The organism is Pseudomonas imperatae, from assembly GCF_057128625.1.
Map to the genome: position 1 here is coordinate 55,946 of NZ_JBSKHP010000026.1, position 42,955 is coordinate 98,900.

The 42,955-nt window shown below is 65.4% G+C and carries 46 protein-coding genes (1 of these 46 only partly in view); 27 read left to right on the forward strand and 19 right to left on the reverse strand.

The window, feature by feature from the left end; all coding sequences use genetic code 11:
• Positions 1-519 carry the 5' end (the start) of an MATE family efflux transporter gene (locus tag ACWKWX_RS26120; RefSeq protein ID WP_483829303.1) on the reverse strand. Its footprint begins 855 nt before the window's first position, so 519 of the gene's 1,374 nt are visible here — the first part of the coding sequence; it begins with the start codon at positions 517-519; its stop codon lies beyond the left edge, outside the window.
• Positions 520-676: 157 nt separating this feature from the next.
• Here ACWKWX_RS26120 and pdxB point away from each other — a divergent pair, with 157 nt between their 5' ends.
• A complete protein-coding gene (gene pdxB, locus ACWKWX_RS26125; RefSeq protein WP_483829284.1) occupies positions 677-1,822 on the forward strand; it encodes a 4-phosphoerythronate dehydrogenase PdxB in 1,146 nt (381 codons plus the stop codon).
• A 154-nt stretch (positions 1,823-1,976) separates the two neighbouring features.
• Here pdxB and ACWKWX_RS26130 read toward each other — a convergent pair whose 3' ends face one another.
• A complete protein-coding gene (locus ACWKWX_RS26130) occupies positions 1,977-2,162 on the reverse strand; it encodes a PA1571 family protein (RefSeq protein ID WP_416423226.1) in 186 nt (61 codons plus the stop codon).
• A gap of 260 nt (positions 2,163-2,422) precedes the next feature.
• Between ACWKWX_RS26130 and ACWKWX_RS26135 the strand changes: the two genes are divergently transcribed.
• Complete coding sequence (locus tag ACWKWX_RS26135) at positions 2,423-4,201, forward strand: ABC transporter transmembrane domain-containing protein (RefSeq protein WP_416423227.1); 1,779 nt, start codon at positions 2,423-2,425, stop codon at positions 4,199-4,201.
• A 45-nt stretch (positions 4,202-4,246) separates the two neighbouring features.
• On the opposite strand, the gene ppnP is transcribed toward ACWKWX_RS26135, so the two are convergent.
• Both ppnP and ACWKWX_RS26145 read right to left on the reverse strand, forming a co-directional pair.
• Positions 4,247-4,528 (reverse strand): pyrimidine/purine nucleoside phosphorylase, encoded by a 282-nt coding sequence (ppnP, locus tag ACWKWX_RS26140; RefSeq protein ID WP_416423228.1) that lies wholly within the window; start codon positions 4,526-4,528, stop codon positions 4,247-4,249.
• A gap of 78 nt (positions 4,529-4,606) precedes the next feature.
• Entirely contained in the window at positions 4,607-5,149 is a 543-nt protein-coding gene (locus ACWKWX_RS26145) for a 3'-5' exonuclease (RefSeq protein ID WP_483829285.1), read from the reverse strand.
• A gap of 135 nt (positions 5,150-5,284) precedes the next feature.
• On the opposite strand from ACWKWX_RS26145, the gene ACWKWX_RS26150 reads away from it, so the two are divergent.
• The 3 genes from ACWKWX_RS26150 (at position 5,285) to ACWKWX_RS26160 (ending at position 7,869) form a co-directional block, all read left to right on the forward strand.
• Positions 5,285-5,908, forward strand: coding sequence for a TetR/AcrR family transcriptional regulator (locus ACWKWX_RS26150; RefSeq protein ID WP_483829286.1), 624 nt, complete (start codon positions 5,285-5,287; stop codon positions 5,906-5,908).
• Positions 5,909-6,013: 105 nt separating this feature from the next.
• Positions 6,014-6,811 carry a substrate-binding periplasmic protein gene (locus ACWKWX_RS26155; protein ID WP_483829287.1) on the forward strand — a complete coding sequence of 266 codons (798 nt, stop codon included), beginning with the start codon at positions 6,014-6,016 and terminating at the stop codon, positions 6,809-6,811.
• Positions 6,812-6,885: 74 nt separating this feature from the next.
• The gene (locus ACWKWX_RS26160; protein ID WP_483829288.1) at positions 6,886-7,869 is read left to right on the forward strand and encodes a GNAT family N-acetyltransferase; all 984 of its coding nucleotides are present in this window, start codon (positions 6,886-6,888) and stop codon (positions 7,867-7,869) included.
• Positions 7,870-8,086: 217 nt separating this feature from the next.
• Here ACWKWX_RS26160 and ACWKWX_RS26165 read toward each other — a convergent pair whose 3' ends face one another.
• Together ACWKWX_RS26165 and ACWKWX_RS26170 are read right to left on the reverse strand one after the other, a co-directional pair.
• Positions 8,087-8,623: an RNA polymerase factor sigma-70 gene (locus tag ACWKWX_RS26165; RefSeq protein ID WP_416423233.1), complete on the reverse strand. Its 537-nt coding sequence runs from the start codon at positions 8,621-8,623 to the stop codon at positions 8,087-8,089.
• 101 nt (positions 8,624-8,724) lie between these two features.
• Entirely contained in the window at positions 8,725-9,558 is an 834-nt protein-coding gene (locus ACWKWX_RS26170) for a TlpA family protein disulfide reductase (protein WP_483829289.1), read from the reverse strand.
• Positions 9,559-9,709: 151 nt separating this feature from the next.
• Between ACWKWX_RS26170 and ACWKWX_RS26175 the strand changes: the two genes are divergently transcribed.
• The 5 genes from ACWKWX_RS26175 (at position 9,710) to ACWKWX_RS26195 (ending at position 13,507) form a co-directional block, all read left to right on the forward strand.
• Positions 9,710-10,372: a response regulator gene (locus ACWKWX_RS26175; RefSeq protein WP_416423235.1), complete on the forward strand. Its 663-nt coding sequence runs from the start codon at positions 9,710-9,712 to the stop codon at positions 10,370-10,372.
• The gene (locus tag ACWKWX_RS26180; protein ID WP_473005907.1) at positions 10,369-11,688 is read left to right on the forward strand and encodes an ATP-binding protein; all 1,320 of its coding nucleotides are present in this window, start codon (positions 10,369-10,371) and stop codon (positions 11,686-11,688) included. The genes ACWKWX_RS26175 and ACWKWX_RS26180 overlap by 4 nt, the downstream gene beginning before the upstream one ends.
• Positions 11,689-11,758: 70 nt before the next feature.
• On the forward strand, positions 11,759-12,289 hold the full coding sequence (locus tag ACWKWX_RS26185; RefSeq protein WP_416423237.1) for a GNAT family N-acetyltransferase: 531 nt from the start codon (positions 11,759-11,761) through the stop codon (positions 12,287-12,289).
• A 73-nt stretch (positions 12,290-12,362) separates the two neighbouring features.
• A complete protein-coding gene (locus tag ACWKWX_RS26190; protein ID WP_476299242.1) occupies positions 12,363-12,863 on the forward strand; it encodes a sigma-70 family RNA polymerase sigma factor in 501 nt (166 codons plus the stop codon).
• 170 nt (positions 12,864-13,033) lie between these two features.
• Positions 13,034-13,507 carry a histidine kinase gene (locus ACWKWX_RS26195; protein WP_416423238.1) on the forward strand — a complete coding sequence of 158 codons (474 nt, stop codon included), beginning with the start codon at positions 13,034-13,036 and terminating at the stop codon, positions 13,505-13,507.
• Here the strand turns inward: ACWKWX_RS26195 and ACWKWX_RS26200 are convergent.
• Positions 13,504-14,049 (reverse strand): PaaI family thioesterase, encoded by a 546-nt coding sequence (locus ACWKWX_RS26200; RefSeq protein WP_416423239.1) that lies wholly within the window; start codon positions 14,047-14,049, stop codon positions 13,504-13,506. The genes ACWKWX_RS26195 and ACWKWX_RS26200 overlap by 4 nt on opposite strands.
• A 223-nt stretch (positions 14,050-14,272) precedes the next feature.
• Between ACWKWX_RS26200 and ACWKWX_RS26205 the strand changes: the two genes are divergently transcribed.
• A complete protein-coding gene (locus tag ACWKWX_RS26205) occupies positions 14,273-15,586 on the forward strand; it encodes an MFS transporter (protein WP_483829290.1) in 1,314 nt (437 codons plus the stop codon).
• Between the two features lie 15 nt (positions 15,587-15,601).
• On the opposite strand, the gene ACWKWX_RS26210 is transcribed toward ACWKWX_RS26205, so the two are convergent.
• Complete coding sequence (locus ACWKWX_RS26210) at positions 15,602-15,886, reverse strand: HigA family addiction module antitoxin (RefSeq protein ID WP_416423241.1); 285 nt, start codon at positions 15,884-15,886, stop codon at positions 15,602-15,604.
• Between the two features lie 17 nt (positions 15,887-15,903).
• Complete coding sequence (locus tag ACWKWX_RS26215) at positions 15,904-16,182, reverse strand: type II toxin-antitoxin system RelE/ParE family toxin (RefSeq protein WP_476299246.1); 279 nt, start codon at positions 16,180-16,182, stop codon at positions 15,904-15,906.
• A 189-nt stretch (positions 16,183-16,371) separates the two neighbouring features.
• Here ACWKWX_RS26215 and ACWKWX_RS26220 point away from each other — a divergent pair, with 189 nt between their 5' ends.
• The 5 genes from ACWKWX_RS26220 (at position 16,372) to ACWKWX_RS26240 (ending at position 21,477) form a co-directional block, all read left to right on the forward strand.
• A complete protein-coding gene (locus ACWKWX_RS26220) occupies positions 16,372-17,370 on the forward strand; it encodes a 2-dehydro-3-deoxygalactonokinase (RefSeq protein WP_483829291.1) in 999 nt (332 codons plus the stop codon).
• Between the two features lies 1 nt (position 17,371).
• Positions 17,372-17,992 (forward strand): 2-dehydro-3-deoxy-6-phosphogalactonate aldolase, encoded by a 621-nt coding sequence (locus ACWKWX_RS26225; RefSeq protein WP_476299250.1) that lies wholly within the window; start codon positions 17,372-17,374, stop codon positions 17,990-17,992.
• A gap of 39 nt (positions 17,993-18,031) precedes the next feature.
• Positions 18,032-19,180, forward strand: a complete 1,149-nt coding sequence (dgoD, locus tag ACWKWX_RS26230; protein ID WP_416423245.1) for a galactonate dehydratase — start codon at positions 18,032-18,034, stop codon at positions 19,178-19,180.
• 121 nt (positions 19,181-19,301) lie between these two features.
• Positions 19,302-20,612 carry an MFS transporter gene (locus ACWKWX_RS26235; protein ID WP_483829292.1) on the forward strand — a complete coding sequence of 437 codons (1,311 nt, stop codon included), beginning with the start codon at positions 19,302-19,304 and terminating at the stop codon, positions 20,610-20,612.
• A 64-nt stretch (positions 20,613-20,676) separates the two neighbouring features.
• Positions 20,677-21,477 (forward strand): IclR family transcriptional regulator, encoded by an 801-nt coding sequence (locus ACWKWX_RS26240; RefSeq protein WP_416423247.1) that lies wholly within the window; start codon positions 20,677-20,679, stop codon positions 21,475-21,477.
• A gap of 21 nt (positions 21,478-21,498) precedes the next feature.
• Here ACWKWX_RS26240 and ACWKWX_RS26245 read toward each other — a convergent pair whose 3' ends face one another.
• The 3 genes from ACWKWX_RS26245 to ACWKWX_RS26255 form a co-directional block, all read right to left on the reverse strand.
• On the reverse strand, positions 21,499-22,227 hold the full coding sequence (locus ACWKWX_RS26245) for a hypothetical protein (protein WP_483829293.1): 729 nt from the start codon (positions 22,225-22,227) through the stop codon (positions 21,499-21,501).
• A gap of 52 nt (positions 22,228-22,279) precedes the next feature.
• Positions 22,280-22,477 carry a hypothetical protein gene (locus ACWKWX_RS26250; protein WP_483829294.1) on the reverse strand — a complete coding sequence of 66 codons (198 nt, stop codon included), beginning with the start codon at positions 22,475-22,477 and terminating at the stop codon, positions 22,280-22,282.
• 301 nt (positions 22,478-22,778) lie between these two features.
• Positions 22,779-23,216 (reverse strand): Lrp/AsnC family transcriptional regulator, encoded by a 438-nt coding sequence (locus tag ACWKWX_RS26255; RefSeq protein WP_416423250.1) that lies wholly within the window; start codon positions 23,214-23,216, stop codon positions 22,779-22,781.
• 132 nt (positions 23,217-23,348) lie between these two features.
• On the opposite strand from ACWKWX_RS26255, the gene ACWKWX_RS26260 reads away from it, so the two are divergent.
• Positions 23,349-24,239, forward strand: a complete 891-nt coding sequence (locus ACWKWX_RS26260) for a DMT family transporter (protein WP_483829295.1) — start codon at positions 23,349-23,351, stop codon at positions 24,237-24,239.
• 7 nt (positions 24,240-24,246) lie between these two features.
• Here ACWKWX_RS26260 and ACWKWX_RS26265 read toward each other — a convergent pair whose 3' ends face one another.
• The 5 genes from ACWKWX_RS26265 to argC form a co-directional block, all read right to left on the reverse strand.
• Entirely contained in the window at positions 24,247-25,437 is a 1,191-nt protein-coding gene (locus ACWKWX_RS26265) for a Wadjet anti-phage system protein JetD domain-containing protein (protein WP_483829296.1), read from the reverse strand.
• Positions 25,434-28,814 carry an ATP-binding protein gene (locus tag ACWKWX_RS26270; RefSeq protein WP_483829297.1) on the reverse strand — a complete coding sequence of 1,127 codons (3,381 nt, stop codon included), beginning with the start codon at positions 28,812-28,814 and terminating at the stop codon, positions 25,434-25,436. Before ACWKWX_RS26270 ends, ACWKWX_RS26265 begins: the two co-directional genes overlap by 4 nt.
• Positions 28,807-29,550: a DUF4194 domain-containing protein gene (locus tag ACWKWX_RS26275; RefSeq protein ID WP_483829298.1), complete on the reverse strand. Its 744-nt coding sequence runs from the start codon at positions 29,548-29,550 to the stop codon at positions 28,807-28,809. Before ACWKWX_RS26275 ends, ACWKWX_RS26270 begins: the two co-directional genes overlap by 8 nt.
• Positions 29,547-31,001, reverse strand: coding sequence for a DUF3375 domain-containing protein (locus ACWKWX_RS26280; protein ID WP_483829299.1), 1,455 nt, complete (start codon positions 30,999-31,001; stop codon positions 29,547-29,549). Before ACWKWX_RS26280 ends, ACWKWX_RS26275 begins: the two co-directional genes overlap by 4 nt.
• Positions 31,002-31,229: 228 nt before the next feature.
• A complete protein-coding gene (argC, locus tag ACWKWX_RS26285) occupies positions 31,230-32,150 on the reverse strand; it encodes an N-acetyl-gamma-glutamyl-phosphate reductase (RefSeq protein WP_483829300.1) in 921 nt (306 codons plus the stop codon).
• 109 nt (positions 32,151-32,259) lie between these two features.
• Here argC and ACWKWX_RS26290 point away from each other — a divergent pair, with 109 nt between their 5' ends.
• Positions 32,260-33,144, forward strand: coding sequence for a LysR family transcriptional regulator (locus tag ACWKWX_RS26290; protein WP_483829301.1), 885 nt, complete (start codon positions 32,260-32,262; stop codon positions 33,142-33,144).
• 12 nt (positions 33,145-33,156) lie between these two features.
• On the opposite strand, the gene ACWKWX_RS26295 is transcribed toward ACWKWX_RS26290, so the two are convergent.
• Together ACWKWX_RS26295 and ACWKWX_RS26300 are read right to left on the reverse strand one after the other, a co-directional pair.
• Complete coding sequence (locus ACWKWX_RS26295; protein WP_416423258.1) at positions 33,157-33,381, reverse strand: hypothetical protein; 225 nt, start codon at positions 33,379-33,381, stop codon at positions 33,157-33,159.
• Between the two features lie 161 nt (positions 33,382-33,542).
• Entirely contained in the window at positions 33,543-35,207 is a 1,665-nt protein-coding gene (locus ACWKWX_RS26300; protein ID WP_416423259.1) for an electron transfer flavoprotein-ubiquinone oxidoreductase, read from the reverse strand.
• Between the two features lie 526 nt (positions 35,208-35,733).
• On the opposite strand from ACWKWX_RS26300, the gene ACWKWX_RS26305 reads away from it, so the two are divergent.
• From ACWKWX_RS26305 to ACWKWX_RS26345, 9 genes are all read left to right on the forward strand, one after another.
• Positions 35,734-36,483, forward strand: coding sequence for an electron transfer flavoprotein subunit beta/FixA family protein (locus ACWKWX_RS26305; RefSeq protein WP_416423260.1), 750 nt, complete (start codon positions 35,734-35,736; stop codon positions 36,481-36,483).
• A complete protein-coding gene (locus ACWKWX_RS26310) occupies positions 36,484-37,413 on the forward strand; it encodes an electron transfer flavoprotein subunit alpha/FixB family protein (RefSeq protein WP_416423261.1) in 930 nt (309 codons plus the stop codon).
• A 94-nt stretch (positions 37,414-37,507) separates the two neighbouring features.
• A complete protein-coding gene (locus ACWKWX_RS26315; RefSeq protein WP_416423262.1) occupies positions 37,508-38,323 on the forward strand; it encodes a substrate-binding periplasmic protein in 816 nt (271 codons plus the stop codon).
• A gap of 9 nt (positions 38,324-38,332) precedes the next feature.
• Positions 38,333-38,686 carry a DUF4398 domain-containing protein gene (locus ACWKWX_RS26320; RefSeq protein ID WP_416423263.1) on the forward strand — a complete coding sequence of 118 codons (354 nt, stop codon included), beginning with the start codon at positions 38,333-38,335 and terminating at the stop codon, positions 38,684-38,686.
• The gene (locus ACWKWX_RS26325; RefSeq protein WP_416423264.1) at positions 38,683-39,501 is read left to right on the forward strand and encodes an OmpA family protein; all 819 of its coding nucleotides are present in this window, start codon (positions 38,683-38,685) and stop codon (positions 39,499-39,501) included. Before ACWKWX_RS26320 ends, ACWKWX_RS26325 begins: the two co-directional genes overlap by 4 nt.
• Positions 39,502-39,697: 196 nt before the next feature.
• Positions 39,698-41,143, forward strand: a complete 1,446-nt coding sequence (locus tag ACWKWX_RS26330; RefSeq protein WP_473005928.1) for an aminotransferase-like domain-containing protein — start codon at positions 39,698-39,700, stop codon at positions 41,141-41,143.
• Positions 41,144-41,284: 141 nt separating this feature from the next.
• Complete coding sequence (locus tag ACWKWX_RS26335; protein ID WP_416423266.1) at positions 41,285-41,737, forward strand: translation initiation factor 2; 453 nt, start codon at positions 41,285-41,287, stop codon at positions 41,735-41,737.
• Between the two features lie 123 nt (positions 41,738-41,860).
• Entirely contained in the window at positions 41,861-42,118 is a 258-nt protein-coding gene (locus ACWKWX_RS26340) for a YkgJ family cysteine cluster protein (protein WP_416423267.1), read from the forward strand.
• Positions 42,119-42,165: 47 nt separating this feature from the next.
• Positions 42,166-42,771 (forward strand): START domain-containing protein, encoded by a 606-nt coding sequence (locus ACWKWX_RS26345; RefSeq protein WP_416423268.1) that lies wholly within the window; start codon positions 42,166-42,168, stop codon positions 42,769-42,771.
• Positions 42,772-42,955 lie beyond the last annotated feature (184 nt).

Below are 42,955 nucleotides of genomic sequence, written 5' to 3' on the forward strand. Positions count from 1 at the left end.
GCCGCACAGGCCCAGGACCATGCTCGGCCGGGTACGGCCCATGCCGTCGCTGCAGCAGCGCAGCACGTGGTACAGCGCCACCGACGGCAGGCCGGTGCCGATGCCGCGCAAATAGCCCATGCACGGCGCGATCAGCTCCGGGTCCACCTTCATCAGGTGCAGCACCGGCTCGGCGTTGAACAGCAGCAGGCTGGCACCCAGGCCGGCGGCCAGGGCCAGCCACAGCGCCTGGCGCACCAGCGGGCCGATCTCGGCCGGGGTGCCGGCGCCGTGACGCTGGGCCACCTTGGGCGTGGTGGCCAGCAGGATGCCGGTCATCAGCAGGAACACCGGCACCCAGATCGAGTTGCCCAGGGCCACGGCCGCCAGGTCGCGGGGGCCGACGCGGCCGGCCATCACCGCATCGACGAAGCCCATGGCGGTGTGCGCCAGCTGCGCGATCATGATCGGCCCCGCCAGGGCCAGCAGCGTGCGCAGTTCCAGGCGCACCCGGGCAGGGCGGGTGAGGGGGGTGGGCATGTCGGTTGCAGCTGCAGTCACGGGGCGTAGTCCACTGGTGGGCGCGGAAAACCGCCCATTCTACGCCCTGACGCGGCGGTCAGGAAACACTTGCCACGTGCTTCGTGACGGCGCGCCCCGCTGCGCCTAAACTGCCGCCCATACTGGGGAGCTTGCCATGCTGATTGTCGCTGACGAAAACATTCCACTGCTTGAAGACTTCTTTGCCGGTTTCGGCGAAATCCGCCGGGTGCACGGCCGCAGCGTCGACGCCGAAGCGGTGCGTGACGCCGACGTGCTGCTGGTGCGGTCCATCACCAAGGTCAACCGCGCCCTGCTGGAAGGCAGCAACGTGCGCTTTGTCGGCACCTGCACCATTGGCACCGACCACCTGGACCTGGACTACTTCGCCGAGGCCGGCATCCGCTGGTCCAGCGCGCCGGGCTGCAACGCCCGCGGCGTGGTGGACTACGTGCTGGGCGCGCTGGTGACCCTGGCCGAGCTGGAAGGCGTGGAACTGCCCACGCGCACCTACGGCGTGGTCGGCGCCGGCCAGGTCGGCTCGCGGCTGATCCGCGTGCTGCGCGGGCTGGGCTGGGAGGTCAAGGTCTGCGACCCGGTGCGCCAGGCGGCCGAGGGCGGGGACTACGTGAGCCTGGACGAGATCATCGAACAGTGCGACGTGATCAGCCTGCACACGCCGCTGAACAAGGGCGGCAGCCACCCCACCTTGCACCTGCTGGACGCCGGGCGCCTGGCGCGGCTGAAGCCGGGCGCCTGGCTGATCAACGCTGCCCGCGGGCCCATCGTCGACAACCTGGCGCTCAAGGACCTGCTGATCGAGCGGGACGACGTGCAGGCGGTGCTGGACGTGTGGGAGCACGAACCCAGCGTGGACGGTGAACTGGCCGACCTGTGCGTGCTGGCCACGCCGCACATCGCCGGCTACAGCCTGGACGGCCGCCAGCGCGGTACCGCGCAGATCTACCAGGCCTACTGCGCGTTCCGGGGCGAACCGGCCAGCGTGCAACTGGCCGACCTGCTGCCGCCCCCCTGGCTGGCGGAAGTGGCCCTCAACGGCCTGGCCGACCCGGCGCAGGCCATGGCCATGCTGTGCCGCGCGGTGTATGACCCGCGCCGGGACGACGCCGATTTCCGCCGCAGCCTGACCGACAACGATGCCCAGCAACGCAGCGCCTTCGACGCCCTGCGCAAGGGCTACCCCACCTCGCGCCGGGAAATCGAAGGGCTGCGGGTGCGCCTGGACGGCTATTCGCCGGACCTGCGCAAGATTGTCGAAGCCCTGGGCGGCGAACTGGTCTGACTGACTACCGTAGGAGCCGACCTTGGTCGCGATGGGCTCGGCGCGTAGTGGCAGGCACGGCGCTATCGCGGCCAAGGCCGGCTCCTACCGGGTGGGTGTGGGCTAAACAAGAAAAACCCGGCGCAGGGCCGGGTTCACGGGGTGGCGCGGGTCGTCAGTCTTGTTTGGCAGGGGCAGGTTTGACCAGACGTTTTTCCAGTTCCTGGCACGCGTCCTGGATCATGTCTTCGGTGATAGGGATCTCGCGTCCCTTGGCATCGATAATGGAGCCGCCGGCCGGCTGGTGCGGCTGGATTCGGCGTACTTCCACGGTTTGGTTACTGCTGCTGTGCAAGCCCATGGCCCGTCTCCTCATCAGGTTTAGTGCTCAGAGTAGGGTCGCCAGATGACTGCCTGATTACATCCCTGTGCAGCCTGGCGACGCTTTCAGTCCACCAGAAAGCGCTGCAAACCGCCAGCCTGTGCTTAGACCAAAAGCGTCTAGGTAAAGGCCCGGCAGGTCCTGTTTAAGCTGACCTGGCCTGAAAAGCGGAGTTCCCCCCGGGTGCAAACGGTCCGCCAGGGTGTAGGCTTGGCGAACCTTCCTTGCCAGGCCTGCCCATGATTTCGCTGCTCTCCGCCCGCCAGCGTCGCGCCCTGCGCCTGGCCCTGCATTTTCTCTCCCCTTACCGCTGGCGCGCGCTGGCTGCCCTGGTGGCCCTGGTGGTCACCGCTGGCATCACCTTGTCCATGGGCCAGGGCATACGCCTGCTGGTGGACCAGGGCTTCCTGACCCAGTCGCCGGTGCTGCTTAACCGCTCCATCGCCGTGTTCATGCTGCTGGTGGTGGCGCTGGCGGTGGGCACGTTCGTGCGCTTCTATTTGGTGTCGTGGATTGGCGAGCGCTGCGTGGCCGATATCCGCCAGCAGGTGTTCGACCACCTGGTGTACCTGCACCCCGGCTTCTATGAAAACAACCGCAGCTCCGAGATCCAGTCGCGGCTGACCGCCGACACCACCTTGCTGCAGTCGGTGATCGGTTCGTCGCTGTCGCTGTTCCTGCGCAACGGCCTGATGGTGATTGGCGGCATCGTGCTGCTGTTCGTCACCAACCCCAAGCTCACCAGCATCGTGGTCATCGCCCTGCCGCTGGTGCTGGCGCCGATCCTGGTGTTCGGCCGGCGCGTGCGCGGGCTGTCGCGGCAGAGCCAGGACCGCATCGCCGACGTCGGCAGCTACGTGGCCGAAACCCTCAACCAGATCAAGACCGTGCAGGCCTACAACCACCAGGCTGAAGACCAGAGGCGGTTCGGCGTGACCGTGGAGCAGGCCTTCGAGACCGCGCGCAAGCGCATCGTGCAGCGGGCCTGGCTGATTACCCTGGTGATCATCCTGGTGCTGGGCGCGGTGGGGGTGATGCTGTGGGTGGGCGGCATGGACGTGATCGCCGGGCGCATTTCCGGCGGCGAGCTGGCCGCGTTCGTGTTCTACAGCTTGATCGTCGGCAGTGCCTTTGGCACCCTGAGCGAGGTGATGGGCGAGCTGCAACGGGCCGCTGGCGCCGCCGAGCGCATCGGTGAGCTGCTGCAGGCCAGCAGCGAGATCCGCGCACCGGCCAGCGGCCTGCAGCGCCTGCCCGAGCGCGTCAGTGGCCGCCTGGCCCTGGAGCAGTTGCTGTTCGCCTACCCGTCGCGGCCGCTGCAGCCGGCCATCAACGGCCTGGACCTGGTGATCCACGCGGGTGAGACCCTGGCCCTGGTGGGGCCTTCCGGGGCGGGCAAATCCACGCTGTTCGACCTGCTGCTGCGCTTCTACGACCCGCAGCAGGGGCGCATCCTCATTGACGGCGTGGATCTGCGCCAGCTCGACCCCCAGGACCTGCGCCGGCATTTCGCCCTGGTGTCGCAGACCCCGGCGCTGTTCTTCGGCACCGTGGAAGACAACCTGCGCTACGGCCAGGCCGACGCCCCGTTCGAGCAGGTGCAACAGGCCGCCCGCATCGCCCACGCCCACGACTTCATCGAAGCCTTGCCCCAGGGCTACCAGACCCACTTGGGCGAGGCCGGGCTAGGGCTGTCCGGCGGCCAGCGCCAGCGCCTGGCCATTGCCCGCGCGTTGCTGGTGGATGCACCGATCCTGCTGCTGGACGAAGCCACCAGTGCCCTGGATGCCCAGAGTGAACACTTGATTCAGGAAGCCTTGCCAACCCTGATGCAGGGCCGTACCACGCTGGTCATCGCCCACCGCCTGGCGACGGTGCAGCACGCCGACCGCATCGCGGTGATCGACCAGGGCAGGGTGGTGGCGGTGGGGACGCACCGGCAGTTGATTGCCGGCAATGCGCTGTACGCGCGGCTGGCGGCGTTGCAGTTCAATACCGCAGATGCGGCGCCTACATGACCCCGTGGCCGCTGCCTGGCGGCAGCGGCCACGGGGTTGTGGGGCTTAGCGGTATTCGCAGAGGTAAGCGGTTTCCACTTCCACTTTCAGCTGGAACTTGCTGTTGGCCGGCACGTTGAAGCGGCTGCCGCCTTCGAAGGTTTCCCATTCCAGGCTGTCAGGCAGCTTGACGATCAGCTTGCCGGTGACCACGTGCATGATCTCTTTCTGTGCGGTGCCGAATTCGTATTCGCCCGGGGCCATGACGCCGATGGTGGCAGGGCCTTCCTTCATTTCGAAAGCAATCGACTTCACGGTGCCGTCGAAGTATTCGTTGACTTTAAACATGGGCGAATCCTCAGGATAGGGTCAAAAGGGTCGCCAGTATGCCCAACGCCGTAAGGCGGTGCACGCGCTTTTAACCGTCTAGTTAGGCAGTGACAGCGGCAGTAGCCGCGCCGTGTTGCGCGCATCTTCCAGGGCTCGGTGCTGCTGGCCGCTGAAGCTCAGGCCAGCCAGTTGCAGGGCACCGTTGAGCCCCAGCGGGCGCTGCAGTTTGCGCGCCTTGGCAAAGCGCTGCTTGAGGTTGGTGTGCGGCAGCTCGGCCAGCAGGCTCTGCAACTGGTGCTGCTGCCAGCTGAGCAACAGCTGCTGGCGGTCATAGTCGCCCCAGCTGACCCAGCCCTGCAGGTTGGCCCGGTGGTGGCCCAGCCAGCGCTCGAACTGCGGCCACACTTCGGTCAGCGGCGCGGCAGCGTCGATATTGGCCTGGGTGATGCGCGTAAGCTCGCGGCAGAAGGGCGTGAGGCACGGCCGCCGTTGCGGGCGCACGAAGCGCTGGAAGTGGTCCACCTCGCGGCCGTCGCGGGTCACCAGGCTGGCACCGATCTCGATGATTTCCATTTCCGCGACCGGCCACCCCCCCTCATCCGTGGTGGCTTCCAGGTCAATCACCAGCCAATGCGGCATACCAGGCTCCAGTGCGCTGTGCTCATTCTGGCTAGAGCGTAGCCAAGTACAAAGAGTTCCGATATCCCCCCAAGCGCTTGCTAGGGAGGGGGCCACGGCATACATTGCTCGACGGACGGTAGTGGAGGCAGGGTCGTGGATGAACTGAAGGCACGTGAAGTCATGCAGCAGCTGGTGGCCAGCGGTCAACTGACCGACCCCGACAGCCCCCGCGGCGTGCTGCTGCAGACGGCCGCCCACCTGTTTCGCAGCCAGGGCTTCGACCGCACCACGGTGCGTGACCTGGCCAGCGCCGTGGGTATCCAGTCGGGCAGCATCTTCCATCACTTCAAGAGCAAGGACGAGATCCTGCGTGCGGTGATGGAGCAGACCATCCTCTACAACACCGCGCTGATGCAGGCCGAGCTTGCCGACGTGACCGGCGTGCGCGAGCGCCTGCTGGCGCTGATCCGCTGCGAGCTGCAGTCAATCATGGGCGGCACCGGCGAGGCCATGGCGGTGGCCGTATATGAGTGGCGTTCGTTGTCGGCGCAAGGCCAGGCCCAGGTGCTGGCGGTGCGCGAGCGCTACGAGCAATTGTGGCTGCAGGTGTTGGGCGAGTCCCGGGACGCGGGCCTGCTGGGCGGCGACCTGGCCATTACCCGGCGGTTCCTGACCGGCGCGCTGTCGTGGACCAGCACCTGGTTCAAGCCCCAGGGCAGCCTGAGCCTGGAGCAATTGGCGGACCAGGCACTGAAGTTGCTGTTGAAAGAAGATTGACGCCATGTTTGCAGTTGTCGAACGGCCTGCAAACGCCTAATTTATGGGGATCCAATGCCCTTTGCCCCGAGGTACGACACGTTGACTGGGATTCGCCGGCGCTGCATGGCGCGGTTACTCATGGGGGCGGGCATGAGCCTGGTGGCGCTGTCGAGCCTGGCGGCCCAGGAAGTACGGGTGGGCGCGGCGCATTTCCCGCCCTACACGGTGCGCCCCGAAAGCGGCGCCGACACCGGCCTGCTGCCGCAGTTGGTGGAGGACCTCAATGCCTCACAGAGCCAGTTCCACTTTGTGCTGGTGCCCACCTCGATCCCGCGTCGCTACCGCGACTTCCAGGACGGGCGCATCGACATGGCGATCTTCGAAAACCCCGAGTGGGGCTGGCAGCAGATCGAGCACACCAGCGTCGACATGGGCCTGGAAGACGCCGAGATTTTCGTGGCCAAGCGCGGTGAGCACCGCGACCAGACCTATTTCGCCGAGCTGTCCGGCAAGCGCCTGGCGCTGTTCAGCGGCTACCACTACGCCTTCGCCGACTTCAACGCCGACCCCGCGTTCCTGGCCAAGACCTACAACGCCACGCTGACCTATTCCCATGACAGCAACCTGATGATGATCCTGCGCGACCGCGCCGACATCGCCCTGGTGACCCGCTCCTACCTCTATGACTACCTGGCGCGCAACCCCGGGGTGGCCAAGGAATTGCTGATCTCCGACCGCATCGACCAGCTGTATCACCACTACGCGCTGCTGCGCCCCCAGGCGCCCATCAGCGGTGAGCAGTTCCACCAGTTGCTGCAGGTCCTGCGCACCAACGGCGAGATGTTCAAGGTGTTCGACCCCTACAAGATCGCGGTGCGGCCGTTGCCCGAGCAACCGGTGGTAGCCCATGCGGTGCCGTAGCCAGCGGCCGGGGTAAATTTCTGCACGGCGCTCACGTCATTCAGGAATCTTCCCTCGTTTCGTGAGCTGCCCCTATGCCGCAAATCCCGCCCTTGCCCCACTGGTGCGACCTGGTCGCCGACGAGACCGATGACCGCCTGGTGCTGAGCCTGGCGGGTGAGCGCCTGATCGAATTGCAGGTGCAACGCACGCCACAGTTGACTGTCAGCCCCGTGGGCGCCGCCGACTTCCGGGGGGTGTGGGCTGCCAGCTACTGGCTGCTGAGCGCCAACCCACAGGTGCGCCGCTTGCACTGGCGCCTGGCGGACGCGCCGGCCCAGGCGCTGGCCAGCGGCTTGCTGGTGGCCGCTGCGGGCGAATACCTGTGCGAGCGCGAGCTGTTCTGGCAGTTGCCGCAGCCGTGGCTGGTGCAACCCGGCGCACCTTATGCCCAGCAGTTGCAGATCACCGACGGTAAGCGCCACCCGCGCCGCGCGCCCAAGCCTGCGGGTGAGCTGTATCGGCGTTTCGACCCACGGGTGCAAGCCTGGGTGTCGTTGCGCGCGTTGGACGTGGAGCAGGATCTGGAGCGTTTCAACCGCTGGCAGAACAACCCGCGGGTGGCGAATTTCTGGCAGGAGCAGGGCGACCTTGCCCAGCACCGCGCCTATCTGCAAAAGCTGGCGGCCGACCCGCACACCCTGACCCTGATCGGTTGCTTCGACGACCAGCCGTTCGCCTATTTCGAGGCGTACTGGGCGCGAGAAGATCGTATCGCGCCGTTCCTCGATGCCACCGACTACGACCGTGGCATCCACATGCTGGTGGGCGAGGAAAACCATCGCGGCCCGCACAAGGTCGCCAGCTGGCTGTCGGCGCTGACCCATTACTTGTTCCTGGACGACCCGCGCACCCAGCGCGTGGTCGCCGAGCCGCGTGCCGACAACGGCAAGATGATCGGCTACCTGCAGGGCCAGGGCTTCTACCGCGAGAAGGAATTCGATTTCCCGCACAAGCGCGCGGCGCTGATGGTCACCACCCGCGAAGGCTTCTTCGCCCGCCACGACCTGACCCTTTGAACCACCCGTAGCAGCTGCCGAAGGCGGCGTCCAGGTTCACCGCGGTTTGCCGGGAACAGCGCGGCGCCTTGGACGCGGCCTGCGGCCGCTGCTACCCACACCGTGTTGCGTTCGGGGTAGGAGCCGGCCTTGGCCGCGCGGTGCCCCCCTGTAGCAGCTGCCGAAGGCGGCGTCCGCATACGACGCGGCCCCAGGGTGTGCCCGGACGCGGCCTGCATCAGGCCGCCTCGCGCTCGCCCGAGGCCTTGCGGCAGTGCACCAGCGCGTCGCGGATCATGAAGTTGACCAGGGTCGGCGACACGCCCAGCTCGCGGGCGATGTCCTTCTGCGGCACGCCGTGCAGGCGGTAGGCCTCAAAGGCGTAGCGGGTGCGCTGGGGCAGTTGGCCCAGCGCCCGTTCCACCACTTCCAGGGTGGCCTGGTGCTGGTGGGTGGCCTCGGGCGTGGCGCCGGCCACTACCACATTTAGGCCTTCGTCCTCGTGGGTGCAGTAGCGCTGCTCCAGCGCCTGCTTGCGGTAATGGTCGATGGCCAGGTTGCGCACGATCTGGAACAGGTAGCTCAGCTGCGCCTTGAACGACGAGGTGATGGACGGCGCTGACTGCAGGCGGAAGAAGGCGTCCTGCACCACGTCCTCGGCCCGTGAGCGACACCCGGTGATGCGCGCGGCGATCTTCACCAGCAGGGTGCGGTTGTCGACGAAGGCTTGCAGCAGGGGTGTGTCGCACGTGCTTGTGGGCTGTTGTTCCATCATGGAATTCACCTGGGTGCCAGTGGGTTATCGCAGGGGCTGGCGCCTGCGAGACGGGCATCAAGCTATCCGTAATGATAATCGTTGTCAAATGAGAGTAAAGTCTAAATGCCCTGTTTCGAGGCATAAGCCGCGCCCTCGAACACTTTCAGGGCATCGGCCAGGCTAGCCGCCGACAGCTCGCCCAGGTGGCTGCCCAGCAGTTCGCCGCGGGGGCTGTAGAACAGCGTGGTGGGCAGCGCCGCCGAGCCCAGCTGGCGGCCCCACTGGCTGCCCGGGTCGTAGAGGATGTGCTGGCGGTCGAAGCCGGCGGCGGCGATGAAGTTGCTGACCACCCCGGGCGTCTCGCCCTGGTTGATGAACACGAAGCGCAGGTCCGGCCGCTGCGCCTGGGCCTGCAGCAGCACGGGCACCTCGCGGCGGCAGGGCGGGCACCAGCTGGCCCACAGGTTGACCACCAGGGGGCGCGGGTCGCTGCCCGGCAGCGCCACTGGCCGGCCCAGGCTGTCATGCAGGGCAGCAGTGGGCATGGCCATGGCTTGCTGGTGCTGGCGCAGCAGCAGGCCGGCACCGGCCCAGGCCAGCAGGCCCACGGCCAGGGCGGCGGCCAGGGGCACGCGCACGGCAGGTTGGCGCCAGCCGCGCCACGCGGCGCCGGCGACCAGCGCCAGCAGGCCTGCCCACCACAGGAAGCCGCCGTCGCGCAGGTCGATCACCTGCCAGGGCTGGTCGCGATACTGGCCGGCGTACAAGGCGACGAAGGCCAGCCGCGCCACCAGCAGCGCCACCACGAACACCCCGAAAATGCTGGCTTCGGGGTTGGCCGCGCCGCGCCGGCGGGCCACCCACCAGCCGGCCAGCAAGGCCAGCGCCAGGGCGGCCAACAGCAGCAGGTGGTTGACGGCCAGGGCAAAGGGGCCGACGCCGAGACTCAACATGGGGACTTCCTGTGTGGGGGGGCAGATGCAACCAGTCTGGCCGCCGGCCGTTAAGGGGCGATTAACGGCGCGCCGCCGCCCGGCGAACCCGGCATAATCGCCGGTTAATGAACGCCGGCGATACTGCCGGTTTTGCGCATGGGTACCTTTGATGCACGTATTGCTTTGCGAAGACGACGAGCTGATTGCCTGTGGCATCGTCGCCGGCCTGCAGGCCCAGGGCCTGACCGTGGACCGCGTGGGCACTGCCAGCGCGGCGCGCGCCCTGTTGCAGGCGGCGCATTTCGACGTGATGGTGCTCGACCTGGGCCTGCCCGACGAGGACGGCCTGGCCATGCTGGCTGCCTTGCGCCAACAGGGCGAGTTGCTGCCAGTGCTGGTGCTGACCGCGCGCGACACCGTCACCGACCGCGTGGCGGGCCTGGAGGCCGGTGCCGATGACTACCTGCTCAAACCCTTCGACCTGCGCGAACTGTGCGCGCGCCTGCACACCCTGACGCGGCGGGTGGCCGGCCGCGCGGTAAATGCCATCGAACACGGCCCGCTGCGCTATGACCCCAGCAGCCGCCAGGCCTGGCTGGCCGGCCAGCCGGTGGACCTGTCGCGCCGCGAGCAGGCCCTGCTGCAGGCGTTGCTGCACAGCCGCGGCCGGGTGCTGTCCAGCGAGCAGCTCAAGGACAGCGTCTACGGCTTCGGCGATGAGGTGGAAAGCAACGCCCTCAACGTACACATTCACCACCTGCGGCGCAAACTGGGCAACGATATCGTCCAGACCGTGCGCGGGCTGGGCTACCGCCTGGGCCAGCCGGCATGAGCCTGCGCCTGCGCTTGAGCCTGATTCTGGGGCTGGCCTTCCTGCTGGTCTGGTGCCTGGCGGCGGCCTGGATGTTCCGCGACCTGCGCCACCAGATGATGTTCTCCCTGGACCAGCGCCTGGTCGCCTCGGCGCGCATGGTCGCCGGGCTGGTGGACCAGCTGCCGCCGCTGGCCAGCCAGGGCGAGGCACGGCGTTTCAGCGCCGACCAGTTGAGCATTCCCGACGGCATGGCCTGCCAGGTCAGCTCGCTGCGCGGCGAGATCCTGGCGCGCAGCCACGGCGCCAGTGACCAGCTGGACGACCAGAGCAGCGGTTTCCATGACCAGCTGATCGATGGCGGCCGCTGGCGCAGCTTCACCCTGATGCACGACGGCGTGCGCATCACCACCGCCGACCGCCACGAAGAACGCGAGTCGCTCAACTATTCGATCCTGCTGGCCGCCTCGGTGCCGGTGCTGGTGGCGCTGCTGGGCAGCCTGGCGGTGCTGTGGCTGTGCGTGGGGGTGGGCCTGGCGCCGCTCAACCGCATCCGCGACGCCTTGGCGCGGCGCAGCGCCGACTCGGTGGAGCCGCTGCAGGTGCAGGCCCTGCCCCGCGAGCTGCAGCCGTTGCTGGACAGCCAGAACCAGCTGTTCCAGCGCATCGGCCAGACCCTGGAGCGCGAGCGGCGCCTGACTGGCGACGCCGCCCATGAACTGCGCAGCCCGCTGACCGCCATCAAGACCCACCTGCAGGTGGCGCGCATGACCGATGGCGGTGCCCGTGAAACCGCCCTGGCCCACGCCGAGGCAGGCGCCGACCGCCTGCACCGTACCCTTGAGCAATTGTTGCTGCTGGCGCGGGTAGAAGGCAGCCTGTCGTTCGACGACGGCTGCGCCTGCACGGCAGGGCAGGTGGCACAGACAGCGGTGCAGGATGCCAGCGCCGGCGACCGCCAGCGCATCGTCCTGGAGCTGCCGCCGGCCGCGGCCGAGGCGCGCCTGCAGGTGCCGTCGGCGCTGGCGGTGGCCGCCGTGCGCAACCTGCTCGACAACGCCCTGCGCCACAGCCCGGCCACTGCCCAGGTGCAGCTGAGCGTGAGCGTGGTGGCGGGGCAGGCGAGCTTCCTGGTGCGCGACCATGGCCCGGGCATCGCCGCCGCCGACCTGCCCAACCTTACCCAGCGCTTCTGGCGCAGCCGCCACAGCGTCGGCTGCGGCCTGGGCCTGGCGATCGTGCATGCCATCGTCCTGCGCTGCGGCGGCGGCCTGGGCTTCGACAGCCGTGACGACGGCCTGCGGGTGCGGCTGGCGCTGCCGCTACATGCGTTGTAACGGCGCCGCGGTCGCCAGGGGCGGGCAGTGCGGGTAGGGTAGCGGCTTGCCTCAGGAGAGGAACACGAGCATGGACCCGCTCACCGAATCAGCCATTGCCATCCAGCCGCCTGGCCCCGGCGATGCCGGCATCATCAGCCGTATCCTGGAGCGCTCGATCCGCACCGGCGGCGCCCTGGACCACCGCAATAACCCTTGCCTGGTGGAGGCCTGGTTGCGTCACAAAGGCTGCAAGGACGTTGATCGCTGGCTGCTGGACGACGCGCTGTATCTGCGCCTGGGCTGGCTGCACGGCAAGCCGGCCGGGGTGGCGCTGGCCTTGACCAGCGGCGAGATCTGCCTGTGCTACGTGCAGCCCGAGTGCTTCCGGCAGGGCGTGGGCCGGGCGCTGATGCTGGCCATGGAAGGGTTTCTGCGCCGCCAGGGCCACCGCCGCGCCATGCTTTACAGCACCGGCGCCGCCAGCGGCTTTCACCAGCGCCTGGGTTACCGACAGACGGGCCGGCCGCTGCGTTTGAGCGGGCTGTTGCTGGTGCCCATGGACAAGGTGTTGGAGGATTTCAACATGGGCCGTGGCAATGGGCTGGTAAAACGTGGCTGAGAATTATTATAATTTGCGACATCGCAATATGCCACTATCCGATTCTTCACCGTAACCAGGGAAGTCACTGCTGATGACGCGGCCCGGTGCTGTACTGGAAACCTACTACCGGGAGCTGGTCGGCTTTCTCAGCGCGCGCCTGGGCAACCGCCAGGTCGCCGAGGACGTGGCCCACGACGCCTATGTACGGGTGCTGGAGCGCAGTGGCGACACCGAGATCGCCCACCCGCGCGCGTTCCTGTACCGCACCGCGCTGAACCTGGTGATCGACGGCCACCGCCGCAGCGTGCTGCGCCAGGCCGAGCCGCTGGAAGTGCTGGACAGCGATGAGCGCTACCAGGACCCGGCGTTGCAGCAGGCGGTGGACCAGGGCCAGCGCCTGGAACTGATGCGCCGCGCGCTGGATGAACTGCCGGCGGCCTGCCGCGACTGTTTCCTGCTGCGCAAGCTCGAAGGCCTGTCGCACCCCGAGATCGCCACGCGCCTGAACCTGTCCCGGGCCTTGGTGGAAAAGCACATCGTCAACGCCATGAAGCACTGTCGGGTGCGCATGCGCGAGTGGGAAAGCCTGTAGCCAGCGCCTCGGCTCGCCGATCATCGGTTTGGCCCCGAATTTGCTGCATCGCCCTTGATTTCGCCGCCCATCGGGAAGAATATCGAGCCAGACTTCCGAGGGATGCCGCTTGATGTGTGGCGGCTCACGGGTCAAGGATGCCCTTGGCGCTACGGCGCAGGTCACCGACCATGATCAACAAAGCGTTGCGAATCCTGATTGCCGACGAGCATCCCAGCCAACTGATGCACGTCGAGCGCATGCTCAACACCATGGGCTATTACCGCATTGCCCCGGTGCGTTCCTTCGAGGCCCTGCTGGCGCTGGTACAGAGCGCCGTGGAACCCTTCGACCTGCTGATTGCCAATACCGAGATGGCCGAGCGTGCCGGCGTTGACCTGCCGCGCCTGTGCAAGGGCAGCAAGCAGGTGCACCACGCATTGCTGTATGAGAGCGAAAGCGTGCCCGTGCCGACCATCGCCGCCCAGCAGCGCGAGTCGGTCAACGTGTGCCTGTCACGCCTGCCGGACAGCGATGCGCTGAAGACCCTGATGGACATCGTCGACATGGGCACCGAACTGGTCGAGCAGCCTGTCGCGGTCGTCAGCCAGCGTCGCCGCAAGCGCCCGGCCCACAAGGAGCCAGCGCTGGCGCGGCACTCCTAGCGGTGCGCCGGGCTGCCCAGGATCATGCAGGTGGTGCTGGCGGTGGCGTAGAGCCTGCCCTCGGCATCATAGATGCGCCCTTCGGCCAGCGCCGTGGACCGCCCCACGTGAATGGCCTTGCCTTCCGCCCGCACCGGCCCGGTGCTGGCGCTCAATGCCCGTACGTAGCTGATGCGCAGGTCCAGCGTGGTGTAGCCCTGGCCCTGCTGCAGCCGCGTGTGGATGGCGCAGCCCATGCATGAGTCCAGCAAAGTGGCGGCATAGCCGCCGTGCACGCTGCCCAGCGGGTTGTAGTGACGTTCATCGGGCGTGCCCTGGAAGATGAACAACCCCGGCCCCCATTCAATCGGCACGAAGTCCATCAGCGTGCCGATGGGCGGCGAGGGCAGCTCGCCGTTGCCAATGCCATCGAAAAATTCCTTGGGCGAAAGCGCACTCACCTGGGCAAAGGTCAGTGTGCCCGGCCCTGCGAGGCGGCCGCGCATGGCCTGTTCCTGGGCTTGCCACAGGGCAATGAGGTCTTGAGTGTCGACGGGCTGCATGGCAGGCTTCCTGAGCAGTGAGCGATAACCCGATAATATTATATGTATAATACAAATCAACCCCGTAGCAGCTGCCGAAGGCTGCGTCCCTGCCATCGTGACATACCAGGCAAATCGCGGACGCGGCCTGCGGCCGCTGCTACGGCGCGTCCCAGTTTGCTATCCTCTGCGCCTTTGGCAGGCGCCAGCATAGGCGTCGCCGTCCCCAATACGTGGATACTACATGACTGCCAACCCCACCCCCGGCCCGCTGCTGCTGTCGCGCGCCGACCACAAGACCCTGGGCCTGGCGGCCCTGGGCGGCGCCCTGGAAATCTACGATTTCATCATTTTCGTGTTCTTCGCGCTCACCCTCAGCCAGCTGTTCTTCCCGCCGCAGATGCCCGAATGGCTGCGCCTGCTGCAAAGCTTCGGCATCTTTGTCACCGGTTACCTGGCCCGGCCGCTGGGCGGCATCCTCATGGCCCACTTCGCCGACCACCTGGGGCGCAAGAAGGTCTTCAGCCTGAGCATTCTGATGATGGCGCTACCGTGCCTGCTGATCGGGGTCATGCCCACCTACGCCCACATTGGCTACGCCGCGCCGCTGATCCTGCTGGCCCTGCGCATCCTGCAGGGCGCGGCGGTGGGGGGCGAGGTGCCCAGCGCCTGGGTGTTCGTCGCCGAACATGCGCCGCTGCATCGCCGCGGTTACGCCCTGGGCTTTCTGCAGGCGGGGCTGACCTTCGGCTACCTGATTGGCGCGCTGACCGCCACGGCCCTGGCGCAGCTGTTCACGCCCCAGGAGATCCTTGATTACGCCTGGCGCCTGCCGTTCCTGCTGGGCGGCGTGTTCGGTGTCATCGGCGTGTGGCTGCGCCGCTGGCTGAGCGAGACCCCGGTGTTCCTGGCCCTGCGCGAGCGTCGCGAAGGCCTGGCGGAACTGCCGCTCAAGACCGTGTTGCGCGACTACCGCCACGCGCTGCTGCCGGCGGTGATCCTTACCTGCGTGCTGACGTCCGCGGTCGTCGTGCTGGTGGTCATCACCCCTACGGTGATGCAGCAGCGCTTCGGCCTCACGGCCAGCCACACCTTCGCCCTGAGCAGCCTGGGCATCGTGTTCCTCAACATCGGCTGCGTGCTGGCCGGCCTGCTGGTGGACCGCATCGGCGCCTGGCGGGCGCTGCTGGTGTACAGCCTGCTGATGCCCCTGGGCATCGCCGCCCTGTACGCCAACCTGATTGGCGGCTGGGGCCTGCCGGGGCTGGGCTATGCCCTGGCCGGGCTGGCCTGCGGAGTGGTGGGCGTGGTGCCGTCGGTGATGGTCGGCCTGTTCCCGGCGAATATCCGCGTGTCAGGCATCTCCTTTACCTACAACATCGCCTACGCCCTGTGGGCCAGCGTCACGCCCCTGGCGTTGATCGCCGCCATGCCCTGGAGCTCGTGGGTGTGCGTGGGCTTCAGCGCGGTGATGGGCCTGGTGGGGCTGCTGACCGCGCTGGTGTTTGCCGGGCGGGGGGTGTTGCAGGAGGGGGACCGGGCTCGAGTCTGCAGTTAAGCTCGCAGGTGTTGATCAGGCGACGGCCAGGCGGGTGATCACCGGCAGCTTTTTGCGCTGCGCCTGCCACAGGTCGTACGCGGCCTGCTCGGCCAGATACATGCGCGCGCTGCCCAGCCCCGCCATTTCCAGACGCAACGCCAGGTCAGCCGACAGTGCCGCGCGGCCGTTGAGCACCGTGGACAACTGCCCACGGGAATAGCCCAGGTGATGCGCCAGGGCGGTGACCGTCATGCCGATCGCCGGCAATACATCCTCGCGCAGCGCTTCACCAGGGTGGGGTGGGTTGAACATGGGCATTATTGCCGTCCCTCCAGTCAGTGGTAGTCGAGGTAGTCGACCAGTTCGATATCGGTGCCGTCGAAGCGATAGATCACGCGCCAGTTGCCCGATACCGTTACCGCCCAGAATCCCAGACGGTCGCCCTTCAAGGCGTGCAGGCGGTTACCCGGCCGGTTCATGTCCTCGGGTGCTGCGGCTCTATCCAAGGCCGAGAGCAGCCGACGCAGTCGGGCAACGTGGTCGGGCCTTACGCCTTTGGTCGTCCCTGTCATGTACAAGGCCTTCAAGCCTTTGTGTCGAATGCTCTTGATCATGACGCGACTGTAAGGTCATAGCTTACACCCACTCAATGGAAACTGTAAGGCAAGACATTACAGTACGCTCATTACTTAATCCCTAAATATGGGATGCAAAATTATATATTGAGATTTTCCCACGACACGGTCTATATTCTCCTCATCAGCTCTACGCCCTCACTGTCAAAAAACAACTCAGGTGAAGCGATGCAGGCGCATTTGATCGCGCTCGATTGGGGGACTACCTCCCTTCGGGCTTATAAACTCGGCCGTGATGGCCAGGTGCTGGAGCAGCGTTCGCTGGCCTCGGGCATCATGCAATTGCCTACCACCGCCCGGACTATCGCCGGGCAGCACTGTGACAATGGTTTTGAGCTGGCCTTCGATGACGCCTGCGGCGACTGGCTGCAGGCGCAACCGCAGCTGCCGGTGATTGCCTGTGGCATGGTCGGCAGCGCCCAGGGCTGGCGCGAGGCGGCCTACTGCCCGACGCCGGCGCGGGTCGCCGACCTGGGCGCCAGCCTGCAGACGGTGCAAACCCTGCGCGGCACGGTGCTGCACATCGTGCCGGGGGTTATCCAGCATTCGCGGCTGCCCAACGTGATGCGCGGCGAGGAAACCCAGGTGCTGGGCCTGTTGCAGGACCTGCCCAGCCACGCCCGCCAGGACGCCCTGCTGATCGGCCTGCCCGGCAGCCACAGCAAGTGGGTGAGCGTGGTGGACGGCTGCATCCAGCGGTTCGACACCTTCATGACCGGCGAGCTGTACGCCGCTGTCTGTGCCCACACCATCCTCGGCCGCACCCAGCAGCCCACCGGCCAGTTCGACGAAGCCGCCTTCGTGCGTGGCGTGCAGGTGGCGTTGTCGACCGATGCCGACATCGGCCTGCTGTCGACCCTGTTCAGCGCTCGCACCCTGGGGCTCACCGGCCAGCTGAGCGGTGCCCAGCAACCTGACTACCTGTCCGGCCTGATGATCGGCCACGAGCTACGCGCCCTGGCCGAGGTGTCGCGCGCCCGGCAGGCCGAGGCTGCGCTGCCGGAGGTGGTGCTGATCGGCAGCGCACCGCTGTGCCAGCGCTATCGCATTGCCCTGCGTCTGTGCGGCTTTGCCCAGGCCAGCCTGGCCGAACAGGCCACCGAACGCGGATTATGGAGCCTGGCCGTGGCGGCCGGGCTGCTCGCCCCACAGCCAGAAGAGGTTTGACATGCTCAAGCAAGCGCTCGCCGCCAACGGCCTGATCGCCATCCTGCGCGGCCTTCGCCCCGACGAAGCCCAGGCCATCGGCCAGGTGCTATACGCCGAAGGTTTTCGCATCATCGAGGTGCCGCTCAATTCCCCCAGCCCCTACGACAGCATCCGCATCCTGCGTGACAGCCTGCCGGCCGATTGCCTGATCGGCGCCGGCACGGTGCTGACCGCCGAGCAGGTGCAGCAGGTCAAGGCCGCCGGCGGCCAGCTGATCGTGATGCCCCACTGCGACGCCAAGGTGCTGCGCGCGGCCAAGGCGGCCGGGCTGTACCTGTCGCCCGGCGTGGTCACGCCCACCGAGGCGTTCGCGGCGCTGGAGGAGGGCGCGGACGCGCTGAAACTGTTCCCTGCCGAAGCGCTCAACCCAGGCGTGGTCAAGGCGCTGCTGGCGGTGCTGCCCAAGGGCACCGCGTTGATTCCGGTGGGCGGCATCAGCCCGGACAACATGGCGCCGTTCGTCGAGGCCGGGGTCCAGGGTTTCGGCCTGGGTTCGGGGCTGTTCAAGCCGGGCATGAGCGCCGCCGACGTCGGCGCCCGGGCCAAGGCCTACGTGGCCGCCTGGAAGCGCCTGCACTGATTCGTTGCGACTACAAAACATCGACAAGAGAGACAAGCGATGAAAATCACCAAATTGACCACCTTTATCGTGCCGCCGCGCTGGTGCTTCCTGAAAGTCGAAACCGACGAGGGCGTGACCGGTTGGGGCGAGCCCGTGGTGGAAGGCCGGGCCCACACCGTGGCCGCTGCCGTCGAGGAATTGTCCGACTACCTGATCGGCAAGGACCCGCGCAACATCGAGGACATCTGGACCGTGCTCTATCGCGGCGGCTTCTACCGCGGCGGCGCTATCCACATGAGCGCGCTGGCCGGTATCGACCAGGCGCTGTGGGACATCAAGGGCAAGGCGCTGGGCGTGTCGGTCAGCGACCTGCTGGGCGGCCAGGTGCGCGACCGCATTCGCGTGTATTCGTGGATCGGCGGCGACCGCCCGGCCGACACCGCCAAGGCTGCGCGCGAGGCCGTGGACCGTGGCTTCACCGCGGTGAAAATGAACGGCACCGAAGAGCTGCAGTTCATCGACACCTTCGACAAGGTCGACCTGTGCCTGGCCAACGTCGCCGCCGTGCGTGACGCCGTGGGCCCCAACGTCGGCATCGGCGTGGACTTCCACGGCCGTGTGCACAAGCCCATGGCCAAGGTGCTGATGAAGGAGTTGGACCCGTACAAGCTGATGTTCATCGAGGAGCCGGTGCTCAGCGAGAACTACGAGGCCTTGAAGGAGCTGGCGCCGCTGACCAGTACGCCCATCGCCCTGGGCGAGCGGCTGTTCTCGCGCTGGGACTTCAAGCGCGTGCTCAGCGAGGGCTACGTCGACATCATCCAGCCCGATGCGTCCCACGCCGGCGGCATCACCGAGACGCGCAAGATTGCCAACATGGCCGAGGCCTACGACGTGGCCCTGGCGCTGCACTGCCCGCTGGGCCCGATTGCCCTGGCAGCGTGCCTGCAGTTGGACGCCGCCTGCTACAACGCGTTCATCCAGGAGCAGAGCCTGGGCATCCACTACAACGAGAGCAACGACCTGCTGGACTACGTCAAGCGCCCCGAGGTGTTCGACTACGACAACGGCTTCGTGAAGATCCCCAACGGCCCGGGCCTGGGCATCGAGATCAACGAAGAGTACGTCAAGGAGCGCGCCGCCGTGGGCCACCGCTGGCGCAACCCGATCTGGCGCCACGCCGACGGCAGCTTCGCCGAGTGGTAACCCGCCACCTGTAGCTGCGATTTACTGTGGGAGCTGGCTTGCCAGCGAGTTTTTGGGCCTCAACAGCTCGCTGGCAAGCCAGCTCCCACAGGCCAAACAATAAGAATGAGGCATGTTGCCCATGCACACCCAGACTCTCCCCGCGCAGGCGGCCCTGGCTACGCCCAGCCGCAAGCGCTTCTTCATCATGGTGCTGCTGTTTATCACGGTGGTGATCAACTACCTCGACCGCAGCAACCTGTCCATCGCCGCCCCGGCGCTGACCAGCGACCTGGGCATCGACCCGGTGCACGTGGGCCTGGTGTTCTCCGCCTTCGGCTGGACCTACGCGGCCATGCAGATCCCGGGCGGCTGGCTGGTGGACCGGGTGCCGCCGCGCATCCTCTACAGCGTTGCCCTGGCGCTGTGGTCGGTGGCCACGGTAATGCTCGGTTTCGCCGGCAGCTTCATCGCCCTGTTCGTGCTGCGCATGGCCGTGGGTGCGCTGGAAGCACCGGCCTACCCCATCAACAGCCGTGTGGTCACCACCTGGTTCCCGGAACGCGAGCGCGCCACCGCCATCGGTTTCTACACCTCGGGGCAATTCGTCGGCCTGGCGTTCCTGACGCCGGTGCTGGCCTGGCTGCAGCACGCCTTCGGCTGGCACATGGTGTTCGTCGCCACCGGCGTGCTGGGCATTGCCTGGGCGCTGGTGTGGTACGCGGTGTACCGCGAGCCGCGTGACTTCAAGGGCGCCAACGACGCCGAAATCGGGCTGATCAGCGAAGGCGGCGGCCTGGTGGACATGCAGGCCTCGGCACGGGCCGCCAAGCCCGGTTTCAGCTGGGCTGACCTGGGCATCGTGCTCAGCAAGCGCAAGTTGTGGGGCATCTACCTGGGCCAGTACTGCCTCAACTCGACCCTGTGGTTCTTCCTGACCTGGTTCCCCACCTACCTGGTTAAATACCGCGGCATGGACTTCATCAAGTCCGGCATGCTCGCGTCGTTGCCATTCCTGGCGGCGTTCGTCGGCGTGCTGTGCTCGGGGTTCTTCTCCGACTGGCTGATTCGCCGCGGCGCCAGCATCGGCCTGGCGCGCAAGCTGCCGATCATCGGCGGGCTGCTGATCAGCACCTGCATCATCGGCGCCAACTACGCCGAATCCACGGCGGTGGTGATCGCCTGCCTGGCGGTGGCGTTCTTCGGCAACGGCCTGGCGTCGATCACCTGGTCGCTGGTCTCCACACTGGCCCCGGCACGCCTGCTGGGCCTGACCGGTGGGGTGTTCAACTTCATCGGCAACCTGTCGGCGATCACCACGCCCATCGCCATCGGCTTCCTGGCCAGCGGCGATTCGTTCGCGCCGGCCATCACCTACATCGCGGTGATGGCGTTGCTGGGCGCGCTGTCGTACATCGTGCTGGTCGGCAAGGTCGAACGCATCCAGCTGTGACTGGCACAGGCGGGGGCGGGCGCACATAATGCGCCTGCTCACGTACTCACTACAGGATTTGCCCATGCAGGACGACGTCACCCCGCAGGCCAAGGAGGCCGCCCCCGCCGGCACGCAAACCCTGATGCGCGGCCTGGCCGTGATTCAGGCAGTGGCCGACGGCGCCCGCGACCTCAAGGAAATCGCCCGGCACGTCGGCACCACCCGCAGCACCACCCACCGCCTGGCCAGCGCCCTGGTGGATGAACGCTACCTGCGCGTGCTGCCCCAGGTGGGTTACCTGCTGGGCCCCAAGCTGATCGAACTGGGCTTCCAGGCCCGCGAGGAAGTGCCCCTGGTGATGCTTGCCGGCCCGTACCTGGATGAGCTGTCGCGCCTGACCGGCGACACCATCCACCTGGCGGTGCGCGACGGCGACGACGTGCTCTACCTGCACAAGACCCCCGGCCGCAATGGCCCGGAAATGCGCTCGCGGGTCGGCCACCGCATGCCGCTGGCGCGCACCGGCATCGGCAAGGCGCTGCTGCTGGACGCCTCGCCCGCCGAGTGGCACCACCTGTACGAAATCAGCCTGCCCGCCGCTGGCCACAACGCCCTGTGGCCCAACCACCCGGAGCAGACCTGGGAACAGGTGCACGCGCGCATGCAGGCCTACGCCCGGGGCGGCTACGCCTTCGACCTGGAAGACAACGAGCCCTCCATCCGCTGCGTGGCAGCGCCGATTCGCGATGCGAGCAAACGCATCGTGGCGGCGATCAGCGTGGCCAGCACGGTGCCGTACATGTCGCTGGAGAAGATGGAAGGGTTGGTGGCGGTGGTGCAGAAGGCGGCGGCGGGGATATCGGCTGAGGTGGGGGGCGGTTAAGTCGTTGGAGACAGGACAGCGTCAGGCTTGCTGCTTTCGTCTCAAGCTTCTGCGATTGGCGTTTTCGGTGCGACGCCCACTGCGTTTCGAGCCGCTTTCCCAGTGCACAGCGCTCCATCGGCTCGCCGTTGCTATGTTCTCTTCCCTCAAGATGACTCTGATTCCATCTTGAGCGGGATAGGCGGTTGAAAGCGTCACGTATAGAGAGTCTTTATCCCGGTAGCCGCTGAGCACCGGGGTGAAACTGAAGGTGCTATGTGGCGATTCATTTTCGCTAGCCTCGCCAATCGCATCGACATGACCGACATAGACCTTGCGGTCCACCATGGTAATGATAAGCGCCTGGTGAGGTTCCGAGATGGAGTTGAACAGCAACTCGCCCAGCGGAGTATCCAGTAGCAACCGTGCACGGTAGTACGCCGACGCCGTTGCGAACCCGCTATATCGGCCTTTCAGGTAACCCGCGAACGTACCCCAGGTAATCCATGGCGCTGGAACCAGGAGAGATAGGCAGGTGAGTTGCAGGAGGAACCCGTAGAACGGAATGTCTGAAGGGCTGACGTTGAACGCTTTCAGCAAGCTCAGGATGGCCGTGGAGAATACACTCCATCCTTTGGGGTAGAAGTTCGACGCCAGTCCACATGACACCAACGCCAGCAGTATGCAGGTCAGGCCCAGTTTGGCGACCAGAAGATAGAGCAATTGACCGTCATAGCGATGAAGTCGAGTGAAGTAGTAGGGATGGTTCATACATACGAGATACCCGCTGACCAGGATCGGCAGTATCAATAGCAATCCCATTTCAGTTGCGGTTCTTGATAATTCGGTCGGCCATTGCCTGGGTTTGCTGATAGCTTGCCGACGCGTAAATTTCCTCCACATTGACCTTGAGCATGCTGCGACCTACCAGGCGTAGGCTATGGGAACCGCCTTTTGCTCTCATGTAGGCGTCTTTCTCATCGAGTATTCCGAAAAATTTCAGTAGCGTTGTTATCGGCATTGGTAGTCCCTCCTGGACATGGAGTTTCCCATCCTGGGTTCTGCTTGGCGAAGCGTTTGTGCCTTTGCATGGTGTCTATTTGTTTCGGTGGAGTTTGGCGCTATTTCGACGCTTAGCTGGCGAAAAATCCTACATTTATCCAGGTGCAGATGATGGTAATCTCGCGCCGGCCTGCGCTTTATGGCGGGCCGTACAGTGCGGGTCCGTTGGGTTCCGTTTTGACTGAAGGGTCCGACTTCGAACACCTTGCGGCTCGCCACCCATGCTTTTCGAAAAGTCTGGATCGAGGTCGACGCCTGCCTTACCCCATCGGCGGCAATCGCCGCTTCACCGGGCTCTTCTTGATGATCGCGGTGTTGGTTTCGGCGTAGGCGTTCAGGCCATCCAATACCGTGTCCAGTTCCTCGATGCTGCGCACATGCAACCGGGCGATGAAACAGTCGTCGCCGGTGACCTTGTCGCATTCGGTGAACTGGGCGATCTGCTGGATCTGCCGTTCCACCACCTGCAGTTGCCCCGGCAGCGGGCGGATGCGGACGATGGCTTGCAGCTGGTAGCCGAAGGCCTTGGGGTCGACTTCCACGGTGTAGCCCTTGAGCACGCCGCGTTCTTCCAGCTTGCGCAGGCGCTCGGCAACGCTGGGGGCGGACAGGCCGGTGAGTTGCGCCAGGGCCTTGAGCGAGCGGCGCGAGTCTTCCATCAGGGCGGCAATTAGGCGCTGGTCGATGTCATCAGTCATGTTTCGCTCCTTAGGCAAACGCTGCCGAATGCCTTGATAGTAAAGCCGTATCGCCCATTTCACCTTGCTTTTTTCATGGAATCCGCGCGCGGGCGCCGAGCATAATATTGCCCATTGCAAAGGAGAATGTAGATGGACAATTCACTGCGGCGCGGCACCCTGGAAATGGTCGCGGCCATGTTGATTTCCGGCACCATTGGCTGGCTGGTGATGCTCTCGGGGCAGCCGGTGCTGGACGTGGTGTTCTGGCGCTGCGTGTTCGGCGCGCTGACGCTGCTGGTGGTGTGCGCGGCCATGGGCTTTTTGCGGCCTGGTCTGCTGACCCGCACCACGTTGCTGCTGGCGGTGCTCAGCGGCGTGGCCATTGTCGGCAACTGGCTGCTGCTGTTCGGCTCGTACTCGCGGGCGTCCATCGCCATTGGCACGGCGGTGTATAACGTGCAGCCGTTCATGCTGGTCGGGCTGGGGGCGCTGTTCCTCGGCGAGAAGATCACCGCGCAGAAACTGTTCTGGCTGACGGTGTCCTTCGCCGGCATGTTGGCCATCGTCAGCGCCCATGGCGGGCAGGGCGGTGGCGATTACCTGGTGGGCATCGTCATGGCGCTGGGGGCGGCGGCGCTGTATGCCATCGCGGCGCTGATCATCAAGCGCCTGAAAGGCGTGCCGCCGCATTTGATCGCACTGGTGCAGGTCAGCACCGGCGCGGTGCTGCTGGCGCCGCTGGCGGATCTGTCGGCGTTTCCCCAGGCGCTGCACGGTTGGGGCGCGCTGCTGACGCTGGGCATGGTGCACACCGGCCTGATGTACGTGCTGCTGTATGGCGCTATTCAAAAGCTGCCGACGGCGTTGACCGGGGCCTTGAGTTTCATCTACCCGATCGTGGCCATTTTCGTCGATTGGTTTGCGTTCGGGCACCGCCTGGATGCCCTGCAATGGGTGGGTGTGGCGGCCATTCTGCTGGCCGCCGCGGGCATGCAGCAGGGCTGGGGCCTGCGCCGTGCCCGGCAGGCCAACGCGCACTGAGTGCACATCAGTCCCCAGCCGATGCTGCCCACTGCTTCAGGGCGTGGTGTACCCAATCCTGTGACAGGCGCTCCTGCTCCAGCCTGCCAATGCCCAGCTGGCCGTTGCGCAGGCTGTCGAACGTTGCACGCTCGGCGGCGCACAGGCCCGTAGTGGGCATTTGTGCCGGGGCGGGTTCCGCGCAGCCGCGCTGTCGATGGCGCGCAAGCGTTTCGCTGTCCATCAACAGCGCCTGCACGTGAGGTTGATGGCGCCGGGCATCGGCCAGCAGCTTGAAGCCCCAGGTGTCCAGGTCGCCCCAATAGCCGATGCGTTTGCCCTCCAGCCAGGGCGCCCGCAGCCACGCGGTATTGGCGCCGCCGCCACAGACCGCAATGGTGTCTGGCAGCTCGGGCAGTTCGTACCCTGCCTGCAGGTTTTCCACAACGAGGATGTTGCTGGCAGGCAGCGGGTATTCAAGCAACTGCTCCAAGGGCAACTTCAACAGGCCCAGCCCCGCCAGCCTCACCCTGGCGGTTGTGCACAATGGTTTTACCGTGAGCCAGTTCGACGGGGTGGGCCGGCACCCCAGCCATGCTTCCAGGCCGCCCTGCGCAGACACCTGCTGCCCATGACGTTGGTCCAGCAAGGCAACGATCAGCGCCTGGTTGAGCTCCACGAACTTGGTGTCGACGCCCACCAGGGGGATGGCGCGCAGGTAACGCCCCTGGCCAAGCCCACGCTGCAGCTGGGGAATGACCGCTGCCAGCAACCGCACGTCTTCGACCGTCAGCCGCTCCAGGGCAACCAGCTGCCTGATCAGCGCAGGGTAAAGGCTTTCATCCAGCGCCAGCAGTGGTTCAAGGCGCACCTCCCACGCCTTGCTGCGGGCGATGGCGTCATCGCCAAGCACCGTGATCAGTTGTTGCACCGAGCCGATGCGCACCACCACGGGGACTTCACATTCGCCCAACTGGCGGAAGCTGCGGTTCACCCAGGTGACAAGGTCCGGCCAGGGCCAACTGCGCCAGGCGTTGATGTAGGCATGAAACTGCCTGATGTCCGCCAGGGCGAGGGAGCCGGACGGTGGGTTGAGCCTGCACACGATCGGGAATTTGCGCTTGCCTTCCAGGCGCTCGCGTAGCCTGGTGGGATGCTGCCACTCCACCCGGGATAAATGTTCGATGACCTGCTCGGGCATCTTTCCCCACGTATTCATTCAGTCAACTCCGGCTCGATGCCTAGCGCCGCGGCGTCGGCTTCTGCCTTTGCCGCACGGTGCTGCGCCTGTTGCTGGTCGATTTCCTCCCAGGTCATCTCGCACAGCCGGCTTTCATGGCTGAGGGGGTCGCGCTCGGCAATCAACAGCGAACGCGCCGACTCGCGGGCAAGGTTGAGGTTTTTATAGGGTGTGATCAGGTTGACGTGGATCTGCAGCGCCTTGAACACCTTCAACACCCTGCGGCTCACGGCCTCGGCGGTATTGGAAAAGGCCTCGTCGAGGAACACCGTGCAATAGATAGGCTGCTGGCAGCCGTCCGGCGTCAGCACGTAGGCCAGGCTGGCCGCCACAATGGTGCCGGCGAACGATTCTTTCTCGCCCCCGGACTTGCCGCTGGACGAATCCAGGACATCGCGAATCGACCCATCGGCCTTGTCGATTTCTTCGGCAAAGAACGATAGCTGGTAGCGTGAATCGAGCAGGCGCAGGCTCTCCATGGTGCCTGACGTGGCGGGTTGGGTGGCTTTCTGCAACGTCGTGACCAGCGCCTGCAGTTGCTGGAAGCGAGCATCGTGGTCATCGCTGCCGGCGCGTGCCAGCACGCTGGTGAGTTGCTGGTTGAACGCCTTCACATGCTCGAAAATCTCGCTTCTGCTGCCCAGGCGCAGGTGGCTACCCTGCCTGAACTCGGTACGTTCGAGCACGCTGTTGATCGTGTCGATGCGATCGCGAATGTCCTCGCGTTCAGCGTCGATGGCCTGGCGTATCTGCGCCAGCGATTGTGTGGCGTTGCGGTTGAGGCGTTCGCGGAAGCGCTCCACCAGTTCGGGCAGGCCTTCGTTTTCCAGCTGCCCGAGGTAGTCCAGGTACTCGCCCAGCCCCTCGGTGCCGCTGACCCAATCGTTGGCGATGAGCGGCCATTGGCTCTTGAACGTGGCGACGATGCTGCTGGCTTCATTCGACGCGGTCAGTTCGCTGGCTGCGGTCTTTTCCCTGGCCTTGTCGAGGGCTGTACGCTGCTCTCGCTCAAGGCGGGCGGCATCGTCCAGGGAAGCCATCGGCAACGAGCCGATGCGTTGCGTGAGGATGTCGCGGACATCATCGGTGATGCCTGCCTGGACAATGCCGGACAGGGTCAGCAGCTGGCGCCTGGCCTCGTTGCATTGGCTGGTGGCGCTGCCGATGCTCGTGCCGGTAGACGCTTTGTCGGCGCGAAGGGCCTCGCGCGCGTCAACGGACGTTTGCCACTGCGCCTTGGCCAACCCCAGCTCGCTGCGTGGGTCTTCCAGGGCCTGCAGGTCGGCGGCCAGCGTCTCCATGCGCTGCTGGACCGACAGCACGTCAACGGACGCCCATGGGGTGGTGGCAATCGTTTCCCACCGAGTATTGGTTTCAGCCAAGGCGTCCATGGCGGCACGTGCGTCGGCCACCTGTTGGTTCAGCACCTGCTGCTGCGCCTGCAGGGCTGCTTCATCCGCTTCCAGCGCCTGCAGGCGCGCGTGGTTGTTGAAGCCCAGGCACCAGTTTCGAGGATTGTCGATGGCCTGCTGGTCTTTTTTCTCGAACCTGCCCTTGTCCAGGTGGACCAGGCCCTTGATGGTCATGGAAAAAGGGGTGTCGTCCAGCTGTTGCGTGCTGTCCACGCAGTGCAGGTCGAAGCGTGCCAGGTGGTGTTTCAGCCAGTCCCGGTAGGCGTGGGCGCTCCATTCCAGCTTGCGCAGGTAGCCGTCGGGCTTGAACTGCGCGGCGGCCCCGGCCTGGCCCACTACCTGAACGCGGACGTGCAGGCCGGTGTGCCGGCTGTTGAGCCAACGGGTTACCAGGCGAAAATGCTCGCCGTCCACCAGCAGGGTAGTACGCAGGCCGCCCAGCGCCCGCTCGATGGCGCCGCGCCAGGGCGCATGTTCTTCACGCACGTCCAGCAACTCGCCGACAAAGGGCAGGCGGGTGGCCTCCAGCTGCAGGCTGCCCGCCAGTTCGTCGCGGAGCTTCTGGTACGCAGGATCAATGTTGGAGTTGGGCCGAGCCTTGAGTTCGGCGATGTGCGTGGCCAGCGACTTGGCCTGCGCGCGCGCGGTGGTCATTTGGCTGGCGGAGTCTGCGAAGCTGTCCTGGCTGGCTTCGCGCTGCGCCGGGTAGTCGCTGACGAAGGCTTGCGCCCTGGCCTGATGCTGCTGGAAGCTGTCCGCGCCCAGGGCGTCGGCCTGGCCCAGCGCGCGCAAGGTTTCCTGGTAGTGCACGGCGTTGCGCTGGGTATCTCCGAAGCGCTGGCGGGCTTGCTGCACGTCGCGCTTGAGCCCCTCCAGCCGCTCGCCGCCCTGGGATTGGTAGGCGTGATAGAGCATCTGCACGCGCTCGTCGGCGTCCACCAATTGGCTGTCCAACTGGTTTTGCTGCGCCAACAACCGGGCCAATTGTGCCTCCAGGTCAGCCAGGCGAATGCTCCACAAACGATGGCATTGCTCTGCAAAATAGATGGGCAGCGCCACCGCTTCTCTGGTCAGGGCGACCAGTTGCAGCCTCGCCTCGGCAAGTTCATTGCTGACCTGCGGCAGGCGCGCCAGGGTATCGCGCTGCCTGCGGGCTTCAGTCAACTCACGGTGGATGCCTACCAGGTCGTCAAACTCGCGCACCGCCAGCCCGGCATGCTCCTTGACGCTGCTGGGCTCCAGCACCAGGTCGCGGATCAGCCCGGTCAGGTCATCGATTTTCTTCAACCCCAAGGCCCGTGAAAGCAGGGCCGGGGCGTTGCGGTTTTCCATGCGCAGCAGGCGGGTGAAGGCTTCCTGGTACTCGGTAAACGTGGCGAACCACTCAAGCCCTGGCGTCTCGCCCAGATGTTGCTTGAGTGCCCGAACATCGCCCTCGCCAAATTGATGCAGTATTTCTTCCAGTGTGACAGGGCGTTTGCCGATGATGAACAGGCGTTTCAGGCTGTCCGCCGCATTGCTTGCCTGGGTGGTCCAGAACAGCGTGGCCAGCACTATCTCGGAGCCGTCGTCGCCCTTGTAGCAGGCCCGCAGCGCACTGGCGGTGGCGCCGGGGCGCTTGAGCAGTGAGGCGGTGTCATTGCCGTCATGCACCTTGCCGTAGTTGCCGCGAATGTACGACATCAGCGTGCGGTCGGTGCGGTCGCCCTGGGCGGCGGCGATGTTGAACGAAGCTTTGCTGGGGGGCAGCAGCAATGCCATCAGGCCGTCGATCAGGGTAGATTTCCCGGCACCGTTGTCGCCGGTGATCAGGGTGCCGTCAGGGTTGATCAGCGCGGTGTGCAGGCCGTGGAACGAGCCCCAGTTGTAGACCGAAAGCTCGGCCAGACGGATCTGCCCGGTGCCAAACAAATCACCAGGCTGCACGGCATCATGCTCATTCATCGTTATTCTCCTCGGCAGGTGCTGCGGCATCGGGACCCGCCAGGCGCTGGTATTCGACCAGCAGGCGGTCCAGGAAGTCGGCATTCACCACGTAGCGAATAACCGGGGTCACTTCGAAACGGTCGTTGTCACCGCGTACCGTGCTGATCAGGCGTTTTTCGAGCAGGAACTTGGTCGCGCCACTCAACGAGCGGCGCTCGCCGCGGGTGCTTTGAGTCAAGGGCAGGAAGGGTGTCATCAAAGCCTCGATCTGCTCGGTGGCGATGATGATGCGTTGCTCGCCGGCGGTTTCGCGCTCCTGGTAGTACTTGCGCAGCACCAGCAACAGCAAGGTGTCGTACAGGGTCAGGGTGCGTTTGTTGACCATCGAATACTGTTCGTCGGAGTCCGTGTCGTCGAGGTCGTCGTCCTGCTGCAGGAGGATGGCGATGCCCGCGCGGCGGTCGAGGATCAGGTGCAGGAACATCCGCGCCAGGTGCTGGGTGATGGCTGTTTCATGCAGGCACAGTGCGTCGTAGGCCAGGCGCTTCTGGCTGGCCATGACCACGCCCTGGCGCAACAGCAGGACCATCGCCCGGCGGGCTTCCACTGGCATCTCGCTATCGGCCTGGCCCTGCGCCTGCTGCGTTGCAGCGGGCTCATCCGCGGCTTCAAGGGGCGATTCATCTTCTGCTTCGGCGGGGCGAAAGCGGTCGAACAGCGACGAGCCCTGCAGGTTTTTTTCTTCCTGGCTCATAAACCCAGGTCCTCCGGCTTGTCGGGAAAGTTGTCGGCGGCCATCAACAAGTAAGGTACCCGTACGTTGATGCGCTGGCCTGTCCGATCGGTGACGCCGACGCTTTCGCAGCTATCGAGCTCCACGGCCTTGGTGGCCTTGGCGATTCGCACGTAGGCCACCAGCTCCTCCAGGCCGCTGGTGACCGGGCGGTGCGCGGCCACCTGGGCCACTGACAGGGGGCCGTGCCGGGCCAGCAGGGCCCGTAGCGCTTCTGCCAGTTCCAGCACCTTCACGCTGTCGAGATGGTCGAGCATGCCTTGGCTCGCTGCGGTGGCGTTGCGGGTGACGGCCACGTCGCGGGTGTCGACGCGCTCCTCCGGCAAGCGCAGGTGGAGGCTGGAAGGGGAGTGCACCTTGAAACTACCCGTGGGAATGGGCAGGGCGATGGGCTGGCGGAAGTTGAGGTCCAGTTCCTTGAACCCCACCGCCAGGCGTTCAAGTTGCCGCAAGGTGCGTTCCACCGCGCGGCGCTCCTGTTGTGCGCCGCTTTCAACGAAGGCCCGCAGGCTTTCCTCGGTGCGGCGTCGCACCAGGAATATTCGTTCGCTTTCCTTGCTCAGCTCCCGTACCAGATGGCCGAGGTACCGGACTTCGTCGCGCCCAAGGTGGTGCGCGGCCGGCCGCGCCAGGATCGAGCGGATCTGTTCGCGAAATTCGACGATGCGGTTCTGGTCGCACAACAGCCGGTAGAAGCCATCGAAGGCCCGGCCCGCATCGGTCTGCAGCAGCTGGTCTTCATGCTTGAGCAAGGCTTCCACCACCTCGCCGCGGCCTGACTCGGATTCGATCATGCGCACGCGCAGGGTCTGGTCGAGTTGGCGGATCTCGTCTTCGAGACGACGGAAATCGCCGGTGAGCACGGCGGCCAGGTGATACAGGCCACGGATGCGTTCGCGTTGCTCGGCGTCGTTGAGTTGAGTCAGCTCGCCCCGGCGCAGTTGCTCTATCTGCAGGTCCAGCTCGTCGCGGCGGGCCTGCAGCAGGGTGATGCGTTCCTTGGGGTCCGGGCTCAGCGCAGTGGCCAGGTCACGCACAGCGTCCTGGACGATGCGCAGGTGCGAGGCGGTGGCGCTGCTGTCGCGGTGTTCGAGGCTTTGCGCGAAGCGCATGGCCAGTTCGAAAGCGTCGGTGCGGGTCAGCTGGTCATCGTGTTCGCGCAGCCAGCCGGCGTGAATCCAGTTGCGCAGATGAATGCCGGCATTGTCCTGCAGGCCGTACAGTTCCTGCCACAGGGGCAGCTCTGTTTCCAGCGCCACCCGTGCCTTGCCGAACGGCACTTCGCGGTCTTCGTGGAACAGGTCATTGATGAACGCCAGGATGATGGGGGCATGATCCGCGTGCAGCAATCGCCAGGCGGCGTGTTCGGAAAAAAGTCGTCGATACCGGGCTTGCTGCTCATGCACGGACATGGTCGTTCCCTATCGTGATTGCCAGGGCAAAAAGTGCGCTGCAACCGCAACTATGGACCAGCCTTTAGCGCGACGTTGTAGGAGAACGATTAAGTGGTATGGAGAAATTTCCGAGAAGTGTTACCAAACTCGAGCGCACTACCCCTGTAGCAGCGGCCGCAAGGCCGCGTCTTGCACGCCGTGGTGTGCCTGGTGCTACCAGGAGCAAGACGCCGCCTGCGGCAGCTGCTACGGGGTTTGGTTGATCATCAGGTTGAGGTTTTGCACGGCCGCGCCGGCGGCGCCCTTGCCGAGGTTGTCGAAAACCGCTGCCAGCAGCACGTGCTGGCCGTGTTCGAAGACCATCAGGCGCAGGTCGTCGGTGCCGTTGAGCACCTGCGGGTCGAGCAGGGCGAGGGCCTTGCTGTCGGCCAGGGGCATGACGCTGACGTGGCGTTGGCCGGCGTAGTGGTCGGCCAGGCACTGGTGCAGCTGCTGGGCAGAGGCCTTGAGCAGGTGCAGCTGCAGTGGGATGGTCAGCACGATGCCCTGGCGGAACGCGCCGTACGCCGGTACGAACACCGGGCGATGCAGCAGGCCGCTGTGCTGGGCAATTTCCGGCACGTGCTTGTGGGTCAGGCCCAGGCCGTAAACCTGGAACGGCGGCGCCTGGGTGGCGTTCTCGCCTTCGTACTCATCCACCCCGGCGCGGCCCTTGCCCGAGTAGCCCGAGACCGCGTTGATGCTGATCGGGTAGTCCGCCGGCAGCAGGCCGGCCTGCAGCAGCGGGCGCAGCAGGCCGATGGCGCCGGTGGGGTAGCAGCCCGGGTTGCTGACGCGGGTGGCGGTGCGGATGGCCTGGGCCTGGGCGCTGCCCATTTCCGCGAAGCCGTAGGTCCAGCCGGCCTGGGTGCGGTGGGCGGAGCTGGCGTCGATCACCCGCACCGACGGGTTGTGGATGCTGGCCACGGCTTCGCGAGCGGCGTCGTCGGGCAGGCACAGGATGGCCAGGTCGCAGGCATTAATGGCTTCGGCGCGGTGGTGCGGGTCCTTGCGAAAGCGCGGGTCCAGGCGCAGCAGTTGCAGGTCGGTGCGGTGCCGCAGCCGCTGGTGAATCTGCAGGCCGGTGGTGCCCTGGTCGCCGTCGATGAAAATCAGTGGGGTGCTCATGTTTCGCTGCTCGCAAGAAGTGACTGCCGCTATCTTCGATTCATCGGTAGCATAGGGAAAGTTGAATTTGGCAACGGCCACGTTCAGTTTTACTGAAGGTTAACAAAGCATGCGTGAAATCAGCCTGGACCGCCTGCGTACCCTGGTGGTGATCGCCGACCTGGGGTCGTTCGCGGAAGCGGCGCGGGCGCTGAACCTGGCGCCGCCCACGGTCAGCCTGCACATTGCCGGCCTGGAGGCGCGGGTGGGTGGGGCGTTGTTGTCACGGGCGCGCGGGCGGGTGCTGCCCACGGCCATCGGCGAGACGCTGGTGGAGCGTGCCCGGCGGCTGTTGCTGGATGCGCAGCAGGCGCTGGAGGATGTGCAGCGCCAGGTGCAGGGGCTGGCGGGCCGGGTGCGCCTGGGCGCGTCCACCGGGGCGATTGCGCAGCTGCTGCCCCAGGCCCTGGAAACCTTGGGCCAGCGCCACCCCGGCATCGACGTGCAGGTGGCGGTGCTGACGTCCCAGGAAACCCTGCGGCAGCTGACCGCCGGTACGTTGGACATCGGCCTGATTGCCTTGCCGCAGTTGCCGGTCAAGGGCGTGCAGATCCAGCCCTGGCGCCGCGACCCGGTGATGGCGTTCCTGCCGGCGGCCTGGCAGGTGCCCGACGTCGTCACGCCAGCCTGGCTGGCCGCGCAGCCGCTGATCCTCAACGACAGCACCACGCGGCTGTCGCGGCTCACCGCCGAATGGTTCGCCAGTGACGGCCAGCAACCCACGCCGCGTATCCAACTCAATTACAACGATGCGATCAAGAGCCTGGTGGCGGCGGGCTATGGCGCCACGCTGCTGCCCCACGAGGCGTCCACGCCGCTGCCGGACGCGCGCATGCTGATGCGGCCGTTGCAGCCCGAATTGTCCCGGCAATTGGGCATCGTTCATCGTGCCGGTGAAGTCGAAAGGGCGACCCGGCATGTGCTGGAAGTGTTGTGGGCGTTGCAGGTGGAGTAGCGGTGTGGCGGGTCAGGCGACCTTGGCGATGTTGCGGGCCACGCCACGCAAATCGGTTACCGAGGCGGCCAGGCCGCTGAGGTGGCGCTCAATGTAATCGATGTCGGCGGAGTTGTCGGCGTAGGTGGAGTGGCGCAGGAACAGCGCGTGGCCTTGCAGCATGCGTGACAGCGCTTCCAGGTGAGCGGCGGTGTGTTCCAGGTCGTCCTGGATGGTGCCCAGGCGTTCGATGTGCATGGTAATGACTCCGATACTGAAGGCCGTGATTCACTCACTGCCCTGATGCCTTTTCTATCGGCAGGGGCGGGGCGAACTCCAGTAAATTCGGGTATCGGAAGCATTTCGGCGGTGTATGGCGCCTGACACGAATGATGTCATGGCGCCATGCATGGGCCGGATTACATGTTCGGGTAGGTGGGGCCGCCGCCGCCTTCCGGGGTCACCCAGGTGATGTTCTGCGAAGGGTCCTTGATGTCGCAGGTCTTGCAGTGCACGCAGTTCTGGGCGTTGATCTGGAAGCGCTTCTCGCCGTCTTCCTGGGTGATGACTTCGTACACGCCCGCCGGGCAGTAGCGCTGCGCCGGTTCATCGTAGAGCGGCAGGTTGGTGCTGATCGGGATGCTCGGGTCCTTCAGCTTCAGGTGGCAGGGTTGTTCCTCTTCATGGTTGGTGCTGGAGAGGAATACCGAGCTCAGCTTGTCGAAGCTCAGCTTGCCGTCGGGCTTGGGATAGTCGATTTTCTTCGAGTCCTTCGCCAGCTTCATGCACGCGTAGTCGGGCTTGGTGTCGTGCAGGGTGAAGGGGATCTTGCCGCCGAAGATGTTCTGGTCGATGTAGTTGAACGCACCGCCCAGCACCGCGCCCCACTTGTGGATGGCGGGGCCGAAGTTACGGCTGGCGAACAGCTCTTCATACAGCCAGCTGGCCTTGAAGCCGTCGACGTAGCCGGTCAGCAGGTCGCCGCCCTCGGCGCCGGCCAGCAGCTTTTCGGCCACCGCGTCGGCGGCCAGCATGCCGGACTTCATGGCGGTGTGGCTGCCCTTGATCTTGGCGAAGTTCAGGGTGCCCAGGTCGCAGCCGATCAGCGCGCCGCCGTTGAAGACCATCTTCGGCAGCGAGTTCAGGCCGCCCTTGCAGATGGCACGGGCGCCGTAGCTGATGCGCTTGCCGCCTTCCAGGTACTGGCTGATGACCGGGTGGTGCTTGAGGCGCTGGAACTCGTCGAACGGCGACAGGTAGGGGTTGCCGTAGGACAGGTCGACGATCAGGCCTACAACGACCTGGTTGTTTTCCAGGTGGTAGAGGAACGAGCCACCGGTGTTCTCGGTGCCCATGATGTCCATCGGCCAGCCGGCGGTGTGCACCACCAGGCCCTGCTCGTGCTTGGCCGGGTCGACTTCCCAGATTTCCTTGAGGCCGATGCCGTAGTGCTGGGCGTCGGCGTCGCTGTCCAGGTTGAAGCGCTTGATCAGTTGCTTGCCGATGTGCCCGCGGCAGCCCTCGGCGAACAGCGTGTACTTGCCACGCAGTTCCATGCCGGGGGTGTACATGCCGTCTTTCGGGTGGCCTTCGCGGTCCACGCCCATGTCGCCGGTGAGGATGCCGCGCACGGTGCCGTTTTCGTCGATCAGCGCTTCCTGGGCAGCGAAGCCTGGGTACACTTCCACGCCCAGGTTCTCGGCCTGCTGGGCCAGCCAGCGGCACAGGTTGCCCAGGGAGATGATGTAGTTGCCTTCGTTGTGCATGGTCTTGGGCACGAACGCGCCGGGCACCTTGCTGGCGCTCTCGGCGTTTTTCAGCACGTAGATGTCATCGCGCTTGACCGGGGTGTTCAGCGGCGCGCCCAGCTCTTTCCAATCCGGGAACAGCTCGTTCAGCGCGCGGGGTTCGAACACCGCGCCGGAGAGAATGTGGGCGCCTACCTCGGAGCCTTTTTCCACCACGCAGACGCTGATTTCCTGGCCCGCTGCAGCAGCTTTCTGCTTCAGGCGGCAGGCGGCGGACAGGCCAGCGGGGCCGGCCCCGACGATGACCACGTCGAATTCCATGTATTCGCGTTCCACAGGTTCTCTCCTACTCAAGGCTCACAGTTTTTTCTAATGGCGTTGCGCTTTCTGGCGTGGGGTGCGGTGTAGCACACCCGTGGACGCACTACAGGGCAATCTCTTTGGCCGCGCATTATATCTACACCACCGGCAGGGTCCAATACAAACGTTTGTTTGAATTTGTCCCAGGCCAGTAAATTCGCTGGGGGCGGGGGCATGACCGACGGGTTCCGGTTGTTGACCGGTCCGGGCGTAGCGGTCAAGATACGGGCGGTTTTGCATTTGCCGCAGGTTGTCCTGAGGCTGCAAGAGCATCTCTAAAAGCCAGGCCAGAGCCGCGCAGGCACGCCTTGCCCCTGTTGTAGTGGAGTTTACACGTCGCCACCGCCCGTGACTGCCCGGTTTTGCCGCTAAGTCATTGAATTCAGGGAGCAATGCTAAATTAAGCGGGCTCGCCGTCGTTTTTAAAGGTGCCCTTGTGCCCACTGAGCATCGCCTGGCCTGCCGGGCGACATTCTTTTCACCGGAGAGTAACGAGGAATCCATGAAGGTTCTTGTAGCTGTCAAACGAGTGGTCGACTACAACGTCAAGGTCCGTGTCAAAGCGGACAACTCCGGCGTCGATCTCGCCAACGTCAAGATGTCCATGAACCCCTTCTGCGAAATCGCCGTGGAAGAGGCCGTGCGTCTGAAAGAGAAGGGCGTCGCGTCTGAAATCGTCGTCGTCACCATTGGCCCGGCCACTGCGCAGGAACAACTGCGTACCGCCCTGGCCCTGGGCGCCGACCGCGCCATCCTGGTGGAAGCCGCCGAAGAACTGAACTCCCTGGCCGTGGCCAAGCTGCTCAAGGCCGTTGTCGACAAGGAACAGCCTCAGCTGGTGATCCTGGGCAAACAGGCCATCGACAGCGACAACAACCAGACCGGCCAGATGCTGGCGGCGCTGACCGGCTTCGGCCAGGGCACCTTCGCCTCCAAGGTGGACGTGGCTGGCGACAAGGTCAATGTCACCCGTGAAATCGACGGCGGCCTGCAGACCGTTGCGCTGAACCTGCCCGCCATCGTCACCACCGACCTGCGCCTGAACGAGCCTCGCTACGCTTCGCTGCCTAACATCATGAAGGCCAAGAAGAAGCCGCTGGAAACCGTGACCCCGGACGCCCTGGGTGTTTCCGTGGCTTCCACCAACAAGACCATCAAGGTTGAAGCCCCGGCTGCCCGCAGCGCTGGCATCAAGGTCAAGTCGGTTGCAGAACTGGTCGAGAAACTGAAAAACGAAGCGAAGGTAATCTAAATGACTATCCTGGTTATCGCTGAACACGAGAATGGTGCCGTAGCCCCGGCTACCCTGAACACCGTCGCAGCTGCCGCGAAAATCGGTGGTGATGTGCATGTGCTGGTGGCTGGCCAAGGCGTTGGCGCCGTGGCAGAAGCTGCCGCCAAGATTGCCGGCGTGGCAAAAGTGCTGGTGGCCGACAACGCTGCCTACGCGCACTTCCTGCCGGAAAACGTTGCGCCGCTGGTGGTCGAACTGGCCAAGGCCTACAGCCACGTGCTGGCCCCGGCTACCTCCAACGGCAAGAACGTGCTGCCGCGCGTCGCTGCCCAGCTGGACGTCGACCAGATCTCCGAGATCATCTCGGTGGAATCGGCTGACACCTTCAAGCGTCCGATCTACGCCGGCAACGCCATTGCCACCGTGCAATCGAACGCTGCCATCAAGGTCATCACCGTGCGCGCCACCGGCTTCGACGCCGTTGCCGCCGAAGGTGGCTCGGCTGCCATCGAAGCCGTGGGCGCTGCCCATGATGCCGGCAAATCGGCGTTCGTTGGCGAAGAGCTGGCCAAGTCCGACCGCCCTGAGCTGACCGCTGCCAAGATCGTCGTTTCCGGCGGCCGCGGCATGCAGAACGGCGACAACTTCAAGCACCTGTACGCCCTGGCCGACAAGCTGGGCGCCGCCGTCGGTGCCTCGCGCGCCGCCGTGGACGCAGGCTTCGTGCCCAACGACATGCAGGTCGGCCAGACCGGCAAGATCGTTGCGCCACAGCTGTACATCGCCGTCGGTATCTCCGGCGCGATCCAGCACCTGGCGGGCATGAAGGACTCCAAGGTGATCGTTGCGATCAACAAGGACGAAGAGGCGCCGATCTTCCAGGTGGCCGACTACGGCCTGGTGGCTGACCTGTTCGAAGCGGTGCCCGAGTTGGAAAAGCTGGTCTGATCCAGCTGCTTCACTTATAAAAGAGCCCGGTCCGATGACCGGGCTTTTTTATGTGTGGAAGTTGGAAGGATTAACGATGAAGCGAGCCTTGAGAATGGGCGCCTGGGCAATCGCCATGTTGCTGCCCACCCTGGCCAGCGCCGCCGGCACCTGCGAGCGCCTGGTGGCCACCGGCAGCCCGGATGCGCAGCCCTTTTCGTGGCGCGACCCGGATGACCCCACCCACCTGATCGGCGCCAACGTCGACCAGCTCAAGCGCATTGGCGACGAGCTGGGCATCAAGATCGACGTGCTGTACAGCGGCCGCCGCTCCCAGGCCCTGGAAGAGGTGCGCAGCGGGCGCATGGACCTGCTGGTGGACGCCCCGATGGCCTTCGACCAGTTGGAAACCCTGGACTACATCCACCCGCGCATGGCGCTCAACGATTACCTGGTGTGGACCCGCAAGGGCTCGGCAATGGTCTACCACACCGTGGGCGACCTGCACGGCCATGCCGGCGCGGTGTCGGCGCGGGCGCGCCTGGGTGCCTCGTTCAAGCGCTTCGCCGACGAGAACCTGAGCCTGACCGCCGCCGAGTCGCTGACCGCGGCCTTCCAGCAATTGATGCTGGGCAAGGTCGAGTACGTGGTAGCGGGGCGCTACGCCGGCCAGGCCGTGTCCCAGACCCTGGGGCTGGGTAATGACGTGGTCGCCCACGAGACACCGTTGGACCGCCCGGGGCTGTACCTGGCGCTGTCGCACAATTCGGCCTGCAATGACCCCTGGCTGCGCGGACAGCTGGCGAAAAAGATGACAGAATTGCCCGCGTCCGGCCAAGCCGAGGCGGTGCTGCAGCGTAATGTCGAACGGTGGAAGGCGAGCTTGCAGCAACCGCGCGTGCCGCAACCGGCCAGTGCCCCAAACCAGTAGGGAATCCGTGTGAGAATTCAAGCTTTGACCGCCGTCGTGGCGGTGCTGGCCCTGGCCGGGTGTGCCAGCGACCCGGCCCCCGTCGAGCAACTGCGCCTGACCGAGCAGGCCGTGGACCAGGCGCGTGCCGTGGGTGCCACCGATGAGGTGGATGAGATGAAACTGGCCAGCGACAAGCTCGCCAGCGCCCTGGCCGCCAACGGCAGCCAGTCGTACCGCCAGGCCCGCCTGCTGGCCGAGCAGGCCGAACTGGACGCACGCCTGGCCGAGGCCCGGGTGCTCACCGAGAAGAGCCAGGAGCAGCTGACCCAGGTCAACACCCGTATCGTGCGCCTGCACAAGCAGCTGGGGGAAGTGCAATGAGCCTGTCTACACGCGTGGGCGGTGGCCTGATTGCCCTGGGTTGCCTGGGCCTGTTCGGTTGTGCCAGCCATGCCGGTGCGCCAGCGGTGACTTTGCAGCAGGCCAGCGCCAGCTTCCAGACGGTCAAGGACGATGCCGACGTGCTGCGCGCCGCGCCGCGCGACGTGATCCGCGCCGGCGAGTCGCTGTCGCGTGCCGAGCGCCTGGCCAACTACTGGGGCAGTGGCGACGACGTGGCGCAGTATGCCTACCTCAGCCAGCGCTACAGCGAGATCGCCCGCGAGCACACCCAACTGGTGCTGAACAAGGAAAAACTCGCCAAGCAGGACCTGGAGCGCCAGCGCCTGCAGCTGGCCCTGCGTGAGTCCAAGCTCAACAGCGTGCAGCAGCAGGGCAAGGCGCTTGAAGAGCAGTTTGTCAGCATGGCCACCACCGAGACCGACCGCGGCCTGGTGCTGACCCTGGGCGACGTGCTGTTCGACAGCGGCGAGGCGGACCTGAAGCCGTCGGCCAACCGCATGATTCTCAAGCTGGTGCAGTTCCTGCAACTCAACCCCAAGCGCGTGGTGCGCATCGAGGGCTACACCGACAACACCGGCGACAGCGACTTCAACCTGGGGCTGTCCAAGGACCGCGCGCAGACCGTGGCCGACACCTTGGTGGACCTGGGCATCGACGACAAGCGCATCCAGGTGCAGGGTTATGGCGACCAGTACCCCGTGGAAGCCAACGCGTCGGAGCGGGGCAGGGCGATGAACCGCCGTGTCGAGATCGTGTTCTCCGACGAGAAGGGCGTGCTCGGCGCCGCCCGCTGAACCACCCGTAGCAGCGGCCACAGGCCGCGTCCGGCCGCGCCGCGCCAGGTAAGGCGTGCGCGGTGAGGCTGGACGCGGCCTGTGGCCGCTGCTACGGGGGCATAATCCCCTCGCAATCGCGCAACTGTCCCCGTACACTTTTCAACTGTTCCGGTACTAAAATCAAAAAACCGCCTGATCAGTCGAGAAGCCCCGCATGACCAGTCTTCTGCTCTACCAGCGCATCGCTCAGCAACTGGCCGAGGATATACGCCGTGGCGTCTACCAGCCGGGGGAGCGGGTGCCGTCGGTGCGCAAGATGAGTTCGCAGCTCAACGTGAGCCATGCCACGGTGCTGCAGGCCTACGCCAACCTCGAGGATCAGGGGCTGATCCGCGCCCGGCCGCAGTCGGGCTACTACGTGCACCAGACCCCGGCGCTGACCGCGCCGACCCCGGACATCGCCCGCGTGGAGCGGCCCGGCCTGGTGACCCGGGCCAGCATCATCCAGCAGGTGCTGGTGGAATCACGCCGCGAAGGGGTGTTCCCGCTGGGGGCTGCCGTGCCCCACGTGGACTATTTGCCGGTGCGCGCCCTGCACCAGCAGATCGCCAAGGTCACGCGTTTCCATAGTCCGCGGGCGTTCAGCTACATGTTCAGCCCCGGTTTCGAGCCGCTGCGCCGGCAGGTGGCGATTCGTATGCGCGACGCCGGCGTGGTGGTCGACCCTTCCGAGGTGGTGATCACCCATGGCTGCGTGGATGCGCTGCAGATGTCCCTGCGCGTGCTGACCCGCCCCGGCGACCTGATCGCCGCCGAATCGCCTACCTATTATGGCCTGTTGCAACTGGCTGACCTGCTGGGCCTGAAGGTCATCGAGATTCCCAGCGACCCCTCCACGGGTATCAGCCTGGAAGCCTTGCAGCTGGCGGCCAACCAGTGGTCGATCAAGGCCCTGGTGCTGACCCCGCGGCTGAGCAACCCGCTGGGCGGCACCATGCCCGAAGAGCGCATGAAGCAGCTGTTGCGCCTGGCCTCGGACTTCGATATCCAGATCGTCGAGGATGATATCTATGGCGAGCTGATGTTCGAGCAGGGCAAGACCAAGGCGCTCAAGGCCTACGACCGCCTGGGCCACGTGATCTACTGTTCCAGTTTCTCCAAGACCTTGTCGCCTGGCGTGCGCATCGGCTGGATGATCGCCGGCAAGTACCAGGCGGAAATCCAGCGGCTGCAGACCTTCACCACCCATTCGGCGTGCAGCGTGACGCAGATGGGCATCGCCAGCTACCTGGAAAACGGCGGTTACGACCGCCACCTGCGCTACATCCGCCATGAATACCGCAAGAACCTCAGCGCTTATCAGCTGGCCGTGCAGCAGTACTTCCCCGATGGCACGCAGATCACCCGGCCGCTGGGTGGCTTCATCCTCTGGGTGAGCCTGCCGGGGCGGGTCAATACCCAGGAATTGCACGTGCGGGCGCTGGAGCAGGGTATCAGCATTGCTCCCGGCCTGATCTTCAGCAACACCGAGCAATTCAACCACTGCATCCGCCTGAACTGCGGCATGCCGTGGAACAAGGAGGCGGAGCGGGCGCTGATGACCCTGGGCCTGCTGGCAGGGCAACTGTGCCAGGAGGTGGCGAGCGGCCAGTTTTACTAAGGATTTACGTTCTGTTACCGCTCGGGGACTTGCCAGCGAGCCCTCTAGCGGGGAGCATATAGCCTTGTGCTGCCATTTCTGCCTGTGTCTATGAATGCCTTGCGTTGTATCGGACTGCTTGTGCTGTGCCTGGGATCGGGCATGGCGTGTGCGCAATCGTTACCCTCCACCGAACCTTTTCCGTTGCTGGCCCAGGCGGACGGCGCGCACGCGGCCGTGAAGAAGGCGCCGGTGAAGAAGGCTGCGCCCGTGGTCAAGAAGCCGGTGGCCAAGGCCAAGCCGGTGAAGAAGCCGGTCGCCAGCAAGACCAAGGCACGCAAGGACGCCGATGCCGTGGCGGCCGACCTGCCCAAGGCGAAGCTGGACCTGTCCTTGCCCAAGGCCATGGTCAACACGCTGGAGCCTGCGAAGAAAACCGAGGCCCAGGCCCCAGCCAGGGATCAGGCGCTGCTGCCGTCCTATTTCGACGAAAAGAAAACCGAGGACTTCCAGCTCAACGGTCGCTTGCTCAGCAACGAACTGCAGCTGCAGCGGCGCAACGAAAACACCCGTGAAGTGGAAGGCGCGGCGCTGGATTTCCAATTCAAGCAGTAATCGGACGGGCGGTTGGCAGCATCGCCCTGTCGAAAATCCTTCCGGGCCAATTTCAAACGCCTGTTTAAGCGGTTACTATCCCCCTACACCCGATTCATTGCCTGACGTGAGGTTCGTGTCGTCATGATGTGCCGTGAAGGCTGTGGCGCCTGCTGTATAGCCCCTTCCATTTCCTCTCCCATTCCGGGCATGCCCAACGGCAAGCCTGCCGGCGAGCGCTGCGTGCAGCTCGATGCGCGCAACCTGTGCCAGCTGTTCGGCCGCCCGGAGCGCCCCGCGGTGTGTGGCGGGTTCCAGGCGGACCCGGAAGTGTGCGGCGAGACGGACGCCCAGGCGATACAGTTGCTGGGGTGGTGGGAGCAGATGACATCTGTAGCCTGACGGGCGGTGAGGGCGGTGTACCTTCTGGACTATAAGGAAAAATAATTATGGGTTCGCTGCATCGTTTGGCTGTTGTATGTGGATTGACGGCGCTGGTCGCCACCGCGGTGCATGCCGAGGACTGGCAGACGGCCAAGGACGAAGACGGTATCAAGGTGTCGCTGGCCGTGGTGCCGGGCTCCGATTACAAGGCTTACCGTGGCGTGACCACCATCAAGGCGTCGATCGCCAAGATTCGCGCCCTGCAGGAAGACGTGGCTGGCGCGTGTACCTGGACCCACGAGTGCAAGCTGCAGAAGCTGCTCAAGCACGAGGGTGACAAGGCCTGGACCTACACCCAGTTCAACACGCCGTGGCCGGTGACCCCGCGTGACTCGGTGCTGGAAATCACCACAGTGCAGGGCGCCGATGGCAGCCTGACCCGCAACCTGGAGGAGGTGCCGACCTACCTGCCGCCCGAGAAAGGCTTCGTGCGCGTGGCCCAGGTGCAGGGCTTCTGGAAACTGGTGCCCAAGGGTGCGGACAGTACCGAAGTGACCTACCAGGTGCACACCGAGCCGGGTGGTAGCGTGCCGTCGTTCGTGGCGAACAAGTTTGTGGTCGAGGCACCGTTCAACACCCTGAAAGAGCTGCGTACCAAGGCTGAGCAGTAAGGTTGCAGCTGCATCGGCATCACTGCAAACCGCTCTTGATCTTGATCCCGTGAGGCCTTTGATCTTGATTGTGTGCCCCATTAAGCGCCAGGGCCGACTGGAGGCGGCGAGCAAGCGGTCCGAGGCGGAGCCGAGGAAGACGGAACCGGAGACGCTTCTATTCCGGGCCGTCGTCCGCTTGATC

Coding starts and splice junctions, on each gene's coding strand:
- ACWKWX_RS26155 (WP_483829287.1), top strand. CDS start 6,014: ATGGCGCGGTTACTCATGGGGGCGGGCATGAGCCTGGTGGCGCTGTCG.
- ACWKWX_RS26335 (WP_416423266.1), top strand. CDS start 41,285: ATGGCGTGTGCGCAATCGTTACCCTCCACCGAACCTTTTCCGTTGCTG.
- ACWKWX_RS26265 (WP_483829296.1), bottom strand. CDS start 25,437: ATGAATACGTGGGGAAAGATGCCCGAGCAGGTCATCGAACATTTATCC.
- pdxB (WP_483829284.1), top strand. CDS start 677: ATGCTGATTGTCGCTGACGAAAACATTCCACTGCTTGAAGACTTCTTT.
- ACWKWX_RS26195 (WP_416423238.1), top strand. CDS start 13,034: ATGATCAACAAAGCGTTGCGAATCCTGATTGCCGACGAGCATCCCAGC.
- ACWKWX_RS26210 (WP_416423241.1), bottom strand. CDS start 15,886: ATGCCCATGTTCAACCCACCCCACCCTGGTGAAGCGCTGCGCGAGGAT.
- ACWKWX_RS26205 (WP_483829290.1), top strand. CDS start 14,273: ATGACTGCCAACCCCACCCCCGGCCCGCTGCTGCTGTCGCGCGCCGAC.
- ACWKWX_RS26295 (WP_416423258.1), bottom strand. CDS start 33,381: ATGCACATCGAACGCCTGGGCACCATCCAGGACGACCTGGAACACACC.
- ACWKWX_RS26345 (WP_416423268.1), top strand. CDS start 42,166: ATGGGTTCGCTGCATCGTTTGGCTGTTGTATGTGGATTGACGGCGCTG.
- ACWKWX_RS26310 (WP_416423261.1), top strand. CDS start 36,484: ATGACTATCCTGGTTATCGCTGAACACGAGAATGGTGCCGTAGCCCCG.
- ACWKWX_RS26235 (WP_483829292.1), top strand. CDS start 19,302: ATGCACACCCAGACTCTCCCCGCGCAGGCGGCCCTGGCTACGCCCAGC.
- ACWKWX_RS26145 (WP_483829285.1), bottom strand. CDS start 5,149: ATGCCGCATTGGCTGGTGATTGACCTGGAAGCCACCACGGATGAGGGG.
- ACWKWX_RS26170 (WP_483829289.1), bottom strand. CDS start 9,558: ATGTTGAGTCTCGGCGTCGGCCCCTTTGCCCTGGCCGTCAACCACCTG.
- ACWKWX_RS26180 (WP_473005907.1), top strand. CDS start 10,369: ATGAGCCTGCGCCTGCGCTTGAGCCTGATTCTGGGGCTGGCCTTCCTG.
- ACWKWX_RS26305 (WP_416423260.1), top strand. CDS start 35,734: ATGAAGGTTCTTGTAGCTGTCAAACGAGTGGTCGACTACAACGTCAAG.
- ACWKWX_RS26135 (WP_416423227.1), top strand. CDS start 2,423: ATGATTTCGCTGCTCTCCGCCCGCCAGCGTCGCGCCCTGCGCCTGGCC.
- ACWKWX_RS26280 (WP_483829299.1), bottom strand. CDS start 31,001: ATGTCCGTGCATGAGCAGCAAGCCCGGTATCGACGACTTTTTTCCGAA.
- ACWKWX_RS26340 (WP_416423267.1), top strand. CDS start 41,861: ATGATGTGCCGTGAAGGCTGTGGCGCCTGCTGTATAGCCCCTTCCATT.
- ACWKWX_RS26185 (WP_416423237.1), top strand. CDS start 11,759: ATGGACCCGCTCACCGAATCAGCCATTGCCATCCAGCCGCCTGGCCCC.
- ACWKWX_RS26175 (WP_416423235.1), top strand. CDS start 9,710: ATGCACGTATTGCTTTGCGAAGACGACGAGCTGATTGCCTGTGGCATC.
- ACWKWX_RS26215 (WP_476299246.1), bottom strand. CDS start 16,182: ATGATCAAGAGCATTCGACACAAAGGCTTGAAGGCCTTGTACATGACA.
- ACWKWX_RS26330 (WP_473005928.1), top strand. CDS start 39,698: ATGACCAGTCTTCTGCTCTACCAGCGCATCGCTCAGCAACTGGCCGAG.
- ACWKWX_RS26245 (WP_483829293.1), bottom strand. CDS start 22,227: ATGAACCATCCCTACTACTTCACTCGACTTCATCGCTATGACGGTCAA.
- ACWKWX_RS26275 (WP_483829298.1), bottom strand. CDS start 29,550: ATGAGCCAGGAAGAAAAAAACCTGCAGGGCTCGTCGCTGTTCGACCGC.
- ACWKWX_RS26260 (WP_483829295.1), top strand. CDS start 23,349: ATGGACAATTCACTGCGGCGCGGCACCCTGGAAATGGTCGCGGCCATG.
- ACWKWX_RS26250 (WP_483829294.1), bottom strand. CDS start 22,477: ATGCCGATAACAACGCTACTGAAATTTTTCGGAATACTCGATGAGAAA.
- ACWKWX_RS26165 (WP_416423233.1), bottom strand. CDS start 8,623: ATGATGGAACAACAGCCCACAAGCACGTGCGACACACCCCTGCTGCAA.
- argC (WP_483829300.1), bottom strand. CDS start 32,150: ATGAGCACCCCACTGATTTTCATCGACGGCGACCAGGGCACCACCGGC.
- dgoD (WP_416423245.1), top strand. CDS start 18,032: ATGAAAATCACCAAATTGACCACCTTTATCGTGCCGCCGCGCTGGTGC.
- ACWKWX_RS26290 (WP_483829301.1), top strand. CDS start 32,260: ATGCGTGAAATCAGCCTGGACCGCCTGCGTACCCTGGTGGTGATCGCC.
- ACWKWX_RS26255 (WP_416423250.1), bottom strand. CDS start 23,216: ATGACTGATGACATCGACCAGCGCCTAATTGCCGCCCTGATGGAAGAC.
- ACWKWX_RS26200 (WP_416423239.1), bottom strand. CDS start 14,049: ATGCAGCCCGTCGACACTCAAGACCTCATTGCCCTGTGGCAAGCCCAG.
- ACWKWX_RS26315 (WP_416423262.1), top strand. CDS start 37,508: ATGGGCGCCTGGGCAATCGCCATGTTGCTGCCCACCCTGGCCAGCGCC.
- ACWKWX_RS26325 (WP_416423264.1), top strand. CDS start 38,683: ATGAGCCTGTCTACACGCGTGGGCGGTGGCCTGATTGCCCTGGGTTGC.
- ACWKWX_RS26225 (WP_476299250.1), top strand. CDS start 17,372: ATGCTCAAGCAAGCGCTCGCCGCCAACGGCCTGATCGCCATCCTGCGC.
- ppnP (WP_416423228.1), bottom strand. CDS start 4,528: ATGTTTAAAGTCAACGAATACTTCGACGGCACCGTGAAGTCGATTGCT.
- ACWKWX_RS26160 (WP_483829288.1), top strand. CDS start 6,886: ATGCCGCAAATCCCGCCCTTGCCCCACTGGTGCGACCTGGTCGCCGAC.
- ACWKWX_RS26240 (WP_416423247.1), top strand. CDS start 20,677: ATGCAGGACGACGTCACCCCGCAGGCCAAGGAGGCCGCCCCCGCCGGC.
- ACWKWX_RS26130 (WP_416423226.1), bottom strand. CDS start 2,162: ATGGGCTTGCACAGCAGCAGTAACCAAACCGTGGAAGTACGCCGAATC.
- ACWKWX_RS26270 (WP_483829297.1), bottom strand. CDS start 28,814: ATGAATGAGCATGATGCCGTGCAGCCTGGTGATTTGTTTGGCACCGGG.
- ACWKWX_RS26190 (WP_476299242.1), top strand. CDS start 12,363: ATGACGCGGCCCGGTGCTGTACTGGAAACCTACTACCGGGAGCTGGTC.
- ACWKWX_RS26220 (WP_483829291.1), top strand. CDS start 16,372: ATGCAGGCGCATTTGATCGCGCTCGATTGGGGGACTACCTCCCTTCGG.